This is a genomic window from Synechococcus sp. Nb3U1, assembly GCF_021533835.1.
GTDB lineage: Bacteria > Cyanobacteriota > Cyanobacteriia > Thermostichales > Thermostichaceae > Thermostichus.
This window is the reverse complement of record NZ_JAKFYQ010000001.1, coordinates 1,853,272-1,910,942: the sequence shown is the minus strand read 5'-3', so window position 1 is coordinate 1,910,942 and position 57,671 is coordinate 1,853,272. Positions and strand designations below refer to the sequence as shown.

General features: G+C 54.7%; 56 protein-coding genes and 1 other RNA gene (1 of these 57 running past the window's edge). 23 read left to right on the top strand and 34 right to left on the bottom strand.

The features are described from left to right. The first annotated feature begins 2 nt into the window (after positions 1-2). Genes L1047_RS08985 through L1047_RS08975 form a run of 3 tightly spaced genes read left to right on the top strand, consistent with a single transcriptional unit; the run spans position 3 to position 3,671 of the window. Positions 3-1,034, top strand: a complete 1,032-nt coding sequence (locus L1047_RS08985) for a BMP family lipoprotein (protein ID WP_235278521.1) — start codon at positions 3-5, stop codon at positions 1,032-1,034. 22 nt (positions 1,035-1,056) lie between these two features. After that, the gene (locus L1047_RS08980; RefSeq protein ID WP_235278520.1) at positions 1,057-2,592 is read left to right on the top strand and encodes an ABC transporter ATP-binding protein; all 1,536 of its coding nucleotides are present in this window, start codon (positions 1,057-1,059) and stop codon (positions 2,590-2,592) included. A 32-nt stretch (positions 2,593-2,624) separates the two neighbouring features. Then, positions 2,625-3,671: an ABC transporter permease gene (locus L1047_RS08975; protein WP_235278519.1), complete on the top strand. Its 1,047-nt coding sequence runs from the start codon at positions 2,625-2,627 to the stop codon at positions 3,669-3,671. A gap of 21 nt (positions 3,672-3,692) precedes the next feature. Here L1047_RS08975 and L1047_RS08970 read toward each other — a convergent pair whose 3' ends face one another. Then, positions 3,693-4,694 (bottom strand): AAA family ATPase, encoded by a 1,002-nt coding sequence (locus L1047_RS08970; protein WP_235278518.1) that lies wholly within the window; start codon positions 4,692-4,694, stop codon positions 3,693-3,695. Positions 4,695-4,826: 132 nt separating this feature from the next. Between L1047_RS08970 and L1047_RS08965 the strand changes: the two genes are divergently transcribed. Together L1047_RS08965 and L1047_RS08960 are read left to right on the top strand one after the other, a co-directional pair. Then, the gene (locus L1047_RS08965; protein ID WP_235278517.1) at positions 4,827-5,267 is read left to right on the top strand and encodes an RrF2 family transcriptional regulator; all 441 of its coding nucleotides are present in this window, start codon (positions 4,827-4,829) and stop codon (positions 5,265-5,267) included. Between the two features lie 101 nt (positions 5,268-5,368). Beyond that, positions 5,369-6,280, top strand: a complete 912-nt coding sequence (locus L1047_RS08960) for a S1 RNA-binding domain-containing protein (RefSeq protein ID WP_235278927.1) — start codon at positions 5,369-5,371, stop codon at positions 6,278-6,280. Between the two features lie 247 nt (positions 6,281-6,527). Here L1047_RS08960 and L1047_RS08955 read toward each other — a convergent pair whose 3' ends face one another. The 3 genes from L1047_RS08955 to L1047_RS08945 form a co-directional block, all read right to left on the bottom strand. Further along, complete coding sequence (locus tag L1047_RS08955) at positions 6,528-7,742, bottom strand: Coenzyme F420 hydrogenase/dehydrogenase, beta subunit C-terminal domain (RefSeq protein WP_235278516.1); 1,215 nt, start codon at positions 7,740-7,742, stop codon at positions 6,528-6,530. Positions 7,743-7,865: 123 nt separating this feature from the next. Further along, positions 7,866-8,474, bottom strand: a complete 609-nt coding sequence (locus L1047_RS08950) for a sulfite oxidase-like oxidoreductase (protein WP_235278515.1) — start codon at positions 8,472-8,474, stop codon at positions 7,866-7,868. Between the two features lie 88 nt (positions 8,475-8,562). Beyond that, positions 8,563-9,201 carry a response regulator transcription factor gene (locus tag L1047_RS08945; protein ID WP_235278514.1) on the bottom strand — a complete coding sequence of 213 codons (639 nt, stop codon included), beginning with the start codon at positions 9,199-9,201 and terminating at the stop codon, positions 8,563-8,565. 388 nt (positions 9,202-9,589) lie between these two features. On the opposite strand from L1047_RS08945, the gene L1047_RS08940 reads away from it, so the two are divergent. Then, positions 9,590-11,626 carry a ribonuclease catalytic domain-containing protein gene (locus tag L1047_RS08940; protein ID WP_235278513.1) on the top strand — a complete coding sequence of 679 codons (2,037 nt, stop codon included), beginning with the start codon at positions 9,590-9,592 and terminating at the stop codon, positions 11,624-11,626. Positions 11,627-11,727: 101 nt separating this feature from the next. On the opposite strand, the gene L1047_RS08935 is transcribed toward L1047_RS08940, so the two are convergent. Further along, the gene (locus L1047_RS08935; protein ID WP_235278512.1) at positions 11,728-12,594 is read right to left on the bottom strand and encodes a tRNA (5-methylaminomethyl-2-thiouridine)(34)-methyltransferase MnmD; all 867 of its coding nucleotides are present in this window, start codon (positions 12,592-12,594) and stop codon (positions 11,728-11,730) included. A gap of 146 nt (positions 12,595-12,740) precedes the next feature. Between L1047_RS08935 and accD the strand changes: the two genes are divergently transcribed. Further along, positions 12,741-13,685, top strand: coding sequence for an acetyl-CoA carboxylase, carboxyltransferase subunit beta (accD, locus tag L1047_RS08930; RefSeq protein ID WP_235278511.1), 945 nt, complete (start codon positions 12,741-12,743; stop codon positions 13,683-13,685). A gap of 92 nt (positions 13,686-13,777) precedes the next feature. Then, complete coding sequence (locus L1047_RS08925) at positions 13,778-14,152, top strand: STAS domain-containing protein (RefSeq protein ID WP_235278510.1); 375 nt, start codon at positions 13,778-13,780, stop codon at positions 14,150-14,152. Between the two features lie 100 nt (positions 14,153-14,252). Here the strand turns inward: L1047_RS08925 and gshA are convergent, their stop codons facing one another. Continuing rightward, the gene (gshA, locus tag L1047_RS08920; RefSeq protein ID WP_235278509.1) at positions 14,253-15,389 is read right to left on the bottom strand and encodes a glutamate--cysteine ligase; all 1,137 of its coding nucleotides are present in this window, start codon (positions 15,387-15,389) and stop codon (positions 14,253-14,255) included. 200 nt (positions 15,390-15,589) lie between these two features. Here gshA and L1047_RS08915 point away from each other — a divergent pair, with 200 nt between their 5' ends. Then, positions 15,590-16,573 (top strand): glycosyltransferase family 2 protein, encoded by a 984-nt coding sequence (locus tag L1047_RS08915; protein ID WP_235278926.1) that lies wholly within the window; start codon positions 15,590-15,592, stop codon positions 16,571-16,573. On the opposite strand, the gene L1047_RS08910 is transcribed toward L1047_RS08915, so the two are convergent. Beyond that, entirely contained in the window at positions 16,528-17,391 is an 864-nt protein-coding gene (locus L1047_RS08910) for an inositol monophosphatase family protein (protein WP_235278508.1), read from the bottom strand. The two genes, L1047_RS08915 and L1047_RS08910, sit on opposite strands and share 46 nt — an antisense overlap. A 232-nt stretch (positions 17,392-17,623) precedes the next feature. Between L1047_RS08910 and L1047_RS08905 the strand changes: the two genes are divergently transcribed. Further along, positions 17,624-19,669: a protein kinase domain-containing protein gene (locus L1047_RS08905; protein ID WP_235278507.1), complete on the top strand. Its 2,046-nt coding sequence runs from the start codon at positions 17,624-17,626 to the stop codon at positions 19,667-19,669. Between the two features lie 82 nt (positions 19,670-19,751). Here the strand turns inward: L1047_RS08905 and ssrS are convergent. Then, a non-coding RNA gene (gene ssrS / locus L1047_RS08900) (6S RNA) lies at positions 19,752-19,938 on the bottom strand. A 116-nt stretch (positions 19,939-20,054) separates the two neighbouring features. Here ssrS and L1047_RS08895 point away from each other — a divergent pair. Continuing rightward, a complete protein-coding gene (locus L1047_RS08895) occupies positions 20,055-20,579 on the top strand; it encodes a YIP1 family protein (RefSeq protein WP_235278506.1) in 525 nt (174 codons plus the stop codon). An 18-nt stretch (positions 20,580-20,597) separates the two neighbouring features. On the opposite strand, the gene L1047_RS08890 is transcribed toward L1047_RS08895, so the two are convergent. The 6 genes from L1047_RS08890 to L1047_RS08865 all read right to left on the bottom strand — a co-directional run bounded on the left by L1047_RS08890 (position 20,598) and on the right by L1047_RS08865 (position 26,402). Further along, complete coding sequence (locus L1047_RS08890) at positions 20,598-20,825, bottom strand: indolepyruvate ferredoxin oxidoreductase subunit alpha (protein WP_235278505.1); 228 nt, start codon at positions 20,823-20,825, stop codon at positions 20,598-20,600. A 270-nt stretch (positions 20,826-21,095) separates the two neighbouring features. Continuing rightward, on the bottom strand, positions 21,096-22,196 hold the full coding sequence (locus tag L1047_RS08885; RefSeq protein ID WP_235278504.1) for an ABC transporter ATP-binding protein: 1,101 nt from the start codon (positions 22,194-22,196) through the stop codon (positions 21,096-21,098). Positions 22,197-22,347: 151 nt separating this feature from the next. Continuing rightward, positions 22,348-22,641, bottom strand: a complete 294-nt coding sequence (locus tag L1047_RS08880; protein ID WP_235278503.1) for a hypothetical protein — start codon at positions 22,639-22,641, stop codon at positions 22,348-22,350. Positions 22,642-22,974: 333 nt separating this feature from the next. After that, positions 22,975-23,982: a pentapeptide repeat-containing protein gene (locus tag L1047_RS08875; RefSeq protein WP_235278502.1), complete on the bottom strand. Its 1,008-nt coding sequence runs from the start codon at positions 23,980-23,982 to the stop codon at positions 22,975-22,977. A gap of 106 nt (positions 23,983-24,088) precedes the next feature. After that, entirely contained in the window at positions 24,089-24,586 is a 498-nt protein-coding gene (locus L1047_RS08870) for a hypothetical protein (RefSeq protein ID WP_235278501.1), read from the bottom strand. 397 nt (positions 24,587-24,983) lie between these two features. Further along, positions 24,984-26,402 (bottom strand): MATE family efflux transporter, encoded by a 1,419-nt coding sequence (locus L1047_RS08865; RefSeq protein WP_235278500.1) that lies wholly within the window; start codon positions 26,400-26,402, stop codon positions 24,984-24,986. 434 nt (positions 26,403-26,836) lie between these two features. Here L1047_RS08865 and cobM point away from each other — a divergent pair, with 434 nt between their 5' ends. Next, a complete protein-coding gene (gene cobM / locus L1047_RS08860) occupies positions 26,837-27,622 on the top strand; it encodes a precorrin-4 C(11)-methyltransferase (RefSeq protein ID WP_235278499.1) in 786 nt (261 codons plus the stop codon). Positions 27,623-27,800: 178 nt separating this feature from the next. After that, positions 27,801-29,915, top strand: a complete 2,115-nt coding sequence (locus L1047_RS08855; RefSeq protein WP_235278498.1) for a tetratricopeptide repeat protein — start codon at positions 27,801-27,803, stop codon at positions 29,913-29,915. Positions 29,916-29,994: 79 nt separating this feature from the next. Here L1047_RS08855 and tig read toward each other — a convergent pair whose 3' ends face one another. The 3 genes from tig to ccsB form a co-directional block, all read right to left on the bottom strand. Further along, a complete protein-coding gene (gene tig / locus L1047_RS08850; protein ID WP_235278497.1) occupies positions 29,995-31,743 on the bottom strand; it encodes a trigger factor in 1,749 nt (582 codons plus the stop codon). A gap of 106 nt (positions 31,744-31,849) precedes the next feature. Continuing rightward, entirely contained in the window at positions 31,850-32,233 is a 384-nt protein-coding gene (locus L1047_RS08845) for a LapA family protein (protein WP_235278496.1), read from the bottom strand. Between the two features lie 85 nt (positions 32,234-32,318). After that, a complete protein-coding gene (gene ccsB / locus L1047_RS08840) occupies positions 32,319-33,347 on the bottom strand; it encodes a c-type cytochrome biogenesis protein CcsB (protein ID WP_235278925.1) in 1,029 nt (342 codons plus the stop codon). Positions 33,348-33,572: 225 nt separating this feature from the next. Here ccsB and L1047_RS08835 point away from each other — a divergent pair, with 225 nt between their 5' ends. Further along, positions 33,573-34,934: a hypothetical protein gene (locus tag L1047_RS08835; protein WP_235278948.1), complete on the top strand. Its 1,362-nt coding sequence runs from the start codon at positions 33,573-33,575 to the stop codon at positions 34,932-34,934. A gap of 646 nt (positions 34,935-35,580) precedes the next feature. After that, the gene (locus L1047_RS08830) at positions 35,581-36,537 is read left to right on the top strand and encodes a sigma-70 family RNA polymerase sigma factor (RefSeq protein WP_235278495.1); all 957 of its coding nucleotides are present in this window, start codon (positions 35,581-35,583) and stop codon (positions 36,535-36,537) included. 150 nt (positions 36,538-36,687) lie between these two features. Here the strand turns inward: L1047_RS08830 and larC are convergent, their stop codons facing one another. The 3 genes from larC to rpsO form a co-directional block, all read right to left on the bottom strand. After that, the gene (larC, locus tag L1047_RS08825; protein ID WP_235278924.1) at positions 36,688-37,890 is read right to left on the bottom strand and encodes a nickel pincer cofactor biosynthesis protein LarC; all 1,203 of its coding nucleotides are present in this window, start codon (positions 37,888-37,890) and stop codon (positions 36,688-36,690) included. Positions 37,891-38,014: 124 nt separating this feature from the next. Beyond that, complete coding sequence (locus L1047_RS08820; RefSeq protein WP_235278494.1) at positions 38,015-38,446, bottom strand: photosystem II biosynthesis protein; 432 nt, start codon at positions 38,444-38,446, stop codon at positions 38,015-38,017. A gap of 37 nt (positions 38,447-38,483) precedes the next feature. Then, the gene (gene rpsO, locus L1047_RS08815; RefSeq protein WP_235278493.1) at positions 38,484-38,759 is read right to left on the bottom strand and encodes a 30S ribosomal protein S15; all 276 of its coding nucleotides are present in this window, start codon (positions 38,757-38,759) and stop codon (positions 38,484-38,486) included. Between the two features lie 92 nt (positions 38,760-38,851). Here rpsO and L1047_RS08810 point away from each other — a divergent pair, with 92 nt between their 5' ends. Further along, positions 38,852-39,547, top strand: coding sequence for a HEAT repeat domain-containing protein (locus L1047_RS08810; protein ID WP_235278492.1), 696 nt, complete (start codon positions 38,852-38,854; stop codon positions 39,545-39,547). An 87-nt stretch (positions 39,548-39,634) separates the two neighbouring features. On the opposite strand, the gene apcD is transcribed toward L1047_RS08810, so the two are convergent. The 4 genes from apcD to L1047_RS08790 form a co-directional block, all read right to left on the bottom strand. Continuing rightward, the gene (gene apcD / locus L1047_RS08805) at positions 39,635-40,120 is read right to left on the bottom strand and encodes an allophycocyanin subunit alpha-B (protein ID WP_235278491.1); all 486 of its coding nucleotides are present in this window, start codon (positions 40,118-40,120) and stop codon (positions 39,635-39,637) included. Between the two features lie 191 nt (positions 40,121-40,311). Further along, entirely contained in the window at positions 40,312-41,670 is a 1,359-nt protein-coding gene (locus L1047_RS08800; protein ID WP_443081711.1) for a PilT/PilU family type 4a pilus ATPase, read from the bottom strand. Positions 41,671-41,858: 188 nt separating this feature from the next. Then, complete coding sequence (gene folE, locus L1047_RS08795) at positions 41,859-42,548, bottom strand: GTP cyclohydrolase I FolE (protein ID WP_235278490.1); 690 nt, start codon at positions 42,546-42,548, stop codon at positions 41,859-41,861. Between the two features lie 79 nt (positions 42,549-42,627). Continuing rightward, positions 42,628-43,359: an SDR family oxidoreductase gene (locus L1047_RS08790; protein WP_235278489.1), complete on the bottom strand. Its 732-nt coding sequence runs from the start codon at positions 43,357-43,359 to the stop codon at positions 42,628-42,630. Positions 43,360-43,580: 221 nt separating this feature from the next. Between L1047_RS08790 and L1047_RS08785 the strand changes: the two genes are divergently transcribed. Then, on the top strand, positions 43,581-44,879 hold the full coding sequence (locus L1047_RS08785) for an ABC transporter ATP-binding protein (protein ID WP_235278488.1): 1,299 nt from the start codon (positions 43,581-43,583) through the stop codon (positions 44,877-44,879). 99 nt (positions 44,880-44,978) lie between these two features. On the opposite strand, the gene rimI is transcribed toward L1047_RS08785, so the two are convergent. The 3 genes from rimI to L1047_RS08770 are packed head-to-tail and all read right to left on the bottom strand — an operon-like array spanning position 44,979 to position 47,082. After that, complete coding sequence (rimI, locus tag L1047_RS08780; protein ID WP_235278487.1) at positions 44,979-45,467, bottom strand: ribosomal protein S18-alanine N-acetyltransferase; 489 nt, start codon at positions 45,465-45,467, stop codon at positions 44,979-44,981. 2 nt (positions 45,468-45,469) lie between these two features. Further along, positions 45,470-45,877, bottom strand: coding sequence for a hypothetical protein (locus tag L1047_RS08775; protein ID WP_235278486.1), 408 nt, complete (start codon positions 45,875-45,877; stop codon positions 45,470-45,472). After that, positions 45,874-47,082 carry a 5-(carboxyamino)imidazole ribonucleotide synthase gene (locus L1047_RS08770; RefSeq protein ID WP_328286044.1) on the bottom strand — a complete coding sequence of 403 codons (1,209 nt, stop codon included), beginning with the start codon at positions 47,080-47,082 and terminating at the stop codon, positions 45,874-45,876. Before L1047_RS08770 ends, L1047_RS08775 begins: the two co-directional genes overlap by 4 nt. Positions 47,083-47,205: 123 nt before the next feature. Here L1047_RS08770 and L1047_RS08765 point away from each other — a divergent pair, with 123 nt between their 5' ends. Continuing rightward, on the top strand, positions 47,206-47,391 hold the full coding sequence (locus L1047_RS08765; protein ID WP_235278485.1) for a hypothetical protein: 186 nt from the start codon (positions 47,206-47,208) through the stop codon (positions 47,389-47,391). 50 nt (positions 47,392-47,441) lie between these two features. Then, entirely contained in the window at positions 47,442-47,807 is a 366-nt protein-coding gene (locus L1047_RS08760) for an acyl-CoA thioesterase (protein WP_235278484.1), read from the top strand. A 56-nt stretch (positions 47,808-47,863) separates the two neighbouring features. Here the strand turns inward: L1047_RS08760 and L1047_RS08755 are convergent, their stop codons facing one another. From L1047_RS08755 to L1047_RS08725, 7 genes are all read right to left on the bottom strand, one after another. After that, a complete protein-coding gene (locus tag L1047_RS08755; protein WP_235278483.1) occupies positions 47,864-49,162 on the bottom strand; it encodes an ABC transporter ATP-binding protein in 1,299 nt (432 codons plus the stop codon). A gap of 24 nt (positions 49,163-49,186) precedes the next feature. Then, positions 49,187-50,032: an ABC transporter permease gene (locus tag L1047_RS08750; RefSeq protein WP_235278482.1), complete on the bottom strand. Its 846-nt coding sequence runs from the start codon at positions 50,030-50,032 to the stop codon at positions 49,187-49,189. Next, the gene (locus tag L1047_RS08745; RefSeq protein ID WP_235278481.1) at positions 50,029-51,096 is read right to left on the bottom strand and encodes a glycosyltransferase family 2 protein; all 1,068 of its coding nucleotides are present in this window, start codon (positions 51,094-51,096) and stop codon (positions 50,029-50,031) included. Before L1047_RS08745 ends, L1047_RS08750 begins: the two co-directional genes overlap by 4 nt. Positions 51,097-51,154: 58 nt before the next feature. Further along, on the bottom strand, positions 51,155-52,423 hold the full coding sequence (locus L1047_RS08740) for a glycosyltransferase (protein WP_235278480.1): 1,269 nt from the start codon (positions 52,421-52,423) through the stop codon (positions 51,155-51,157). 145 nt (positions 52,424-52,568) lie between these two features. Continuing rightward, positions 52,569-53,312, bottom strand: a complete 744-nt coding sequence (locus tag L1047_RS08735) for a glycosyltransferase (protein ID WP_235278479.1) — start codon at positions 53,310-53,312, stop codon at positions 52,569-52,571. A 344-nt stretch (positions 53,313-53,656) separates the two neighbouring features. Further along, positions 53,657-54,559 carry a polysaccharide pyruvyl transferase family protein gene (locus L1047_RS08730; protein WP_235278478.1) on the bottom strand — a complete coding sequence of 301 codons (903 nt, stop codon included), beginning with the start codon at positions 54,557-54,559 and terminating at the stop codon, positions 53,657-53,659. A 96-nt stretch (positions 54,560-54,655) separates the two neighbouring features. Next, positions 54,656-55,495: a DUF6817 domain-containing protein gene (locus L1047_RS08725; RefSeq protein ID WP_235278477.1), complete on the bottom strand. Its 840-nt coding sequence runs from the start codon at positions 55,493-55,495 to the stop codon at positions 54,656-54,658. A gap of 241 nt (positions 55,496-55,736) precedes the next feature. Between L1047_RS08725 and L1047_RS08720 the strand changes: the two genes are divergently transcribed. The 4 genes in view from L1047_RS08720 to secE are tightly spaced (at most 47 nt apart) and all read left to right on the top strand, a layout consistent with a single transcriptional unit that may run on beyond the window. Continuing rightward, complete coding sequence (locus tag L1047_RS08720; RefSeq protein ID WP_235278476.1) at positions 55,737-56,189, top strand: hypothetical protein; 453 nt, start codon at positions 55,737-55,739, stop codon at positions 56,187-56,189. A 28-nt stretch (positions 56,190-56,217) separates the two neighbouring features. Then, the gene (trmD, locus tag L1047_RS08715) at positions 56,218-56,991 is read left to right on the top strand and encodes a tRNA (guanosine(37)-N1)-methyltransferase TrmD (RefSeq protein ID WP_235278475.1); all 774 of its coding nucleotides are present in this window, start codon (positions 56,218-56,220) and stop codon (positions 56,989-56,991) included. Positions 56,992-57,028: 37 nt separating this feature from the next. After that, the gene (locus L1047_RS08710; protein WP_235278921.1) at positions 57,029-57,331 is read left to right on the top strand and encodes a hypothetical protein; all 303 of its coding nucleotides are present in this window, start codon (positions 57,029-57,031) and stop codon (positions 57,329-57,331) included. Positions 57,332-57,378: 47 nt separating this feature from the next. Then, a protein-coding gene (secE, locus tag L1047_RS08705; protein WP_235278474.1) for a preprotein translocase subunit SecE crosses the window boundary here: on the top strand, positions 57,379-57,671 show its 5' portion. 31 nt of this gene lie beyond the right edge of the window; 293 of the gene's 324 nt are visible here — the first part of the coding sequence; it begins with the start codon at positions 57,379-57,381; the stop codon falls past the right edge of the window.

The following is a 57,671-nucleotide window of genomic DNA, read 5'->3' as shown; positions in this document are numbered from 1 at the left end:
TTATGCGTTGCCCACATCTGTTCTCCCGATGGATCCAACTTTCAGTCGCCCTGCTCAGCCTGCTGATCCTCTGGGTAGCTGTCCGTCCTGGGCTTGCGCAACCCTCCACTATCACCGTCACCATGGTCACCGATCAAGCGGGGCTGGGGGATCAGGGCTTCAACGATCTGGCCTGGGCTGGGCTGCAAAAAGCAACAGCAGAACTAGGGGTGGAGGCCAAGTTCATCGAGTCGCGGGAGTTCGCTCAGTATGTGCCCAACTTGAGTGCCGCCGCCCGCACTAGTGATCTGACTGTTGGGGTAGGCTTCTTGCTCACAGATGCCATCGCTGAAGTGGCCAAGCAAAACCCGGAGCGCAAGTTTGCCCTGATTGATGCGGTGGCCGAAGAGGGCATCGACAACATTGCCTCGGTGGTGTTCCGGGAGCAGGAGGCATCCTTTTTGGCAGGGGTGGCCGCCGGTCTGATCACCCAGACGGGCAAAGTGGGAGCTCTAGGGGGCATTGAAATTCCGCCGGTGGTGCGTTGGATCTCCGGTTTTCAGGCGGGGGTGAAAACCGCCAACCCCGAAGCAGAGGTGCTAGTGGGCTATGTGGGCAGCTTTGCCGATCCCGCCCAAGGAAAGGGCTTGGCCGAAGCCCAGATCGCCCAGGGGGCGGATATTTTGTTTGAGGTGGGGGGCTTGAGCGGCACTGGCGTGTTTGAAGCTGCCCGGGAGCGGGGGGCAGGTACCTGGGTGATCGCCTCTGACAAAGACAAAAGCCAACTGGCTCCGGAAAACCAGCTGGCGGCGGTGGCCAAGGGGGTGGATGTGGCCGTGTTCAGCCAGGCGGAAGCTGTTGCCAAAGGCACCTTTCAAGGGGGGATCCTCGACTTAGGCCTCAAGGAAGGGGGGATGGCTCTGCTCACTCCCGGCAACAAAATTCCGGCAGCGGTGATGCAACAGGTGCAAACCTATGAAGCTCAAATCGAGGCAGGAACTTTAGTCCCTCCCACCACCGCCGAAGCATTGGCCTCCTTCCAGCCGCCTCGATAAAGACCCATTTGGAAGATACCCCATGGGGCAAGGGATCCCGGCTGCCGTTGAGATGAGCGGCATTGTCAAGCGTTTTGGCCCGGTGGTGGCTAACGCAGGCATTGATTTGCGGGTGGAATCTGGCGAAATTCACGCCCTCTTGGGGGAAAATGGGGCCGGAAAATCGACCCTGATGGCTATTCTCTACGGCTGGGTCAGTCCTGATGCCGGCACCATTCGGATTGATGGGATCCCGGTGCGCTTTCGTAATCCCCGCGATGCCGTGGCTGCCGGATTGGGCATGGTGCATCAGCATTTCCTGTTGATCCCGCGGTTCAGTGTGGCAGAAAACATCATCCTTGGTGCAGAGCCCCAAAAGGGGATTCGACTTGATCGCCATCAGGCGGTAGCCCAGGTGGAAGCGTTGATGCAAGCACAGGGGCTGTGGGTGGATCCCTGGGCGAAGGTGGCGGATCTGCCGGTGGGGATGCAACAACGGGTGGAATTGCTCAAGGCGCTCTATCGGGGCAGCCGCATTTTGATTTTGGATGAACCCACCGCTTTGCTGGCGCCCACAGAGGTCGAGGAGTTTTACCAAATCCTGCGCCGCTTGCGGGCTAACGGCCAAACCATTCTTTTCATCACCCACAAACTGCAGGAGGTGCTCACGGTCAGTGATCGGCTAACCGTGATCCGCCAAGGGCGCACGGTGGGCAGTTGTACCGCTGCTGAGGCCACCCCCGGCCAATTGGCGGAGATGATGGTAGGTCGCAGCCTTTCTCTGGGGGGAGCGATCGCGCCTGCTGCTGTCGGGGGGGATCCCTTGCTGGAAGTGGATCAGCTCGCCTTACGGCCTCCCTCTACACCTCAGTCGGGGCACCCCCAGGAGGGGATCCAGTTGCAGGTATGCGCTGGGGAGATCGTCGGCATCTGTGGTGTCGAGGGCAACGGCCAGACAGAACTGTTGGACTTGCTCATGGGGCACCGGCATAGCCCTGTCGGAACGGTGAAACTGCGCGGGCGGGATATTAGCCATTTTTCTCCCCTAGAAAGACGCCGCCTGGGACTGCGGACGATCCCGCCGGATCGCCATCAACAGGGGTTAGTCCTGAATTTTTCCCTCCTGGAAAACCTGCTGCTCACCCATAGCGAAGATCCGCCCCTAGCCCGTCGGGTTCGCCTAAATTACGCCCGTGCCCAGACCATAGCCCAAGAGCTGCTGCACCGGTTTGATGTGCGCGCCCCCTCAACCCGCCTACCCGCCCGCACCCTTTCGGGAGGCAACCAACAAAAATGGATCATCGCCCGGGAACTGTGGGGGGATCCCTGCCTGTTGCTAGCGGCCCAACCGACACGGGGATTGGATATTGGAGCAACCGAATTTGTGCATGAGCGGCTGCGGGAGGCACGGGCGCGGGGCTGTGGGATCCTGCTGATTTCCTTCGATCTCGACGAGGTTTTGGCCTTAAGTGATCGAATCCTGGTGCTTTTTCGGGGACAGATTAGCGGGGAATTTGCCCGTGGAGCAGCTTCACGGCAAGCTTTGGGCCTGCTCATGAGCGGGGGGCAACCTGGATAAAGTTTTTTCGATCGGGAAGGGAGCATACAAGCATGCAGGGAATCAACAAGGCACTGTGGGGAACCTTCTCAGATCCGCGGGTATGGCTGTTGGCCACCTTTGGGGTAGCCTTTTTGATGGGCGGCCTGATGATGGCAGTCGCCGGACGGGATCCCTGGCTCGCCTATCAGGCCCTGGTGCAAGGGGCTTTTGGCAGTGGGGCAGCCCTGAGTGAAACTTTGGTCAACTCCACACCGCTGATCTTCGGGGGGTTGGCCTTTGCTTTGGCCGCCCGAGGGGGGCTGTTCAACATCGGTATCGAAGGGCAACTGGTGTTGGGCGGGCTGGTGGCTGGCTGGACGGGATCCCTGCCTTTAGCTTGGCCGTCTTTATTGCATGTGCCTTTGAGTCTGGGATTGGCGGCGCTAGCGGGAGGACTTTGGGGCCTCTTACCTGGGCTCCTCAAGGCCCGCAACGGCACCCATGAGGTGATCACCACCATCATGCTCAACTACCTCAGCTTCCGCCTGACTGCCTATCTGGTGGGGCCGAGTGGGCCACTACGTTCTGGGCCACTCCCGGCTACAGCTCCTCTGGTGGCCGCTGCCCGATTGGATCCCTTGTGGTCGGGTACCCGCCTGAGTGGGGGATTGTTTTTGGCACTGCTCTTGGCTGCTTGGATTGGATTTGGCCTGTTTCGCACTCGAGCTGGCTTTCGCTTGCGAACCGTGGGATCCAGTCAGGGGGCCGCCCAGTATGCCGGGATTTCGGTGGTCGAGGTTTGGATCGGGGCGATGGTACTCAGCGGGGCTATAGCCGGGATCGGCGGGGCGGTGGAGGTGTTGGGGTTACATTATCGCTTCTACGACCAGTTTTCTCCGGGCTACGGCTTTACGGCGATTGCGGTTGGCTTGGTAGGGAACAATCATCCCTTGGGGGTAGTATTGGCCGGATTGTTCTTTGGAGCCTTAAATAATGGGGCAACAGCGATGCAAACCCTGGCGGATACCCCCAAAGATCTGGTGCAAATTTTGCAGTCCTTAGTGATTTTTTCGGTGGCAGCAGTAGCAGGACTAGCCCACCGACATAGAGGAAAGTAACAGCAACAACCCAAGAACAGCTCAAACAGGGGGCTCTATTGTCGAAACAATATCTCGGATCACCGCCTCCGCCTCTTGCCGTTGGTTGCCAGCCCTTTCCCCAGATCCGAGCAGAGAAATCCGATGCGCCAACACCGACACAAACAGGGTTTGCAAATCCTCTGGCAAGCAAAAACTGCGCCCATTCACCAACGCCTGCGCCCGTGCTGCCCGTGCCAAGGCCAAGGCCCCGCGAGTCGAAACCCCTGCCCGCAACAGCTTGGAGGCACGAGTTGCCTGCACCACTTGCAAAAGGTAATCCGCCAGGGATCCCTCTAAATGCACTTGATCCACCGCTGCCTGAATACGCCGTAACTCTGCTAGAGAGAGAACCGGCTGCAAAGAATCCACTGGCTCAGCTTGTTGCCGTTGTAGAAGTAGGGCTCGCTCGATCTCGGCGCTAGGATAACCAATCGACAACCGCACCAAAAACCGATCCAACTGACTTTCTGGTAAAGGATAAGTACCGTGATATTCCAACGGGTTCTGGGTAGCTAACACGATAAACGGATCCGGCAGAGAATAGGTGCGATCATCCACCGAGACTTGCTTTTCCGCCATCGCCTCCAACAGAGCACTTTGGGTGCGGGGAGAAGTCCGGTTAATCTCATCCGCCAAAATCACATGGGCAAAGATCGGGCCGGGGCGAAATTCAAAATCTGCCTTGTCTTTGTTGAACAGGGTGAGGCCCAAAATATCTGTCGGCAACAGGTCGCTGGTGAATTGAATTCGTTGAAAATCCGCCCCCAAACTGCGGGCTATGGCCCGAGCCAAGGTAGTTTTGCCGACACCTGGCACATCTTCAAGCAAGACATGGCCTTCTGCAACCAAGGCTGTGACTATCGCCCGCACCACCTGAGGCTTGCCCTGAAATACCGATTCGATATTGGCGTTCAGCCGACCAATTTGTTGGTGTAACCCTTGTAAGGCTTCTGCCGGGATCCCTGTTGAACCAGAAGCAGACAAGGTAGGGACAGCAGCCATAAATCATTCCCAAAGGAGCCTATATCCACCATACAGGTTGGATCCCCTCCTCAGCCGGGTATGGAATCCTGACAAACCCCAGTGGTAAGCCGGAGTATCATAGATTGGATGCCTCCACGAAGGATTTGAACCTTGGAACTGTCTTGTAAAACTGAATACGCCCTACTGGCTCTCCTGGAGTTAGCCCAGCACCACAATGATGGACAAGTGTTGCAAATCAAGGAAATCGCTGCCCATCAATCTATTCCCGACCGCTACCTAGAGCAGTTACTGGCCACCTTACGCAGGCAGGGATTGGTTCGCAGCCAACGGGGAGCCAAAGGCGGCTACTCTCTGGCACGGGCACCCTGGATGATCTCTCTGCTGGATGTGATCCAGGCCATTGAAGGGGAAGATCTGACCCGATCCCGCGATTTGCCCACAGCGGATCCCACCCCAGAGCGGGAAGTGCTTCTCAAGGCTTGGCAAGATGCACAAGCGGCGGCAGTGGCGATTCTGCAAAAGACCACCCTCCAAGACCTCTGCGACCAGCAAGCGCAACAGCAACGAGCCAATCTGATGTACTACATCTGAACCCACCGCACCCACCCCAGGACTGTTCAAGACAGGCTGGGATCCCTGGCAAGTTTTGGGTTATCCTGAAGCGCATTGTTTTTTTGACTGACCCCATTTCCATGACCGTCCAATCTCCTCGCTCTCAGGCTGCTGATTCTTTTTCCTCGGAAGATTTTGCCCAGGCTTTAGAGGCGCAAAACCTCGACTTTCGACCAGGACAGGTGGTACGGGGCCGCATCTTCCAACATCAGAATGACGGTGTCCTGGTGGATATTGGCGGCAAGTCTCCGGCCTTTTTGCCCCTGCGGGAAGCAGGGATCCGCCCAGTGGAGGATTTGAGTGAGCTGTTCCCGCTGAAAACGGAAGCCGAGTTTTTAATCGTCCGGGAAGACCGGGATGGACAGATATTACTCTCGGTGCGGCGCTTGCAATTGAAGCTGATCTGGGAGGAACTGGCCCAGAAGCAAGCCAACGGCCAGACGGTGACGGTTTCGGTGATCGGCACCAACAAGGGTGGGGTACTGGTGGATGTACAGGGGCTGCGCGGCTTTATTCCTCGCTCTCACCTCAACCAGCGGGAAGACCTCAAGGAGCTGGTGGGACAATCCCTGACGGCGGGCTTTATCGAAGTGAATGCAGAAGCCAATAAACTGGTGCTGTCGCAACGGGTGGCAGCTCAGGCCGAGAACTTGGGCCGTTATGAGATTGGCCAGGTGGTCGAGGGCAAGGTGAGTGGTCTGAAGCCCTTTGGGGTATTCGTGGATTTGGAAGGGGTAACCGGGCTACTGCACATCAAACAAGTGAGCCAAAGTTTTGTAGCCTCTCTGCCGGATTTGTTCAAGCCGGGCCAACTGATCAAAGCGGTCGTGATCGACCTGGATGAGGCCAAAGGACGGATGGCTCTTTCTACGCGGGTCTTGGAAAAGCATCCTGGTGAGGTGTTAGAGCAACTCGCAGTGGTTATGGATGAGGCGGAAGAACGCGCCAGTAAATTGAAGGGGAAAATCACGGCTGACGGCAAAGTCGTCTAATTCAACCTCTCTATCGCTGTACAGTGGGTTGTTCCCGATGAGTAGGGATCCCTTTCCCCCACAGGAATCGAGGTCAATTTCACCGGCCAGTGCTGCGCTATAGTTGGGGCAACAGTTCATCCCAAAGCTCATCCCAAAGCATTAAGCCTGTGAGCGATAACAATCAAGAGCTCAAAGACTTACTGGTGCTCCTGACCCAGCAGGTGACAGGACTCAACAAGCAAATGACACGGATTGCCGTTCTCATCTAATTTTTGGGCAAACGGTACTGGCTGACGATGCGCTGAGCAAAGGGAGGGACGTGTTGTTCTAGTTTTTGAGGATGTTGGCGGCGCACGTAGAGATAGTTGCGGGTGAAGTGAGAATCGATGGAGAAGCGGGCATATTCCAACCCCTGTGGCCCAATCCGCTCTATCACTGCCCCCATGAGATAGGCCAACCACATCGGCAAGGTCATGGCTTGGTCATAGGCTTGGATCCCTTGTTGAACAGCGGCTTGCCGGGATCCCTTGGATATCACCGCTTGGATCTCTAGCTCCTCCCAGACCAAATCCAGCAACTCTCGCCCCCGCCCATTGCGTACCAACAGCCATTGCCAGCCGAACGGGGATCCCATATAACCCACCACCAGATCCGCCAAGGCATTTACATAGTCAAAACAACTGAGGCAAGAGGGGGCAAAAACATCCTTCAACTGCTTGGTGTTGAGGCCAAAAAAGGGCACCTTTTCCACTGAGCCATCTTCGTGCTTGAAATGGACGCGGAAATCCTGCATGAATTCATAATGCACCACCGTTTCTGGGGAGCGGCTGGTGGTTTCGAGGAATTTTTGTAACCCGGCCCGGCTGACATTATCCACACAAGGGGTGCCCAACACGTAGAGTTTTTCTAAGCCCAGCTTCTTCTCCACCGCCCGCAAGGCCTGAATTTGGCAGCCCACCCCGATCACCAACAACCGCTTCAGACCGCTCTGTTCCACCTGCTCGAGCACCGATAAATTCGGAGATAAGGTTGGTTTGTTCACCCGTGCCGCCAAAACCTCCTCTGGGGTACGCGCCAAAATGGGTTGCGGCTTAAAGCGATCCTCCACATCCGCCCGCACACACACCACCCCCTCCACCAAGCCGGCAGTGAGGGCCTTCATGCCGATGCTACTGACAATGCCCGTCCACTGGGCTCCCTCAATCGGATCCCGTTTGCGGACGGTGAACATCTCTTCGTAAATACCGAAGTAATCGGTATCCGAAACCTCCGGGGTTGGGGATCCCACCCGTACCGATTCCCGCGACCGCCCGTGGGTGTGTTCCTCTAGTTCCGTAAATTGTTGATTTAAGAAGGCACAGGCTTCTTTGACCTGCGCCACATAGTGGGTATCGCAAAGGCCGCACTGGCTGCACAGCTCTTTGGCGGGGTAATGGCCGGAACGGATTGGTTGGGCTGGACGAGATGAACGGGATCCCATGGCAGTTGGAAAAAAAGCGACAGGGGCTGATGGCTGAAAACAGAACTTACAGGCCAGAGCCTAACTTACCTATTCCAGTGTGCTGCCAAAAGGGGTTGCTGCGGGCAAAGAAGCGTGAGCCCCTCAGAAATTGCTGCTGTAGCGTTCTTCCGACCAGGGTTCGCCGCGCATGTGGTAGCCGTTGCGTTCCCAAAAACCCGGTCGATCCTGCGGGAGAAACTCCAGGTCGCTAATCCACTTGGCACTTTTCCAGGCGTAGAGATGGGGCACCAGAGTCCGTACCGGGCCACCATGATCCACCGGGATCCGCTCCCCTTCTAGGGTGTGCACCATGTAGTTTTCAGGACGGATAAACTCCTCCAGGGTCAGGTTGGTGGTGTAGCCGCCGTAACAGTGTTGCATCACTGCCTTGGCCTCAGGACGAATCGACACTGCCTCTAACAAATCCAGGATCCGCACCCCCGTCCAGGTTACGTCCAGCTTCGACCAGCGGGTAACACAGTGAAAATCTGCCGTGAAGGTATGCTGAGGCAACGCCAGCAAATCCTCCCAGGTGAGCACCACCTCTTTTTCCACGGATCCCCAGATGCGTAGCTGCCATTCTTCCGGCTGGATCACCGGGGTATCCCCGTAGGTGAGGACAGGAAAGCCCCGCGCCAAATGCTGCCCAGGGGGCACTCGACTAGACAAGGGATCCTCCCCAGCCAACTTTTGAAAAAACTTGCCCACCATATCCACCTTGCTCTGCGAGCGTCGCTACTACCCTATCCCCAAAGGCTGTCGACAGGGTGAGAGAATCCTGAGAGAAGACGGGAACTGCTTATACCCGGTTTTTGCCCAACCCACTTTCCATCGCCCAACGAGCCAATTCGGTACGGTTGTGGAGGCCGGTTTTGCCCAGCATGTTGCTAACATGGCTTTCGATGGTGCGCTGGCTTACCCCAAGAGAATCCGCGATCTCCCGATTGGACATACCTTTGGCCACGTACTGGATCACCTTGGTTTCTGTTGGAGTGAGGTCAATTTCCCGATCCAGTTTCATAATCGGCTGAATGCCCACATTCTGCATCTGCAACAGGCGATCCGTATGTTTTAGGGAAGACTCCACCTGAGCCACCAGCTCTTCCGGCTCGAAGGGCTTGACCATGTAAACATCTGCCCCTGTGGTTAGGCCGCGCACCCGATCCGCCGTTTGCCCTCGCGCCGACAAAAAGATCACAGGCACCCAATCCGTGGCGGTGTTGGCTCGGATCGTCTCAACAAAGGTGTAGCCATCCATCTCCGGCATCATCACGTCACAGACGATCAAGTCAGGGGTGAAGTTGCGCATCGCCTCTAATCCTTCTCGACCGTTACTTGCCGGGATCACCTCATAGCCGCGAAACTCTAGGTAATCCTTGACCAGAAGGATCAAGTTCGGGTCATCATCAATGAGCAGCAATCGCTTTTGGTTGTCCACAGTTCGCCTTTCGCTTTCTAAAGAGCTAAAGAGGAAGGAGTTGAGGGGGAAGCCAAGGGTACCCGCAGATTTCAGTACACAACTATGATACTCAGGGATCCGATAGTTTACTGATTCTCCTTGCTAGAATTTAACCCAAACCTGCACATATACGGAGATGCGCTTTTATACAAAATTGACAAGAGTGAGATTACCCAACTGAAAAGCTTGGAAATAGCTGCATCAGAAGTTTTCTCACGATTCAGCGTCAGGGATCCCGTCTCTTAATCTTGCCCAGTCAGCAACAATTTGTAACAATTCATGTTCTCGCGCCTCGGTATGCCTGCACATGGGCAGATGGACGGGTCTGATAGAGAATGGGAGAAAAGCCTGAGCCGAGGAAAACAGGGTGGAAAAGGGCACGCTGGTGGAGTTTCGTCACAATAGCGACCGTGTATTGGCGGTGGTTCAGGGCACAGAAGGTAAAAAGAACCTGTTGTTGGGGGTTGCTTCGGGCCAGGTTCACAGTGTTCATCCCCGTCAGATTACCTTTGCCCTGAATAGCGGCTCCAGTTTCACCGCTTCTGATATTCCCGGCTTTTGGCAGGCCGTACAAGCCAAGTTGGATCCCGAGAGTCTGGCGGTTGCTTGGGAATTGGTGCAAGAAGACCACCACGTCCTCAGTCTGTCGGAGATCGCCCAGTTGTTATTTTCCGATGACTCCCCCATTTCCACCTATGCCACCTATCGCCTGCTCAGCGACGATCGCACCTATTTCAAGCCGAAAGGGGAAGGCTACGAACCGCGTACTCCAGCTCAGGTAAAGGAGATTCTGCATCAAATTGCGGTTACCCAACAACGGCAGCAGGAACAGGCGGAGTTTGAAGCGCATGTGCAGCAGGCTTTGGCCCATCCCGGACAGGGTTATGCCTGGACTGCTGCTGAACGAGCCCGCCTGGAATTGCTAGAGCGCCTGGCTTTGCAGGGGGCAGCAGCAGCGATCCGTAGCCACGATGATCTTTCCAACAACCTCAATGCCTCCGATCGAGAACGGGCCTCGCAACTCCTGGAACAGATGGGCTTTCCCGCCACACCCCAGGGGGCCTTTGATGCGCTGATTGCTTTGGGATTGTGGAGCCGCCACGAAAACCTGGCCCTACGCCTGACCGGGATCCCGACCCAGTTCCCGAAGGAGGTGGAGCAGTACACGCAAACTTTGCTGGAGGATCCCCCGCCCGAAGACTTGCCCCGCCGCGATCTCACCCACCTCCACACCTACACCATCGACGATGCCAGTACCCGCGATATTGACGATGCCCTCAGTATCGAGTCTTGGTCTGATGAGCGGGTGAAACTGTGGATCCACATTGCCGATCCCAGTCGTTGGGTACAGTGGGGGGATCCCCTGGATGTGGAGGCCCGTAAGCGGGGTACGAGCGTGTATCTGCCGGAGCAGGTCATTCCGATGTTCCCGCCGCAACTGTCCACCGGCCCGATGAGCTTGGTCCAAGGGGAAGTACGGCCCGCCCTCAGTTTTGGCATTGTACTAGGATGCAACGGCCAGATCCTCGCCTCCGAAATTTGCCTCAGCCAAATCAAAGTCACCTACCGCCTCACCTATGAAGATGCCGACGAGATGCTGGAGCTGGGAGCAGAGGCCCAATTGACGGCGATTGCCCAGGCAGCTCAGTGGCGCTACGGGTGGCGCATGGGTCAGGGAGCGATCCAGATCGGTCTGCCGGAACAAGACATCAAGGTGATCGATGACATTCCCTATCTGCGGGTCATTGAAGATACCCCCTCGCGGCAAATGGTGGCGGAAATGATGGTGCTCACCGGAGAGGTGGCGGCTCGCTTTGCCCACCAAAACGGGATCCCAGTGCCCTACCGCCTGCAACCGGCTCCCGATCTTCCCCCTCTAGAAGTTTTGGATGTGTACCCCCAAGGGCCTGTGCGTTCATTTGCCATCATGCGGTGCCTATCACGGGCGGAAGTAGGCACACAGCCAGGCCGACACACCGGATTGGGCCTGGATGCCTACTGTCAGGTGACTTCCCCGATTCGCCGCTATGCGGATTTGGTAGCCCACTACCAGATCAAAGCCTTTTTGCGGGGGGATCCCCTACCGTTAACGGAGCCGGATGTACAGCAGTTGTTGCTGGCTCTGGAGCCGGGCACCGGAGAGGCCATTCAGGTGGAGCGTAAATCCAAACGCTACTGGAGCATCGAATATCTGCGCCTGCGACCGGGCCAAATTTGGCGGGCTTTGGTCTTGGGCTATCTGCGCGAGCATGAGAATTTGGTGCTGGTGATGCTGGATGAAATCGCCTTTCGGGTGCCTGTGAGGTTAGAACGTCAGATCCCGCTAGGGGCCTGGATTGAACTAGAAGTGCTGCAAGCGGATCCCCGTGCCGATGTTATTGAACTGCGGCAGGTGGAGGAATAGCTCTGGTTCAGGCCATCAGCATTGATACTGTGACCCTGTAGGGCCTTGAGCAACCCTTTCGGGTCGGAGTCTGTGGAAGATGACAAAGTCTTTCATATCTACTACTGATGCCAACGGCGCTTCCAGACAGAAGTCGATTCCAGGAGGGATCCCTGTTGTTCCTGCTGTCGGCGCAGCCGGATTTCGGATCGTCCCTCTTGCAACGTTGGATCCCGGTAGGGCACAGCAGCGCGGGTTTTCAGGTGTTCCCACTCCATGTCCGAAAGGGGCGGCAAATCCTGACTCTGCGGTGAGGCCACCGTTCCCGGCCAAGGGCGACCCAAAGGGGGAGTAGAGCCAATGTGCAGACCCGCCTCTTGCAGAGCCGCTCGCACCGATGCTGCACAGGAATAGGTGGCTAAGTAGCCTTGGGGACGCATCCGTTCCGCCACAGCCCGCAGAAACTCCACCGTCCACAACTCCGGGCAGACAGAAGGAGAAAAAGGATCCAAAAACACAGCATCCGCCCACCCCAGCGGCACCTGCAACAGGGTTTGTCGGGCATCTCCCCACAACAGTTCCCCCTGCCACTGCTCCGATTGCCAGGAGCCCTGCTCGATCCACTGTTGCCAGGTCTGCCGAAAGCTCCAGTGGGATCCCACACCGGCTTGCCACGCCTGCCGCGGCACTTCCGGGGAACGCTCCAGGCCCATCACCCGCACCGGAAAGTTGGGCCTAACTTGCCAGAGGGTTTCCAGGGCAATGCCGGAGTTATACCCTAGGCCAAAGCAAATATCGAGGATGTGGATTGGTTGTAGGGGATCCCGTTCTAGCGGCAACCGATCCAGACGACAGGGACGGACAAATTTCTCCAGGGCCTCTTGTGCCGCGCCGCTCAGATTGTGAAACGCCTGCCCAAACTCTGCCGAGAAAAAGGTCAGGGATCCATCCCCCGTGGTCAAAAACGGCAACTTTGTTCCATGGGTCACCACCTGTCTTCCTCCTTTCCACTTATTTTCAGTTTGGCGATTCTTTGGTAGCTTGAGAACATTGAGATGTGTTTCGCAGATCACCTGTACAACCTCTCAACTGGCTCTCACCATCCCTACCCATGGGAGGAGATGTTTCAGCAGCTATGTCTTTACTGGACTGGTTCGCGGAGCGCCGCAAAGCTTCTTCGCTTAACCTGACGGGCAGCAGCCCCTTTGATAAAGAGCGTCAGGTACGGGAGATTGCCGATGGCCTCTGGCAAAAATGTTCTGCCTGCGACGCCCTCACCTACACCAAAGACCTGCACCAAAATCTGCAAGTTTGCCCCAATTGTGGCCATCACCAGCGCATTACAGCTCCCGAGCGTTTGGAGCAACTCCTGGATCCTGGCTCCTGGCAACCCCTCGACGAGCACTTGGCCCCGGCGGATCCGCTGTGCTTTTTCGACCAAAAGCCTTACCCTGAGCGCATCAGCAGCTACCAAGAGCGTACCCAACTCAAGGATGCTGTCTTGACAGGGCTGGGTAACCTGGACGGGATCCCACTGGCGGTTGGGGTAATGGATTTCCGCTTTATGGGCGGCAGCATGGGATCTGTGGTGGGAGAAAAAATCGCCCGCCTCACCGAACGTGCCACCCGGGATCATCTGCCCCTAGTGATCTTTTCTGCTTCTGGGGGGGCCCGTATGCAGGAAGGGATCCTCAGCCTGATGCAGATGGCCAAAACCTCTGCCGCCCTGCAACGACACCGCGACGCTGGGCAGTTGTTTATCTCTGTGCTCACCCAGCCCACCTATGGGGGGGTGACCGCCAGCTTTGCCATGTTGGGGGATTTGATCCTGGCAGAGCCGGGGGTACAGGTGGGGTTTGCCGGGCCGAACGTGATCGAGCAAACCATCGGCAAAGGTAAGCTGCCGGAGGGCTTCCAGACCGCCGAGTATCTGCTGGCTCACGGACTGATTGACGCGATTGTGCCTCGGACGGAGTTGCGCAAACGGTTGGCCCAGTTGCTTTATATGCACCGTCCTCGTTTGCACGTTTCCCTCCCCCCTCTCAATACCGATGTTCTCGCCCTAGAGCCCATGCTCTAAACCCATCCTCCCTTGGGGCTCCCTAGAGAGAACCCGCTGGTGAGGAATAACAGACGGTGCTAAGGTGAGGCATAAAGTTTTCGCTGGAAACGATGGATTTCAAGCCGCGCATTCGTACTGCCGAAACTCCCCAAGGCCAAAAGCTGGCAGTGGTTCCTCTGGAAGGCCGTTTCGATGCCAAAGCTGCCTCTGATGCTCGGCAACTGTTGCAACAGGTCTTGGATTTTGGTTACCCGAACCTGTTGATCGATATGTCGTCGGTCACGTTTATGGATAGCTCCGGGTTGGGGGTGCTGATCTCGGCATTGCGCAAATGTCGTGCTGCGGGTGGCAACCTCAGCCTCTGTAGCGTGCCCGAAAGCGTTGCTCTGGTACTCAATCTCACTTCCATGGAAAAGGTGTTGACCTGTTTTAGCGATCTGCAAACGGGCATCGCCAATTTTTCTCCTGCTTCCTCCGCCCGCTAGCTCCCAATCCTTTGGGTAACATGAGTAACAACTGAGTGACAGCCCTGCTGGAGATCAGTGGCGATACGGCTCAAATCCGGAGCTGATAGGATGACGCGGATTATCCCACCGCTTGGCACAGGGTTTCTAGCATCGCTTGTTCCTGGGAAGCTAGCTCCTGAATGGCCTGTTGGTACACCTGGGCGGGAGAGGATCCCTGGTTGACCTGTTGCAGCCAGCGCTGGGCCTCATTGCCCTGTTTCAGCAGCGTTTGCAGCGGAGCCAAAAAGCAACCAAACCCCTGCGGTTGAACGATGCGCCAAGCCTCCGTGAGCAGTTGCTCGATCCACTCCTGGGCCACCCGTTCGCGGCCCGTTTGCCAATCGATCAGGGTAGCGGACAGGGACTGGCGGGCAGCAGCTTGCTCGTTGTGATGGCAAAGGATCTCCAGTTCTGTCGGGGTCAATGAGCCTCGCAAGGGATCCAATGCCTCCGGCTCCGCCAGCAAATGCAACAGCCGCGCCTCGATCAACGCCGTAATCGCCAGGATCATCACCGGATCCCCCACCAAATCACAGATGCGCAGCTCCACCCAGTTCAGGTGATAGGGGCGTTCCGGGCCATTGGGACGGACAGAAGCCCACAGGTGGCGCACATTCTGCATCGTGCCCAGGGCCAACTGCTCCTGCATCCAGGTGATGTAATGGGCGTGATCCCGAAAGAGGGGAACCTGGGCCGGGGTCTTGGGAAATACCTGCCAACGACTGGAATGGGATCCCGTCACCTGCCCATCCAGAAACGGGGAAGAAGCGCTCAGGGCCAGATAAAGGGGAGCTTCCACCCGCAACAGACGACAGGCCCGGAAAATGGACTCGATATCTGGCAAGCCGACATTGATGTGAATGCTGGCGGTGACCACCTGGGTGCCGTAGGTACGCTCAATGTAATCGTGGTAGGGGTTACCCGGATCAGAACGCTCAAAGTGGTCGGCACCTCCCAAGGCGAGAGTGCTTCCCGGCAACAGGGTGTAGGGGCCAAGGCTGCGCAAATACTGCCGCAACCGAGCCCGTGGCTGTAACAATGCACAAATCAAATCTTCGTAGCGGCGCAGGGGAGGGGTAATATACTCGACATTGCGTCGATCCGGCTCCCGCACAAACCCCGGCAAGGTCTGGCAAATTAGATCCGACAAGCCCACCACTTCCCCGGTGGCGGTGCCGGTGTACATTTCCACCTCAAAGCCCTTGGTCAGTAGCACAGGCCAGCCTCCAGCCGCAGCCTCAACAGTCTAACCTTTCTCCTCTTCCCTATTTCTGTTTGATTTTGTTGGATTTTGTGAGGGATCCCTGTTTGTGTAATTGAGGTCTGTTAATGTCTGCCTGCAGAGCCCCCCAGGGATCCCCTCTGTATGATCAACATGATCACTCAACTGTTCCACAACCACCTCAGGGATCCCCGGTGTACTTCAGCGTTATCATCCCCACCTACAACCGCCGCCCCATCTTGGAGCCATGTTTGCAGGCTCTAGCCCAGCAGCAGCCCGGCCCTTATCAGGGCTATGAAGTGGTGGTGGTGGATGATGGTTCTAGCGATGGCACGGTGGAATGGCTGCAATCTGCCCCCTTGGGTTTGCCCAAGCTAAAGCTGCTACGTCAGGAGCACCAAGGTCCCGCCGCCGCCCGCAATCTTGGATTTCGCCATGCCCAGGGATCCGTGATCATCTTCATCGACAGTGACCTAGTGGTGGTGGATCACTTCCTGGCCAGTCATGCCCAGATGTTGCAGCAGCAGGGGGTGACAGGGGATGCCAACCATACCAATGAGGGCAGGGTGTTTACCTATGGGCGGGTGATCAACACCAGCAATTTTCAGGATCCCCGATCCGAACCCTTCAAACCCACAGACTTTTCGGCAGCCTTTTTTGCCACCGGCAACGTCGCCATCGCCCGCCATTGGTTGCAGTTGGCCTCAGAAACCACAGCTGGCCCTTTCGACGAACGCTTTCAACTCTACGGCTGGGAAGACCTGGAATTAGGGGTGCGGTTGAAACGCCTGGGCCTGAAATTGGTGAAATGTCCCCAGGCAGCGGGCTATCACTGGCACCCCCCTTTTGAGCTGAAGCAGATCCCCGGGTTAATCGAGCGGGAACGGCAACGGGGCCGCATGGGGATCCTCTTCTACCAAAAACATCCCACTTGGGAGGTGCGCCTGATGATCCAGATGACCCCTTTGCACCAAATCCTTTGGGGGTTGTTGTCGTTGGGGGGATGGCTGAACGAAAAACGGGTGGAACCTTTGCTAAGCTGGCTAATCGCCCAGGGTCGCCCGCAACTGGCTTTGGAACTGTGCCGGGTGTTTTTCTTGAATTGGTACAACGTACAGGCGGTTTACGAAAGCTACAGGGAAATGAAAGACCGAAACAACGGGATCCACTCCGCCTGAGCCGCCACCAAGGTGGGATAAGCCAAGCGGCCATAGTCTTTGCCTGGGATCAGTGGCTGCCCCAGATCGGGATCGCCAAGACCCAGAGGTTCCCAGATGGCACCGGCTCCCCGCACAATTGCCCACACAGCCGCGATATCCCAAATCTTCGGGGATCGTTCTACTGCTCCCAAAAGGGTACCGCAGGCCACCGACAGCATATTGTAGGCGGCTCCCCCCATCATGCGGGCTTTGCAGGGAAATTGTGGGCTAATCCAATGGCTGCTGCGGGAGCAAAAATTAAACAACTGGTTGGGGCCGGGGTGAGCCTTACTGGGGCGAATCGGTTGGGGATGGGCGGGATCTTGGTCGTGTCGGGTGAGAAACGCGGCTGCCCCAGGATCGGTGGCGGACTGAGGGTAGTAGCCATGAAAGGTTTGGCGTATCGGAGGCAAATGCACACAGCCAAACACCGGCAAACCGTGATGCAACAGGGCCAGAGAACTCCCCCAAATCGGGATCCCACGGGCGAAATTGGTGGTGCCATCCAGCGGATCCACCACCCAACACCATTCCGTCCCTGGGAAGATGTGGTTCGATTCCTCGCTTAGGTACCCATGATCGGGAAAAGCAGCGGCGATCGCTGCTTGAAAAGTGTGATCCGCCCATTCATCCGAGGGAGTGACCAAGCTGCCATCGGCTTTTTCGGTGGACTGAACCCGTCCGAAATCCGCTAAAAGCTGGGATCCCACAGTGGCGGTGATCTGCAGGGCCAATTCGGTTACCTCAAGCCAGAAGAGAGATAAAGCTGGCGGGACGGTTGCAGAAGGAAAGTTCATGCCCCAATCCTAGCGGGATCCCGTCCTCTTGGGTGGGCAAAATCCTGGACCGAGATAGCAACAACAAGATAGATGATTACGATCCCCTCCCACAAACAAGCCTCGAGCTCTGGCAGCCTTTTCCGACACACAGGCCCTTGAGCTAGGCAAAAAACTTATGGAGCAAGGGATTGACCTGAATCTGCCATATCAGATAACGCTGGAAAAGGCTGTAAGCTGACTAGAATCGTAGTTGAGCTATCGACGGCTGGCGGTTTCTCGCATGAACCAGCGCCTGATTGGACAACTGATTGGCAACCGCTACCGACTGACCTACCACGTCAGCGAAGGGGGCTATGGCAATGTGTTCAAGGCTGTGGATACCCAACTGGATGATGAGTTGGTGGCGGTGAAGTTGTTGCGCCCGCCTCCACCCGACATGGAGCCGGAGTATTATCAGCAACTCCAGCAACGCTTTATGGATGAGGCCCGGGTGAGTGCTCTGTTGGGGGAACACCCCAATATTGTACAGGTGCGCTCCTACGGAATGTATCAAAACCAGCCTTACTTGGTGATGGAGTATCTGAACGCCAAACCTTACAATGGCCAGGGCTTGGACTATGTTTTAACGCGAGAAGGCCCCCTACACCCGGAACGAGTGGTGAGTCTGGCTCTGCAAATTTGTTCAGCCCTTCACCATGCCCACAACTTTCGAATGGATTTGGGCAGGCACTCGATTCAGGGGGTGATTCATAGGGATATCAAGCCCAGCAACATCTTTGTGCAGAAGGGGCCAGACGGGAAGGAGCGCATCAAGATCCTCGACTTTGGCATCTCCAAACTGATGGGAGAAACCTCCCGTGGCCTCACCCAAACCGGCTATTTTCTGGGCACAATGGTCTATGCTTCGCCGGAGCAAATGCGCGGAGAAAAACTGGATGCCCGCTCCGATATTTATTCGTTAGGGTTGTTGTTGTACGAATTGCTGACGGGTGTGTTGCCCTTCGAGCCAGATACCGACAGTTTACAGGGCTGGTACCATGTCCACAACTTTCAAAAGCCCCGTCCTTTTCGGGAGCACAAGCTGCTCCATCGCATCCCGGATGCCTTGGAAAAGGTGATTTTTAGCTGTCTGGAAAAAGATCCCGCCCTCCGGCCCCCCAATATGGAGGTGCTTAGCCAGCAGCTCCGCGCCGTTTATGGGGATAAGATCGCTCCGCCCACGTCTCCGGCCCGCTCGGCACCACCGCAAAGTATTCGCCCCCAACGGATCCCGACGGGCTTTGGTCAACAGGCTACCCAACAGCCGCTGGGTCGAGTCGACCCCAAACCGGTGGTGGATGAAGAGGATCTTCAACGGGCGGTGCACCTTATCGAAGAAGGGGAGTACAAAGTGGCGGTACATCTCCTCAACGAGATGATTCACTCAGCCCCCAATGAAGCTCGCTACTACCTTTACCGAGCTCTGGCCCACCAACGGCAGGGGTATTGGGGTCTTGCCCAGATGGACTATCAGGGGGTACTGCGCTTGGAGCCGGATAACCTCTCGGCAGAACAGGGCCTGCAGGAGGTCGAGCAGCAAGTTGGGCAGGAATATTTCAACAGCAAGTCCGGATCCCGGATTCTCAATACGCCACGCTTGAGCAAAGGGTTGGCCCTGGGTTGGCTCTTGGCCAATTTTGGGGCGGCTGGGATCAGCTATCTGGGGATAGGGGCGTTGGCTCCGCTGCTGGGATCCCTGGGAGCACTGGCCGGTGGTTTGGCCGGCGCTGGGCTCGGCTTGGTGATGGGTGTGCTGCAGTGGGTGGTGCTGCGACGACGGGTCTCTCCCTGGTGGATAGGCGCAACTGGGTTGGGGACGGCTTTGGGTTGGGTGGGGGCCGAGTTTTTGGCCCCGCTGCTGGGAATGGCTATCCTCGACTGGATTGTGGCGGATCCCTTGCCTCAAAGTGCTTTGCTGGGGATGAGCAGTGTATCTCGTGGTTTGCTAGTAGGGATTGCGGTTGGTGGATTGCAGTGGGCCTTGCTGTCTCAGCACTGGAAGGGCACCTGGGCCTGGATCTTAGCCACGATTGCGGAAGGGGGGGTGTCGGCACTACTGCTGGGTTGGTTACTTTCTCGTCTTGGGTTAGACAGTTGGGTGCTGTTCGGGATTGGGCTGCTGGCCAACACACGTCCTCTCAGTGGGATTGTGTTGCTCAATTTGCGACGGATCCCTGCTGCTCAACGCAAGAAAACTCGAAATACAGCTGCTAAGCCCGGTTCGGATCCCACTCAAAACAACCGCCGACCCAGGTAGAATCCTGGCTGCCTGACGCTGTACACAAACAAACTTGAGATACCCTTAAAAAGCAAAAAGACCCTCATTCGAGAGCCTTCTTGGAGATTCTATTGCGCCGTTTTACCGCGGTTTTCGACCTGGAGGATCCAGTCTAGGATATCGGGGATGAGTCTTGATAGTTTCCAAACTAAATTTGGCCTACTGCTCTCACATCCACAACCCATCCTAATTGTCGAAAGGTATAGATCAGAAAAACATAACGGCAGTCACCAACGCCGCAGAACCTTTTACTGATCATACCTCATTCCTCCGGCTGTCAAAGATGGGATCCCTGAGGAATGGATTCAACGAGCCCATCGACCATTCGGGCTAGGATGAGTGGGGTTGTAATCCTTTCCTGACGATGCTCGACTCTTTGCTAGACAACATCTATGGCGCTTGGTTCCTGCCGGAGCGTACTTTTCGGGCACTGCGGGAACAACCCGTTCTTTGGCAAGCCTTTGTGGTGGTGGGGTTGGTGAACGGTTTGGATGCCATTCGCCGTACCGGGGCGAATTTGCCGGGAATGATGCTGGCCGTGTTGATGGGGGCTTTGGGCTGGGTTAGCTTGACAGCTTTGTTGCAGCTGCTAGCCTTTTGTTTCGGGCGGTCTGCTCCCTCTTTTGCGGCGCTACTCTGTCTGACAGGGTTTGCCGGTTTGCCCTGGCTTTTGTTGGGGCCAGCTCAATCTTTGGGAGGTGTGGCGGGATCCCTGTTGGGATTAGTAGCTTTGCTGTGGTTTGTGGTTTGGCAGGTGCGGGCGGCGGCGGTAGCCCTTGAGTTGGAATGGTGGCGCTTGGTCGGCCTCATCCCCCTCGCGTTTCTGGGTGGGCTCCTGGCTCTGAGCTGGTTGACCAGCAGCATTGTGGCGCTGGCTTCTCTGGGCTAAGAGTTGGTTTTTATTCTTCTAACCGGGCACCCGCTGTAGGTGGGGTTGTTCTTCCGGCACAATAGCACCCTCTACAGGACAAACCTGTAAACAGATACCGCAGTCAATACAGGTGGCAAACTCGATCCAAAAGTAGTCGGTGCCTTTGGCATTTTTGGTGTCTCCGGGGTGAATGCACGCGACTGGGCAAGCCTCCACGCAATCGGCAATGCCTTCACAGATATCGGTGACGATTGTATGTGGCATGGATCCCTCCCTCTTGCCATTCCAAACCGGTTGCTTTGCTCATCGCTTGCCCATTCTGTATGGCTTGCAGATAGCTCCGTCATTTTAGCTCCTAGACAGGTAGACCGCAGGTCGTTCCTAGCCCCGCGCTGTACCTGTAGCTTGCTGCCCGAAGGGGAAGGTGTTGGCGTAGCCTACCGTAGGCATAGCGTCGGGATGAGAGCCGTGTGACTGAGGTCAAAACTTGGCTCCCGATGAGTGGGATCCCGGAGCAATTCAGGGCTGCTGATTTCAATTCACTGCCTCTTCAATGCGGTGCATCCGCTCTGGCAGCCAACTTAAGATCACCTCTGTTCCTTCCGGGAGCCGCCGCGAGTTGATCCCAGGGTTGGGTTGTAGAGACAAAAGTTTTGCCTCAGTGCCAGAGACACAAACCTGATACCGAATGGAAACCCCCAAATAAGCGGTATCGCAAATCTGCCCCGTCAGGTGGCAATGGCCATCCGGGATCCCGTCCCCAGGCAGGCCAATTTGAACATGTTCCGGTCGCAAAACAAACAAGGCCGCTTCTCCCACACACCGTTCTGCCAGGGATCCCTCGATTAGGTTGGTTTGGCCGATAAAGCTAGCCACAAAGCGGGTGGCCGGTCGTTCGTAGAGTTCCGCCGGGGATCCCAGTTGTTCGAGGCGCCCCCGGTTGAAGACGGCGATGCGATCGCTCATGGTCAGGGCTTCTTCTTGGTCATGGGTGACATACAAAAAGGTGAGGCCAAGGCGATGTTGCAGGGCCTTGAGTTCAAACTGCATTTGCTGGCGCAGCTTCAAATCCAACGCCCCTAGAGGTTCATCCAGCAAGAGCACCTGCGGTTGGCCGACCAGAGCGCGTGCCAAAGCCACTCGCTGCCGTTGCCCTCCTGAGAGTTGACTGGGTTTGCGGGATCCCATCTGGGGCAGTTGCACCAGCTCCAATGCCTCTTGCACGCGTTTTTGCCGTTCCTTAGCAGGGATGCCGCGAATCATCAGGCTATAGCCGACATTCTCTGCCACTGTCATGTGGGGGAAGAGGGCATAGTCCTGAAATACGGTGTTTACGGGCCGTTGGTGGGGGGGTAAACCCGAGACATCCTGGCCGTTCAGCTCAATCCAGCCCTGATCCGGACGCTCAAAGCCCGCGATCATCCGCAAACAGGTGGTTTTGCCCGATCCAGAAGGCCCCAAGAGGGTAAAAAACTCCCCCTGTCGCACCGCCAGATCCACCCCATCGACCGCCCGGATCCCGGAAAAAGTACGGCTGACCTGCACCAAGCGAATCGCCGCAGGGGATCCCTCTTGACTCTCGGCTTGGGTTTCACTAAGGCTGGCATCAGAGGTGAGGGCAGATTCGGCAATCATGTCGGCGAGGGTAGCCAATGAACCTATTATGGGGGATCCCTTCTTAATTCATTGACAGGTCTCAACAAAGCACGAAAAATCCCCCGCTGTTGCAGGGGAAAGAGAGACTCATGGCGAGGAGATAAGCTGCATCCAACAGGGGCAAAGAAGTTTAGTTGCGCACCGAGCCATGCTCACGGGCTTGCTGCACCAGCTCCTGAATGCGAGACCTCATAGAGGAGTTGGCTTCCACAATTGGGCTATCCACAAGCAAACTGGCTCGCAATTCCCGCCGCGAGGAGGGGGCACCGGGCTCAAAGTGGCTGCCACCATTGTCACGAGTTTGACTGGCTTGCCGTTGTAGCGCGCGCACGGTGGGAGTGGCAGCGCTAGTCAGTGTAGCAGAACTACCCATCAGCACAGCTACCGAGAGAAGCGTCAGTGTAATGCGGCGAAGGGGTTTCATACTGGGATCTCCTAAAGAAGAATGGGAACAGAGGTTGCTTTCACGATGCATTCATTAAAACTTTTAGATCTGAGCAAGAATTGAGAACACACTGTGAACAGGCGAAGATTTAGCTGAGGTAATACTGAAAAAACACCTCAACTTTTAGGCAGTGATTAAGCCTCATTTCACCCAGGAATTTTGCAAGTCTAATGCGCAGCCGAAAATAAGGCTTGACTGTTGGTGAGAATCTTTTCAGTAGCTATGGTTCATCGCTTCATTACTTAGTTTCATCACTCATACTATACTCATACTATCGTAAAGTGAAGCATTGTTTCAATCGAGTTTATATCTTTACGGTTCTTGTTTTAGCGAAACAGCTCCTCCCAATCTACCTACAATCTGTTCACCCTCTTGCCATATCAAAGCCTTTTTCTGGGATAGCACCAGTCCCAGCTGCTCCGGATTAAAATCTGCTGGGAAGAGAGTCGTTTGATCATAAATAGCTCCACTCCAAAAGGTTTCTTCTATATGGATATCTCGTAAGTCAGCTCCAATTAAATTGGCTCCCCGTAAGTCTGTCTGTCGCAGATCGGCTCCCTTTAAACGTGCTCTTTCCAGATTAGCCCCCTGAAAAATGCTCCTCTGCAAGTTGGCAGATTCCAAATAGGCCCCGCGCAAGTTGGAGCCAGGAAAGTAAGATCCATATAGATTAGCCAACGACAAATCAATCCCTTCTAGATCAGATCCTCCAACATATGCACCCGACAGGTTGGCTTTTTGGGCATAGGCAAAGGTGAGAATCGCATTTTGCAGCTCAGCACCCGTCAGATTGGTTTCAATTAATAAGGCTTGAGAAAGGTCAGATCGGTTCAGGAGGGCAAGACTGAGATTGGCCCAACTTAAATTAGCCCCTTGCAAATTGGATCCCTGCAAATCCAACTCAGAAAGATGAGCTTGCTCTAATTCTGCTTGAGATAGAGAGAGTTGAGGTAGTAGCTCCAGCCGTGACAAGAAAGCCATGAGTGTCCCTCTTTCTTGTCCCTGAACTTCCATTAAAACAGTTAAGATTAAAGCCTGAATGAGTAAAACTTGATCATCGCTAGATTTTTCTTCCAGTATAGTTTCTCGCAGTTGCACAAGAGAAAATCGTAGCCAAGCTTGACGCTCAACGTAAGACTGCTTTCCTTGATCATATTGAACCAAAGCCAATACGATCAAACCAAGGGTTAGACTGGGCAAACTCATCTTTAGCAACCGTGAAAAGAGTTGGATAATAGTCCGATTCCAGGCTTTACCTTTTTGAAGGATCATTTTCATGGCTTTGGCTTTGCTTGCAATTTGTGAATTAATCGAATCCATATTCCCTGACCACCTGTGTCCTGCAACCCAACAAAATAAACCTCAGATGCAAGAAACACCTGAGGCAAGAGAGCTTGACAAAAAGAAAAGGATGCGTGGCTAGGCTTTAGGTAGAACGGCCTCTCGCGGGAGATAAAATCCGAGCTGCACCGACAGGCACTGCTGAATCCCCGGTTTCAGGAGTCATTGCAGAAATAAAATAGAAGGTGGAATTACCATCTTGGACAAAACTAATACCTTCAATGTTGACCACAAGCTGTTCACCCGGTTTAGCAGGCTCTTTCAGCGAGATGCTGATTTTAGTCGGCTCGATGGTGACATCTGTGGGCACAACTTCACCCATAGCTGTCCGAACAACAACAGCTCTAGCCTCCTGTAAGTTAAAGCACTGAATGGTTAGTCCAGTAACTTCCACTTCCGCAATGCCAACCTCGATGATGTGATCCCGTGCTAACCCGCCTGAAACATAGGAACGAGCCACAAAAGGACCTCGCGGATCGATATTGCGATTTAGAAACTGAGCTTGAGCGTGTGTCGCAAGAATGAGAACAGATGTGCCAGCCAGGACAAAGGTTGACACAATATTAAGAACGGAGCGTTTCACATTAACCTCTGTGAAGGGATAGAACGCCACATCTTGATGTTGAACAGTCTAGATTTGTCCAGCGACAAGACGAAGCAAGGGAACCTTGAGGGCTTGAGGTTGCTTCTCTTTCCTCATGGTTTGAGTAAAAGCTCCTAGACTGAGAAAGTGTTGAGTGAAAACTGTGGAGAGATGAAGAGTTTGCTGAAGCAGCGCTGAAGAATACCCTCAACTTTTGGGTAGTCCCCCGAGTGTTGATGAGTGGATCCCTGATTCAATCAATATTCTGCCTCAATTGACATCTGCTATATCAGATAACGCTGGAAAAGGCTGTAATCTGAAATCTTTTTCAGACAAGGAATTAGCCCCCATGAGCTGTAGTACGTAGCACTGGAAAAAGCTGTAGTTGACTATGGTTTTAGAGGCTTGTTTTCTGCCATATCCCACTGCGCCAACGGCTCACCATCAGGGATCCCAACCCAGCCACATAAATCAGGGTTGCTAGCCATCCCCCCACAGCCCCCCACCCTAATCCTGGTAAAAAGGGGAGCCAACCTTGACCGGATGGGAAAATCATCATCTGAGACAGCGGTAAGAACACCAGCCAGCTCATTCCGAGCATAATCATCATCGGTACCCGCACATCCCCCGCCCCCCGCAGGGATCCTAGGGCTGCGAAGTTGATGCCATCAAACAAGAAAGAAACGCCAATAATCTTCAAAAGCAGTCCGCCCAAGCGGATAATGCTTGCGGCATTGGCATCAACCTCACTCACAAACAGGCCGATCAAGGGTTGGCCCAGCAGAGCCAGTGTGCCGCCGATCACCGCCATATAACCTAAGGCCCATCCCATCACCGCATTGCCTAGACGCTTGGCCCAGGCAAGTTGCCCTGAGCCGATCGCTTGACCCACCAACACGGTGGCAGATTGCTCTAAGCCAATGGCTGGCAAATAGGCAAAGCGAGACAACATCAGACAAATATGGGCAGTTGCCCCCTCCACAGCTCCTACCTGTCCGATCATCAACTGAAATAGGGTGAAAGAACTCATGTCCGCCAAAGAGTAGATCCAGATCGGCAGACCCAATTTCAGCAACGGACGAACGCGCCACGTCGCCGCCAAGGGGGCCCAACCCAGGTGCCAGCTGTGTCGGCTGGCATAGCCCCGATGAATCCAACCGGAGAGAAACACTAGCAGGTACAGGCTTAGCTCCACATACTCCGAGAGGATCGTGCCCCAAGCGGCCCCACCAATCCCCCAGCCAAAGCCAAAAATGAACAGGGCATTCAGCACCCCATTCAACAACACACTACAGCCGCTCACACAGAGGGTGACCCAGGTGCGACCAATACCGTTAAAAAATCCCGACAGGGAAAAGGTTCCCAACAGGGCGGATCCCCCCCAAACTCGGATCTGCCAATAGGCACTGGCTTGTTCAGAGACACCCTCCGGCAGAGGCAACCCCGCGTAGAGAAGGCTCCCTAACATTGAAAGCAGCCCACACAACGGGAATAAGGCCAACCCTACCCCCACCCCCGACCAAGCATGGCCAGAGGCCCCCTTTGGATCCCCAGCCGCATAGGTTTGGGCCACCAGGGTTTGTACCGCCCGTCCCAGATTGATGAAAGGCCCAAGGGCAACAAGAGTGGGCAGCCAGGCCGCATTCATCCCCGCCAAGGCTTGGCTTGAGATCTGGCCGATAAACCAGGTATCCGTTATCCCCATCAGGGCTTGAATACTGGCACTCAGAATTAGAGGGATCGCTAACCCAACCACGGCCCGATGATCCACCTGGGGGATCCCTTTTTCATCCAGCCGTTGTGCAACCACAACCATGTTGTCCTACTCACCTGCGCGACTTTAACCTTGCCCAGGCAGACTGCATGTTACATATGTAATACAAGCTTGGTCAAGGATGAAGACCACAGACTTAGGGTTCCCGCACTTCTTCCCAGGGGCTAGAGCCCTTTACACCAAGGGCACGCTAGCGCGTTCGCCTGTAACGGCTCATAGGGCAACGCTAGTCACCTCGAACCGGGGTGGTCTCGCTACGCGAGGTGCGTAGTACCCTCACTAGAGCGCCTCCAAAATCAGTTGGGGATACAAGCATTGTTGTCACAAACCCGCAAAAGAAGAGCTGTATCAGAGCTGATTGGGGATCCCGTTCCTTTGTTAATTTCCCTGTTTAGCCTGTTCACAAAGACTACTGTTAGGATGCAAGAATTCTGCCCTGCTGACGCGAACAGTGCTGTGCTGAGGGATGCGGCTAAGTGACCAAACTGGAGTCTACCTATTTCCCGGTGCAGATCATCGGGGCTGGCCCTGGGGATCCGGAGCTGATTACTCTGCGGGGACAACGGCTGCTGTCAGAGGCGGATGTCGTCTTCTACGCGGGATCCCTGGTGCCGGAGGGTCTGTTGTGCCATTGTCGCCCCGAGGTGGAAGCTATCGATACGCGCTCCCTGACTTTGGAAACTCTGTTGCCCGAGATCACGGGTCGCGTACAGGCAGGACAGCGGGTGGTGCGCTTGCAGGATGGGGATCCCGCCCTTTATGGCGCCTTGCACGAATTGCTGCTGGGTCTGGGGGAGGCCGGGATCCCGTTTGAGATCGTGCCTGGAGTTAGTGCTTTTCAGTTGGCAGCCGCCCGTTTGCAAGTAGAACTGACCATCCCCGACTTGGTGCAGACGATCATCCTCACCCGCGCCAGTGGTCGTACCCAGGTACCTACCCCAGAAGCCTTGGCCAGTTTGGCGGCCCATCGCGCCTCATTGTGTCTCTACCTCAGTGCTCGCCATGTGGAACAAGCCCAAGCAGACCTATTGATGCACTACCCTGCCGATACTCCCGTTGCCGTCTGTTACCGTCTCGGTTGGCCAGAAGAACGCATTTGGCTGGGATCTTTGACAGAGATGGCCCGCCTCACTCGGCAAGCCCGCCTGGAGCGCACCGTTCTTTATCTGATTAGTCCAGCTTTACAGGGATCCCTGTCAGCCCGATCGCGGCTGTACAGTCCCGACTACGCCCATCTATTCCGGCCCAAAGCTCGAGGATGACAGCCCGCTCCTGTTACAGGCTTTTTCAGTATATTGACGGACGTTGGACTGACTGAGCACAATGAGGCATCCGACTCTAGGACAATTGGCCCTTGGGCTGGGTCTCTGATGTTGTAGAAATTCTCCGGATGCCTGGATGCTAATGGCTTGTTGAAATTCTTATTAAAGTTTCTTGATTATGGCAACCCAACCTGGCACTCGTAGCGTTGAAGCTCTTACGAAGTCTTTGCAAAAAGCATTGGCGCCGTTACCGAGCCGTTCGGTGCTCAAACAGGATGTCCTCTACTTCATGGTGGAGTTCCCAGAAGAGGCGCTGTTTAACCGCTCCATGGTGTTACACCGGGTAGCCAGCCAGTTGGGAGGCCTGCCTATCCAGGGGGTGAGCCAGTTGGTGGTCTATGGCCGACTGAAGGGGGAAGCACAGCCGAAATGGAAGAAAGTCTTTTATCTGGCTTCGGGTGAGAGCAGTGCCGATGCCACCCAGATTGTGTTGCCGGGCACCAAGATCTCGGAGATCAAAATCCTAGAAGCCCAGAAGCCGGCGGTGGATCCCGACAGCAACCCCGATTTTCGCCGTGTCAAAACCCTAGAGGCACCGGTTCCCAAAACCCATAAAGAACGACGGAGCGAGGCCGCCCCTATCCCTAGCCCAACCCCTAACCCTCCAGTTGCCGTTGCGGTGACCCCCTCTCCAGCTCAGATCCCCACCCCCCAGCCTACCCCGCGTCCGGCAGCACCTACTCCAAAACCCCCTACTTCCGATGTTGACCTGTCTGCTCTCCGACAACTCCTCCAGAAACCCAACATGCGCCCGATTTTGGGAGGAGTGCTGGCACTTTTGCTGCTAGTAGGGGGCGGCTTAGTGGTTCGCTCCCTTGGAGCACCAGATGCACGGTCTCGCGCCGGATCCCTGGGGCTAGGGATCCCGTTGTTGCTCCTGGCCGCGGGTGGGGGCTGGCTGGGCTGGAAAAACCTGCGCTCCGACACCCATACCTCCAGGGCTTCATCAGAAACGGGAGGACAAGATTTTTTTGCGGAAGGGCTGTCGTTTCTGCAAGCCCAACAAATTCCTGAGGCGATTGCACAGTTTCAGGAAGCGGTTAAGCGGCAGCCAGACCATGCCCCGGCTCACCTTGAGCTAGCCAAATTGTTGGTAAACACCCAACAGTTGCAGGAAGGATTGAAACACTTTCAACGGGCAAAACGACTCAATCCCAAACTCAAGGACATTGATACCCATCTTGTGGAGACGATGAAAGCACTGGCCAAGCGGTGGTTGTCCCAACATCAGCCTGATGAAGTATTGGCTCATCTACCGGAAGCCCTGGCCCTCACCAAGGGATCCGCCCAAGCGGAAATTTTCAGCCTCATCGGTCAGGCCTGGGCTAACAAACGGGATTGGGCACAAGCTCTGGCCCAACAACAAACCGCTCTCGGGTTGGATCCCCACTCTAGCGAGGCCCACATCCGCATCGCCCAGGTTCGCATCGGGCTAGGACAATGGGATGAAGCCATCGATTCCTGCTGGGCAGCTTTGGAACTGAATGATCGATTGGGGGAAGCTCACTATGTTATGGGGCAAGCCCTCCTACGCAAAGGTCAGCTCAAGGCGGCAATAGCCGCGTTCCGCACCGCTCTCAACCTGGATCTCACCCCTGCGATGGCCGCCCAGGTGCAGGTAGATCTGGGATTGGCATTGGTCCTAGCTGGACATCTGGCCCAAGCCAGTCAAGAGTTTAGCCAAGTGATCTTGGCGGACAGTCAGCAGGGGCGCGCCTACTACGGACTAGGCCTGGTTTTGGCCGCACAAGAACAGTACACCGAAGCCGTAAAAAACTATCGCCGGGCGCTGGAGCTAGACCCCACCCTGCATGAAGCGACTGCGGCAATCGGTTTGGCCTATTTGGGGCACAAGCAACGGGATGTCTCTGGGCGCAAGTTTGTCCGGCCCCAGCAGGTGTTGGAGGCGATGCAACAGTTTGAGCAGGCTCTTAAGCAGGATCCCAATCTCTCAGAGGCCCACTTTGGCATGGGGGAGGTGCTGCGCATCAAGAGCGACCTGGATTCGGCAGAGGCTAGTTATCAACAGGCCATTCGCGGCAATGGTAGCTATGGCCTGGCCCACTATCGGCTTGGCTCGGTTTTTGCCCGCAAAGGCAAGCTTGAGCAAGCAATCGAACAATTTCGCCTAGCTCTGGAAATTTATCCCAACTTCCCCGAGGCCAAGGGAAGTCTGCAACGGCTCCTCTCCAAGCAATCCGAAGAAGTGCATACCGACCTACTGCCCCTCTAAAGTCGAGATTTCAGCCAGTACCTAACCGAGATCTAGGTGCTGGCTAGGGTAGCCCCAGCTTGTCCAGGATGGGAGAGAGTTATTTCCCTTTTTTGCCCTTTTTATTGGGTTTGGTTTCGCTGGGGATAGCCTCCGGCTCTGGAGCTGCACCCTCTTCTTCTGAGAGTTCTGAGAGAGGTTCTGGCTCCGCGTCCGAAGAGGATGCTGGATCAGATGCTGAGTTGACTTCCTCTGGTGCCTCTGGGCTATCCTCAACCGGCGCTGAGGAGTCCTCTGCTTGATCGGCATCAAGGGCAGTGGCTTCTGGAGAGACTGCCTCCTCTACCTCTGTCCCATCTACTGCCGTGGTTTCCTCTGTGGTTTCTGGTGCTATTTCTGGTTCATCGGCCCCAAACTCTGCTTCGGGCACTGGTGGGGTGTCTGATTGTGGGGTGTCTGACGAGGTGCCTGATGCAACACTGTCTTCAACAGATGTGGAGAAGAGAGGAGCTTCGGTAGGGTTACCCTCACTATCTACCCAGTTGACAGTGGTTTGGGATTTTAACCAGGCAATGGTTTTGTTGGTGAGCAATTCCTCATGAACCGCCCGCCGTACCCGTTCCGGATCCAGGCGGGTGCCCTGCTTGGCATAGGCGGACATCACCTCTTGCGCTTCTACCGCCAATTCAGTCGAGCCGACGGCAATTTGCTCCTGCCGGATAATACTGCCCAGGGCCAGGGTGCGCCGCAGCCGATCGATAGCTTCTGGACGGTAGCGATCCATCAAACTGTTCAAGGTTTCGGGGGGCAACTGCGACAAAAACTTGCGAATGTCTCCCACCTGCATCCCTTGCTGCTGCAGGGTATTGAGGCTTTGGGCCAACAGTTGTGTGGTTTCCTGTTGCACCAGGGTATCGGGCAATTCCACCTCGGTGGTTGCCAGAATGGCGTTGAGGATGGCGGTTTCTAAGTTGTTCTCTGATTGGGTGAGGGCATCCTGTTCTAGGCGCTTTTGCAGATGTTCCCGCAGTTCGGCCACGGTTTGGAAGCTGCTGATCTCCTGCACAAAGGCATCGTCTAGCTCGGGCAGCTCTTTGGTTTTGAGCTCGTTGAGGCTGACGGTAAAAATCGCCGTTTTCCCGGCTAACTCTTCTTTGAAGTAGTCCTCGGGGAAGGTGGCCTCAATTTCCTTGGTTTCGTCTAGCTCCATGCCAACTATGCCCGCCACAAAACCGGGAATAAAGTTGTCTTCTTTGAGCTCCAACTGGAAATCTTGGGTGGCGATCTCGTCTAGGGGATTGCCTTCTGTATCGCGGGCCTTAAAGTCAATCATCACCACATCTCCCAACTGGGCGGGCCGATCTTCTACCGGCAAGAGAGTGGCCCGTTGATCTCGCCAACGATCGATGGCTTCATCAATTTGCTCCGGTTTGGCCTCTGCACGGGTGACAGTGACCGTCAGACCTTTGTATTGGCCAACGCTGGCTTCGGGATACACCTCGACATATCCCGAGAAGCTGAACTCTGCTTCGGGGTTGAACTGGGCCAAGAGATCCCCGACCCCATCATCCAGCTCAAATTGGCTGAGAGGGTTGAGTTTAGTCTCTTTGAAGGCCTGCTTAATAGCATCGTTGATCAGGTCATCAACGGCACTAGCCATGACGCGCTCGCGGCCCACTTGGCGCATGACGATGTTGCGGGGGGCTTTGCCCTTACGAAACCCTTGAATTTGGATGTTCTGCACCAGTTGACGCAGGGTTTTTTCGTAGGAGCGCTTTACCTGGTCGGCTTCTACCACAATCTTGAGGCCAACCCGGCTGCCAGGGCGTTTTTCTTGTGTGACCTGCATAGGGACGTTATTCACTGAGTAAGATGTGCGGACGGAGGTTCAATAATACCTCAATAGTCCGTAGGCCATCCTAACCCACACCCATGCCTTTCTTGGGGATATCCCATCAAGCTGGGGATCCCTCGCTGGCTACTTCCGCGACTTCCTGGATCTCCTCCTGCGGCTCGGCCCGTTTGCTAGGGGGCAGTTGCTTCACTTTTCCCTCCAGCTCCACCACCATTTCCTTCAGTTCTGTGATGGCGACTTCTTTCTCCTGCAGTTGCCGATTTTTCTCGCGGGCCTCAATGGTAAATTGCACCCGCATCCAGAGGCTGTAGAGCCAAGCCAGGGCGGCCCCAATGCCAGAGGCAGCCAGCAGTTCCATGACCAGAGGGCTTTCGATGCTGACGCCAGGGGCAAAAGTGACCGTGACGGGGGTGGCATTTTGCATGGCGAAGAGGGCAATGGCCAGGAGGGCCGTAAACAAGATCAAATAGTTGAACAGTCGCATCGCTTTTCTCCTCGGAGGGATCCACTACGGCTTGCCAGCACCAGAATACCCATAAACTCAGGCCAGTTTGTCGGGAAAAATCTTCTCAGAAAAACCAGCCGTAGCTATGTAAGCCTTTGCCCAACAGGTTCACCCCCAGGTAACATACCCAAACCACCACAAACCCAAAGCTGGCCAACAGGGCGGGGCGTCTGCCTTGCCAACCCTTGGTGATGCGGGCGTGTAGATAGGCGGCAAACACCAACCAGGTGATCAAGGCCCAGGTTTCTTTCGGATCCCAGCTCCAGTAGGTGCCCCAGGCTTCGTTGGCCCAAACGGCCCCGGCGATGATGCCGATGGTGAGCAACGGGAACCCCAAGCCGATCAGCCGATAGCTGATGTTGTCCAAAATTTCTGCCAGGGTCAGGCGCTGCAACGGGATCCCCGCTGGTTCAAGGGGTGGGGTGGGTTCGCCCAAAGAGGATGTGGCGGAGCTAGAGGAGGGGATCCCGGCAGTGGCATAAGCCAACTCTGAGATAGGGGCTGGGGTGGGATCCTCCGCCCATTCTGGATGGGTTGAGCGCTGGGGAGCACGAAATTGTAGGCCGAGGGAATTGCCCTTCAGTTGCACCGCTTGCCCACGGGTAACGATTAAAAAGCTAACCGAGAGCAGGGATCCCACCAAAAGAGCAGCGTAGCTGAGCAACATCACTGTTACATGCATCATCAACCAGTTGGATTGCAGAGCCGGTACCAGCGGTTGAGCCACTTGCATATCCTCCGGCAACACCAAAGCAGCAAAAGCAACAATCCCCGTCACGACTGGAGTCGTCATCACCCCGACCCAGCGGCTACGGCTCCAGTAGAGCGCCACCAGATGCAGTGTGGTGATCCCCCAAGCCAGGAAAAACAAAGATTCGTAGAGGTTACTCAAGGGGAAGTAGCCCGCATCGATCCAACGAGCCACCAGCAGAGCTGCGATGGTCAGATTAATCCCGATCATCCCTGCCAAGCCCAGTTCTCCCAAGAGCTTCACCTGGGGAAAAGCTGCCCCGGCCCAGTAAAGCAACATCGCCCCCAACCCGATGGCAAATGCCCCATTGTTGAGCAGACTTTGCAACTGGGTGAGATCCATACCCCAAGGGGCTGCGAGCGCCAACACAACCATATACAACCTCAAAAAATTACCCATCCCACATCGGACAAGCCAGTTAATTCCATTCTAGAAGCGCAGAAGGGATCCTCCCCAAAGGACACATGCTGGTAATGTGGGGATGGCTTGCCTTGGGATGTGAGGCTCATGCAAGAACACACTGGAAACGCCAGGACAAAGAACTCTGTTTCGCTGATGGGAAGGGGTTTGAAGTGGTGGTTGTGTCTCTTAGCCGCCCTCGTTTTGGTGTCCTGTGGGGGCTCTCCCCCTGAGCCGGAAGAACGGCTACCCCAGCTAGAACGTGTCCCTGTACCGACCGAGATTGCCAAGCTAGAAGCCTACCTCGAATATTGTCATCCGCAGGTGCAGATCCTCAGCCCAAAGCCGGGAGAAGTGCTGTCCGAAAGTCAGGTCACGGTGCGCTTTGCTGTTCAGGGCTACCCGTTGTTTAAAGATCCCCAGTTAGGCCTCGGCCCCCATCTCCACGTGGTATTAGATAATCAGCCCTATCTGGCCTATTACGATCTCGGCACACCTCTCATGTTTAAGGATCTAGAGCCGGGATCCCACACTCTGCGAGTATTTGCTGGCAAGCCCTGGCACGAAAGCTTCAAGAATTCTGAAGCCTACGCCCAGGTTAGCTTTCATGTGCTGGCCCCAACCCCAGAATATGTGCCTCAACCGCAGCTGCCCCTGCTCACCTACAACCGACCCAAAGGAAACTACGGAGCCGAGCCAATCCTGGTGGATTTTTGGCTGGCTAATGCCCCAGTGCGGGAAAGTTTACTCAGTGATCTGCCACGGGATTGGCGGGTGCGCTACACCTTGAATGGGCAATCAGGCTTGCTGGATCGCTGGGAGTCTTTTTATTTGAAAGGCTTTAAGCCCGGTCGCAATGTGATGGTGGTGGAACTGGTGGACGGCAAAGGGGATCCCATCCGCAACGTGTTCAACAGCGCCGCCCGCGAGATTACCTACACTCCCGGTGGTCAAGACACCCTCTCCCAGCTGATTCGGGGAGAATTGCGCGCCGAAGATGCTCTGGGAATAGTGCAGCCCAAGCCCACAGCCACTCCTACCCCCATCCCAACGGCGGCTCCCAGTCCCACAGCCACTCCCACCGCTAGTCCCACTCCGGAGTCGACCCCGGAACCCAGTCCCACCCCGGAGTCGACCCCGGAACCCAGTCCCACCCCAACCCCCACACCCGAACCCACTGCCACACCCACCGCTAGTCCCACTCCGGAGTCGACCCCGGAACCCAGTCCTACCCCAACCCCAGCCCCGCGTCAGCAGCCCCGGTTCCAACTGGGTCGGCCCCGCCCTACTCCGGAACAGATCCCGACGGAGCTATCCACTCCCGTCCCGCCCCCACCACCTGTAGTGGCTACCCCCGAGCCTACTCCCACCCCACCTCCAACTCCCGCACCTGTTCCGACGCCCTCTCAAGCCCCAGCGACCCCGCTGCCGCGAGTGACTCCCGTACCCCTAGAAGCGCGGCGACCCGTTAAGCAGCAGGGATTGCGGCTCTTGCCCCCTGGCTTCCATAGCCCAGCAGATGACCTCTAGGAGCCGCTAGGCACGAAGATTAACACTACAGGTAGTGCCTCAATCAAATATTGGCGCTAGGTTTAGGAGCATCCAGAATGATGGGTTCTATAGGGATCCCATTTTTGTGCTTTGGGGTGCCGACAGGAACTACAGCTCGAGCTCAGCTGGACTAAAATCACTCTCGGGGATCCCTGTATCTCTTATGGTGCAAGGCTTTTGAATTTTTCAATGACTAATCTCCGACAGAAGATTTTATATAAATCAGGATTTTGAATACCCATCAAAAAACAAAAATACAAAATTTTCATCGGAAAAAATTCTTAACTTAAGATTAATTTTTTCAGTTCTTAAGAAGATAAAAACTAAATCTTTTGGTAATAGCTTTAATTCTTGAGTCTTCTCTCTTTAGTGTAACAAGGCTGTAAAAACTTACTACAGACGCTAGGGGTAGTAGGCAAGAATCTTTGATTCAATATATTTAGTGAGCCAGATCCTGGATACAAATCCAGTTTTTAGGGTCAAAACCTTTACGAAAAGCCTTATCTGTTGGTATGAATAAGATGCTGTTTGCCGAAAGGTCAACTTCGCTAGAGGGAAGAGGGCCTGGTGCAGCGGGGGGAGTAGATGTCCTGACAGGGCGTGAATTTATGGTGTGGGGTTTAATATGTCGGAAAATCTTGACCTGCAAGATGCGGTGGGACGTTTCTTAAAGACGATTGGGCGTTACTCGTTGCTCACGGCGGAAGAAGAACTCCGCTTGGCTCACCAGGTTCAACAGATGGTGTTGCTGCTGGAACAACGCCAGAGCTATGAGTCTGTAGAAGACTGGGCCAGACGGATGGGGATCCCTTTAGGAGAGCTGCAGCAAATCCTACGGCAGGGGGAAGCGGCCAAAAAGCGGATGGTGGAATGCAACCTGCGGTTGGTGGTGTCCATCGCCAAGCGCTATCGCAATCGCGGCTTGCCCTTTTTGGATCTGATTCAGGAGGGCACCATCGGCCTCACCCGAGCGGTAGAAAAGTTTGACCCTACCCGAGGCTACAAATTTTCCACCTATGCCACTTGGTGGATCCGCCAAAGCGTCAATCGCGGCATCCAAAACAAAGGCCGCATGATCCGTTTGCCCGCCCACATGTACGAGAAAGTCTCGCAGGTGAAACGGCGCTACCGGGAGTTGTCCTCCGAAAAGGGATCCCGTCCTCAAGCCGAGGAGGTGTTTGAGTCTCTGGAGATCGGCGATAACTACCGGGATTTGATCACCCGACACATGGCCGAGATGCGCTCCCTCAACATGGGGGTGGGGGATGAGGACGGCACGGAATTGCAACATTTCATCCAAGACGAAGATAACGACCCTGTCGAACATCTGAACCGGGTTGCCCATCGGGAGGAAGTGCGTACTCTAGTGGGTCAACTGAGTGACCGGGAACAACAGGTGATCGTGGCCCGTTACGGGCTGGATGGGTCTAGCGGCCTAACGCTACGGGAAATTGGCGAACACATCGGTCTTTCTCGGGAGCGGGTACGGCAGATCGAACGGCGGGCCCTACGAAAATTGCGGCGACTACAGCAGGAATACTCCACCCCCAAAACCAGCAAGCGGCTTAACCCCTTGACGTGAAATACTCCCAACGCTACGCCTACGGCAGGCTACGCCAAGACCTTCCCCTTCGGACAGCAAGCTACAGGTACAGCGCGGGGCTAGGAACGACTTGCGGTCTACCCGTCTAAGAAGAGCTAAAGCCCCTATTTTCTTAGATGTTTTCTTATCTTAGAAGGGATCCTCTTCTCGGCGCCTTTGCCAAACCGACTGAGCTGCCAACCACACCGTCTGTACCGGCACCCGATATTCCTGGGCGCGGGCAGCACAATCGCGGAACTCCGGCTGAGCATTGACGATGCGACCATGATGGCGAGCCACCTTCACATCCACGAGGCCATAGGGGGTTTCCACCCGCTCGATCACCCGTTCTAGCAGGGTGCGCTGCTCTTGGGAATGGCGAATACCAAGGGTGCTGGTTTCCCGAAAGATCAAGTTCTGACACTCAGGCACCCGATCCGGTGGGCAGATCACCGTCAGCAGCACCCCTGGTCGCCCCTGCTTCATGGTGATCGGCTGAGTAAAGACATCCCAAGCGCCGAGGGCCAACACCTGCTCACAGGTATAGGCGATCACCTGAGGGTTGAGATCGTCGATTTGAGTTTGTAACACCGATACCGTTTCTGTAAGTTCCCCACCGGCAGTCTCGCCGATCCAGAGGCGCAACACATTCGGGATCGGCAGCTCACGAGTACCTGCGCCGCGCCCCACCTTCTCCACCCGCATCGGCGGACAGGGGACAAATTCCTGGGCCAGCGCCACCGCCAAGGCCGCCCCTGTTGGGGTGACCAACTCCGCTTCCACCCCATTGCTAAACACCGGCACACGAGCCATTTCCCACAGCTCGATCACCGCTGGCACGGGCACCGACAGCTTGCCATGCTCCGTATTCACCCACCCACCCCCGATCGGATGAGGAGAAGACAGCACCTGCTCAACCCCAAGCCAATCCAGACCGATGCAGGTGCCGACAATATCCACCAGGGCATCCACTGCCCCCACTTCGTGGAAATGCACTTTTTCTAGAGGCATTTGGTGCACTTTTGCCTCCGCCTGGGCCAGCTTGTAGAACACCTCTAGGCTGCGGGCCTTAATTGCCGGGGCCAATTGGGATCCCTCGATCAGAGCCTGAATTTCTGGCCAGTGACGGGCAGGGTGTCCCCCACCGTGGGATCCGAGTACCTCCACCACCGCATGCAGAGCGGGCTGACCACACCGCTGCACCCGGTTCACCTGCAGGTGAAATTCCCCTTCTAGCTCCAACGCCTGTAGCTGCTGGTTCAGGTACTCCAGCGGCACCCCACAATCCAGCAATGCCCCCAAGCACATATCGCCTGCGATACCTGCTGTACAGTCGAAGTAGGCCAATTTCATCGTTGATGCCAAGAATGCCGACCCCATTTTGACACTCCCCATGCCTAAAGGCAGGGGATTCTTGGTTCAGCGAGTCAACTTGTCTGAACCAATTGCTTGATTCAGATAGAGGTCGTCATCCCAATCACGATTGGGGGTCTCCAGAGTCGGAAGATTTGGGGGGTACGGCGGATGCTCGCCGCTGTTTGAGGGTGTTGCCAAGATTACGCCGAAACTCCCCAATGCCCAGCAGGGATCCCGGCTCTGGATCCCAGGAAGCAGAAAGCACACCGTAGCTAATGCCCAAAAAGCCCAAGCCGAAGAAAGCCAGCGACTCGACCAGGGTGAAATAGCTGGGCAGAGCCAGCACATGGTTGACCAGCAGGTAGTAGTTGACAAAGAAGCTGCTCAACCCGATCAAGGAAGGGATCCCGCAAAACACCAGCACCCGACGCACCATACGGCGGCTGATCTCGGGTGGAATCGGGACTAAAGGCTCTTTCTCCAGCGGAGTGGGAGCAGGACTGGGGGCAGAGCGGCGACGGGAGACTTTGGTATAGCGGCTGGATTTGCCCACGAAAATAGCTCTCTGGTAGCGCTCTTACTTTCTCACCTTACTTTCTCACACGAATGTTGAGCCGTTCGGTCAAGTCACGGAAGCGATCGGGAGAGTGCTTGGCGATGTAGCTGAGCAACCGTTTGCGGCGACCGATCATCATCAACAAACCGCGGCGGGAGTTGAAATCTTTCGGGTTCTTTTGGAGGTGCTGAGAAATTTGGTTAATGCGGTTGGTCAGCAAAGCCACCTGAACATCAGCGGAACCGGTGTCGGTTTCATGAAGCTGGTAGCCGTCGATGATCTCTTGCTTCTCTTGCTGCAATAAGGCCATAAGATCGAGAGAGTTATGCACTGCTTACAGATGATAACACTGGCCTTTCGGCCTTTGCTATTGCCGCAGCATGTCGTTGGAAGGAAGTGGCTATGGAAGCAAATGCTGGGGATCCCCCAATGCTGTCGGATTTATTGGATCTGCTGAACTCTCAAGATTTGGGGGATCGGTTGCGTGCGGTCAATTTGGCCCGGCAATTGCCTGGGGAAGAAACCCTGACGCTGCTACACCAGGCGGTCACCGACGAAAATGCCCGTGTCCGCTATGCCGCCATTAGCCAAATGGGCACTGTTTCTGGAGTGGATCCTGCCCCGATTTTGCCGATCCTACGCCAAGCTCTTGAGAAGGATCCAGAGTTCGATGTGCGGGCAGCGGCGGCGGCAGCCTTGGGGGATCTGAAACAACCGCAAGCCCTGACGGATTTGTTGGCAGCCTACCAGCGAGAACAGGAATGGTTGGTGCAGTTCAGCATTGTGGCGGCACTCGGGGAACTGGGCAACCCTGGCGCCTTCGATACCTTGGTGCAAGCTCTTCAGGGAGACAGTGAGCTGATCTCTACCGCAGCAGCAGCAGCCCTGGGGGATTTGGGGGATCCACGGGCCATTCCATTTCTGGATCCCTTCATCGATTCGGATGATTGGCAATTGCGCTACCGCATCTGCATTGCCTTGGGCAGATTGGGCACAGAAGCCGCCCGACCTGGTCTGACTCGTCTGGCCCAAGATCCGCAGGAACAAGTGGCTGTTCATGCCCGCAATGCTCTCGGATCCCTGTTCGGATCCCTGTAGCGTCGAGTCTCTCAACAAAAAAACTGCCCTTTTGAGGAAGGCAGGCCAAAGCTCTCCAAGGGGGCTCAAGATCCCGCCCCCAAGGATTTATCCCATCGCGTTGATGATGTAGTCGAAGTAGGGGGCAGCTTCTGCAGCCGAGGCTGGTTCCAACAGACTGAGGGCAGCGTCTTTCAAGAACACAATCGCATCAATCATGCCGGGAATGGGCACATTCAGGGCGTTGTACATCTCCCGTACCCCCACTAGCCCGATCGACTCGATCGGCTCTTTGCTGCCGGCGATGATGCCGTAGGTCACCAGACGCAGATACCAATCATAATCCCGCAAACATTGGTTGTAGCGCTTGTCGCCGTAGGCGTTACCGCCGGGCTGTCTATACTCGGGCCGCTTGCTGAACAGTTGCTTTTGCGCCTGATCGATGATGCGCTTCTTGTTCTCCGTCAGCACCTGAGCGATTTGCAAGCGCTTTTCGCCAGTGGTCATATAGTCTTTGACAGCTTGAAGTTCGCTGACCGAGAGATAACGCAGTTGGTCATCCGCACTCTCGATGATCTGGTTGATCACGCTCACCGTAGGGGTTCTCCTGTGTTCTAGCTTTATCTAAATTCGAATGAATGAATAAAAACGCAGCCTAGCCAAGCCAGCACTGCCAACTGCTCTCAGTTTAAGATAAGGCGGGTATTCCCTCAAGCGATCTTTACCTGATCTGAACCTGTCTAGATTCTGATCTGGCGCTGCCTTCCCATGGAATAAAACCGGGATTAAATCCGGCCTCGCAGCCATTGCGCCATCTCGTTGCGCCGGGGAGCAGCACCCAGACAAACCTCTTCGGTAATGCGCCCCTCTTGGTAAAGTTTGAACAAAGACTGATTCATCGTACACATTCCTTCATAGGATCCCTCGGAGATCAACTCCTCAATTTCATCCACCGCACCCCGCTTGATGTAGTCACGAATGGCATCGGTGTTGCGCAGAATTTCATGGGCAGCAGCCCGCTTGCCATCGGTGGTTCGCACCAAGGTTTGGGCGATGATCGCTACCAAGGTTTCCGATAGTTGCAGACGCATCGGCTCCTGTTCTTCTGGGCTGTAAATCCCCAGCAAACGCTCGATCGTGCGGACGGCACTGTTGGTGTGTAGGGTTCCAAAGACCAAGTGCCCGGTTTGACCGGCTTTCAGGGCGGTATCCACGGTTTCTCGATCCCGCATCTCCCCGATTAGGATCACATCCGGATCTTCCCGTAGAGAGGCCTTAAGGGCATTCGCAAATTCCAGCGTATGGATCCCGACCTCTCGCTGCCGGATCATGGATTTCTTACTTTGGTGGACAAATTCCACCGGGTCTTCGATGGAGATGATGTGTTTGGGAAAGCTGGAGTTGATGTAGTCCACCATAGCGGCTAGGGTTGTGGACTTACCGGATCCCGTTGGGCCGGTCACCAGCACCAAACCTTTGTGTTCTTCGGAGATGTGCTTCAAAACCTCCGGTGCCCGCAACTGCTCTAGGGTCAAAATTTTCAGTGGGATCAGACGCATCACCAGAGCGGGGCCAAGCAGGGAAACGAAGCAGTTGACCCGGCAGCGCACCATGCTCTCGTATTGAATAGCCGTATCCAGCTCTAGGCATTCTTCAAACTGGCGAATTTGGCTCTCAGGTAGGCTTTCCCGCAGCCAGCCATAGAACATTTCGGTGGTGGTGACTGGGTAGTTGGTCAGGAGCATTTGCCCCCGATCCCGAAAGCGAGGTACTTCCCCCACCCCCAAGTGAATGTCGGAATAGCCGTTGTCGTAGGCCTCTTGCACCAACTGGCGCAGTGTCAGTCCTGAGGAGGGAGCTCCAGCACCGCGAGGAGTCGCAGGCATCATCGGGATCCGCCCGGAAGCGGTTGGACGAGCCGGGGGAGCAAAAGGCATACCTGCGGGGGTAGCACTGGGTGCAGAGGCAGGCATCGGCATTTGTGGGGGTGCTGCAGCTACACCCGGAGGAATGGGACGACCCATGATTGCTCCTGTGCGAATCGCATCTTGGGGAGAAGCTGCCCCCGAACCCATCGCCGGATCCAGTTGGGTGGGTGGCTCCACTCTCGGCGTGTAGGCAGCCGGACGCGGAGGGCGTTGCATCACAGGGGGGGTGGGGGGTTTCCAGTCGGAGTCTAAGTCAGTAGGAAATTGGCTCTCGGGGCCGACTTCACTCATAATGGGCCTCGCTTCCGGCAGAGTTTGCGTCGATCTTACGCTAGTATTCCCAGTCCGGCGACAAGCTTAACCCTTGCTGATGCGACATTTGTAGACAGTCCCCTCAAGCCCCGCTAAAAACTGGATGGATGGCGAATCAAGCTGAGAAATTCTTCGCGAGTGCGGGGATCCTCCTGAAACACCCCCACCATGGAGCTGGTCACGGTCCAGGAGCCGGGTTTTTGTACACCGCGCATCACCATGCACATGTGGCTGGCTTCCATCACCACCCCCACACCGTAGGGATCCAGAACCTCCATTAAGGCCTCTGCCACCTGTCGGGTTAGGCGTTCCTGCACCTGTAGACGGCGGGAATACATCTCCACAATGCGAACAATTTTGCTCAGCCCAACCACCTTTTGTTTGGGGATATAAGCCACATGAGCTTTGCCAATAAAGGGCAGCATATGGTGCTCACACATGCTGAACATGGAGATATCCCGCACCAGCACCATCTCATCGTGGCCAACATCGAAAATGGCCCCATTGATCAACTCTTCCAGAGACTGCTGATACCCACTGGTCAAAAACTTCAAGGCCAGAGCCACCCGTTTCGGGGTTTTTTCCAGACCTTCCCGATTGGGATCCTCGCCAATACCACGCAGCAGGGTTTCTACTGCCGCCACCATGGTCGGATCCAGAACATCCGCGCTATCGAGCTCTTCGTCTACAGGATTAGACAGATCGCGTATCACCCGAGATTTGAGATTGTTTTTGTCATTTAGGCGAGACTGTGAACCGGATCCGGATTGTGCAAGGGCCATAAGAGCGTATTCCTTGTTGGACGAAGCGTTGTCTGCAATGGAGCAAAAAGAGGGAAACAGGCCAACAGGCGGGGCAAACCTAAAAGGCTCCACCCGTCGGCATCAGGGTGAGATCTTCCACCACCGCACCCATAGGCAAGCGCACGATATAAGCGATTAGATCAGCCACCCATGCCGCCGAAAGCATTTTGGAACGGTCGAAACTCACAGTGACAGTGTCCGTATCCCAGATGGGAGTGTTGACTGCACCAGGACAGAGGCTGGTGACCCGAATGCCGTGTTGCCGTTCCTCTTCCGCCAAAGCTTGAGAAAAGCCCATCAGGCCAAACTTGCTGGCACAGTAGACTCCCCAATCGGGAAAGGCGCGTTTGCCGGCGATAGAGACAACGTTGACAATGGTGCCGAAGCGTCGTTGGCGCATGCCGGGAAGTACCGCTTGAGCACAGAGAAAAGCTGCCGTCAGGTTCAGGTCGATCACCCGTTGCCAGTCCGATAACGATAAAGTTGCCAAAGGGCCAACATAGGCCATACCCGCATTATTGACCAAGACATCGCAAGAGCCAAAATCCGCAAGCAGAGACTGCAAACGCTGCGGCAATGCGGATAACTCGGATAGGTCGATGGGATAAACCTTCGCTCTACCTCCCAAGGCCTTGATCTCCGTCTGCACCGCCACCAGATCAGGGTGAGAGCGGGCTACTAAGGCAACAGGGATCCCCTGTTGAGCCAGGGTCAAGGCGACAGCCTTACCAATCCCTCGGCTGGCACCTGTGATCAGCGCCCCCTGCGGAATCTGTGCATCAAAACTCATCCATAACAAAGTCTTGGGATGCGCTCCACCAGTGCTAGCGCCACCAAAACCTGAGAGACTTCGTTAACAAGTGTAACACTTTTTTGTTGTCCAGCTGAATCGGGAGCAATTCTGGAGGGTCTTCACCGGAGCCGCCAAGCCTGAAAGGGGCAGAGGGGTATGTTAGAGTGCACAAATAGTGATAATCTTTTGCAACAATTGTCCTGCCTTCTCCTTTTCCTATGGCCGAGTCCCTGCTTGCCCCAACGCTGTTTACTGGCTCCCACGCCTGCCCTTATATTCTCCAGCTCGATGGCATTTGCAAACGGTTTCCTGGACAGCAGCATCCTGTTCTGGAAGAGATCCAGTTTCGTCTGCCCCAAGGAGACCTGCTCGGCATTGTTGGCCCTTCCGGCTGTGGGAAAACAACCTTGTTGCGTACCATCGCGGGCTTTGAACAGCCGGATCGCGGGCAGATTGTTCTCGGGAACCGGGTTGTGGCGGGGGCTGGGCAGTGGATCCCGCCAGAACAGCGGGGGGTGGGGCTAGTATTTCAGGATTTTGCTCTTTTTCCTCACTTGGATGTGTTGGCGAATGTGATGTTTGGCCTCCGGCCCACTAACGTGAATGGCCTCCGGCCCACTAACGTGAATGGCCTCCGGCCCACTAACGTGAATGGCCTCCGGCCCACTAACGTGAATGGCCTCCGGCCCACTAACGTGAATGGCCTCCGGCCCACTAACGTGAATGGGCCTAAATTCTCTAACAAACGGGATCCATCCAAGAGTTCCCAAGAAGCCAACGACCGTGCCTATGAAGTGTTGAGGTTAGTGGGCTTAGAAGCCTATGCTCATCGGTATCCTCATGAGCTTTCGGGAGGGCAGCAACAACGGGTAGCTTTGGCCCGTGCTCTGGCCCCGAATCCCAGCCTGATTCTGTTGGATGAGCCCCTGAGCAACTTGGATGTGCAGGTGCGCCACTACCTCCGGGAAGAAATTCGAAAAATCCTCAAGGAAACTCAGACCTCTGCCATTTTCGTTACCCATGATCAAGAGGAGGCTCTGTGCCTTTCCGATTGGGTGGCAGTGATGAGTCGGGGTCGCATCGAACAATGGGGATCCCCGGAGGAAATCTATCAGGATCCGGCCACCCGCTTCGTCGCAGAGTTTATCACCCAGGCCAATTTTTTAACCTGTGAGCGCCAGGAGCAAGGTTGGCAGGCTGAGAATTGGCTGCGGATCCCAACGCAAGTTTTGAAAGCTCCCCCGGATCCCGAGCTACATCAAGGAGAGTTGATGGTGCGGCAGGAGGACTTACAGCTGTTCCCCGATCCATCCGGGGAGATCACCATTCGAGATCGGCAGTTTTTGGGACGGGAGTATCGCTATTGCCTGATTTCCGATGCGGGCAAAGAACTCCATGCCCTGACACGAGAGGTGCTGCCCATCGGATCCCGTGTCCAGATTGCTGTCGAGAAAGGTCGTCTTTTTCCTGTGCATGAGGCCAGGTTCCCTCTCGATAGTTCCCCTAAAGATGGGTGAGTGTGATCCGGAAGGGCTCTTGAGCTAGGCAAAAAACCTTACGGAGCAAGGGATTGACCTGAATCTGCTGTATCAGATAACGCTAGAAAAGGCTGTAATCTAGATGGGCTTCTTCCAATACACCCAAGCATCTTCGCCGTTGTAGTAGCCTTTGCGTTCTCCCAACTTTTGAAATCCTACTGACTCATAGAGATGAATGGCTGCTTGATTGAAGCTTTTCACTTCCAGCGTTGCCCAAGCACAACCCAAATCTCTAGCTTGATTCAGAAGTTCTAGCAAAATTTTTCTGCCCAAGCCCTGTCTTTGATGAGCAGGATGAACTGCCAGAGAGATGATATGAGCTTCATCCTCAATGCGCCAAAGAATGCCGAACCCTACTAAGTTTCTATCGGAGTTTCTGTCGGAAGAATTGGGTGATAACTCCTCTTCTAGGAAAGCTCCTAGCACCGTGCTATTGGGCCGTTCTAATTCGGTTCGATAACCCTGTTCTCCCCAATGACCGCCGAAACAAAGCTGATCTAACTGCAACAATTGTGGCAAAGCTGCACTATCTAGCACTTCCAAACTGTAGGTAGCACTGCTATTCAAGTTCAATCTCGCAATTCACAAAATTCGGCTAGTAATAGTTGCCCAAATGGGTCATCATCAGGGGCGGCATAGGGTAAGGCTTTGCGACTGATGCTGAGAATACCCCCCTTAATCTCATAGTCAGTTCCTGCCACAAATCCTGCTTCCTGAAGATACTCGTGAGCAGCCTTGAGGATCCCTTCTTGAAGTTGCCCTTTGGCTCGGGGATCCATCAAATACCGGACGAACCACTGAGCACTGGCGGGATCCACTTCCGAAAGATGTTCCAGAGCAGGGGTTAACACCGCGGAGCGTTCTGGAGGGGATAAGCCATTCACCTGCTGAGCCACCGCAGGCACATCCCGTCGTTGCATGGCCTCGATCAAAGCTTGGATTGCTGTGGGTAAAGAGGGATCCTGGTCTTGCATCATGGCTGCTCATACCAAAGGGATTCAATCTGGGTGGCTAGGGCTTCTGCCTGAGATCTATCGGCTGCTGTGGGCAAGCAAACGGTAACATGGCCCAATTTTCGACCGGGACGGGCCGGGATTTTGTCGTACCAATGGACGGTGGCATTCGGGATCCGCGCCAGTGCTGCCCGCTTCTCGGCATAGTCCGATTCAGAATGTTCGTAGCCCAAAAGGTTCACCATCACGGCCCCGGCATAACTCAGGGAGGGATCCCCTAGCGGTAAACCCGTGATCGCCCGTAGGTGCTGCTCAAATTGGGAGGTCAAACAGGCATCCAACGTGTAGTGGCCGGAGTTGTGAACCCGTGGCGAAAGTTCATTGATCCAAATCCCAGCCTTAGGTTGTCCTTCGGGTACCCAAAACAGCTCCAAACCAAAAACCCCGACGGCCTCCAGTTTTTCCATGAGATCTGTGGCAATCTCTTGCACCTGGGTCGCAATCTGGTGGGGAATGCGAGCAGGCACAATCACCCGCCGACAGATTTGCTCCACCTGCAGGGTTTCCACCACTGGGTAGATCCGGATCTCTCCTGACACTCCCCGCGCCACGATCACCGCCAACTCCCGCTCAAACGGGATCCATTCCTCCAACAGTAAAGGGATCCCTAGCTGTTGTTGAAGGGCCTGCTGCAAAGCCTGAGGGGCACGGAGAATCTGGGTGCCTTGGCCATCGTAGCCATGTCGCCGTTGTTTGAGCACAACCGGGAAACGGTTGAGGCCCCTGAGCCTGCTCAGGGGATCGACAAGTGGATCTAAATCTGCACCCTCTGCCATCTGGGCAGAGTCTGGCAGGAGTTGAAACGCAGGCACAGGCAACCCCAAATGGGCCAGAAACTCTCGTTGCTCCCCTTTATCCAGCAGCGGCTTGAGACTGTTGAGGCTAGGGCGAAACCGGGATCCCTCTGGGTCTAGGGGCAAAAGTTCGGCAAGAGGAATGAACTCATTTTCAAAGGTGACCACAGGGCATCGCTCCAGCAATCGGGCTGTTGCTGCCACATCCGTAACCGATCCCCAAATCACCTCTTGCGCCACTCCCACCGCCGGATCGATTGGAGCAGCCGTTTGTACTACCCAGGGGATCCCCAACTGGCGAGCGGCCAAACCCATCATCTGCGCCAACTGACCGCCACCAATCACCCCAACCGGTTGTGATGTCTGTTGTTCCACAAGCCTACCGCTATACTGAGCAACGAGCCGCTATCCGCTATATCTGGCTATACCTATATTCTGGAACTATATTCTGGAACCCTATTATGGGATCCCTGCTCTGCAAGCACCAGGAGAAAAACGGTGGAACTGACCGAATTAAAAGCGCTGATTAACCGGGCACTGGCGGATAAAGTCTTAACCCGTGCCGAACAACAACAAATTCTCAAGGCTGTCACTGCCGATCAGGAGGTCTCTCCGGAAGAACACGAGTTGCTGGAGATGATTGTGGAGCGCCTCAACAGTGGCGAGATCCGAGCTGTAGATTAATCTCCCCCTTTGCTAGGTTTTGGTGGACAGACAAGAATAAGCAACCCTTCATGACACATCCCTTTCAGATTGCTTTGTCCATTCAAGTTAAAACCTACGATACCGACTACGCAGGAGTAGTGAGCAACCTCGTCTACCTGCGTTGGTTAGAGGATTTGTGTCTGGCACTGCTGGATGCCTATTTCCCTTTGCAAGGGCAGTTGGCCCAAGGGTACACCCCAGTGCTGCGACGAACAGAAATTGACTATCGGCGGCCTGTGCGACTGTTTGATTCCGTGATCGGGCGCATGTGGCTTCCCAAGGTCTCCCCCATGAAATGGTACATCTCCGCTGAGCAAGTGGGGGCCTTCTTGGATCTGAAAACCTGGAAACCAATCCCGGTACCGTCAGATTTTGCCCGTGGGTTTTCTTCTTAAAAGACCTTAAAATAAACTTCTATCTGAAAACTCCTGAGAAGAAGCGGATTTAGTCCCTAGATGTCTGGACTAGAACCTGAGATCACCTGCCAAGAGCGCGGCTGGTAAAACAAGCATTGGCTAACCAGCCGACCAGGATGAACAGCAAAGCGAAAGTACTCCACAATATCCAGCGAAGAAACCCCCTCCTTCACATATACCTTGAGGTTGTAGATCCCCGGCAGCAACCCCATATTCGGCAGATGCATCAAAACACGGGAGCGCCCCGCAGGCAAGGTCAGGTATTCGTCCTCAGCCGCACAGGTTAGAGTCAATACCCGTTCGGTGTCCCCCGCCACTGCTGAGATCAACACCCCCACGTTGGCTCGCTGGATTGGTCGATGACAGACCACTTCTACACATAAGGTGATCGGATCCCCGGTAGTGGGATGGCGTTGCCAGTTCCCCTCCCCATCTTGAAAGCCCAGAGCAGTAATATCGACACCCAAACTTTCATCAGGAGCCTTGGCAGGCAAGCGCAAAAACTCTGCCGTGGATTGGCCATCTCCCAAGCTGAGATCTGCTTCGTACTGCCGCAAAATCTGCTCGGTGGGGCCAGCCGCTATCAACTGACCCTTTTTCAGATAGACGGATTGCTCGCAAACATTCAAAATGGCATTCGGGTTGTGGGATACCAACACAAATGCCGTGCCCCGCTCCCGCAGACGAGCTAGCCGTTGGTAACACTTCATGCGAAAGCGCACATCCCCCACCGCCAGCACCTCGTCGATGAGGAGAATCTCTGGCTCAATGTGTACCGCACAAGCAAACCCCAACCGAGCCGTCATCCCTGAACTGTAGGTTTGTACAGGCGCATCGATGGCCTCCCAAAGTTCCGCAAAATCTACTACAGCATCGAAGCGAGCCTCGATCTGTCGGGTGGAAAGGCCCAAGATGGACATGTTGGCGTAGATATTCTCTCGCCCCGTCAAAATTGGGTTAAACCCCGCTCCCAAGGCAATTAACGGAGCCAACCGCCCTCGCACCCGTACCTGGCCTAAGTCCGGTTTGATCAGGCCACTGATGATGCGCAACAGAGTACTTTTGCCGGCACCATTGGATCCCACCAGCCCCAAAGCCTGTCCAGGCAGCAACTGAAAACTGACCCCTTGCAAAGCCCAAAATTCCTTGGGTCGCAGCCGCTCCCCCTGCCGGGATCCCCCCACCAAATCCGTGGCAATATCTTGTACCCCGTACCATAGGGAGCGCCGCAGTTGCCGACAAAACTTTTTGCTCACCCCTTCGGCTTGGATTACGGCTTCTGGACTAAAGGTCTCAACCCAAGAGTGACTGGGGCGTATCAGGGATCCAACCATGCTGTTCTTCTCTCCTCACAGTCTTCAAGAACTGACCCGCTCGATCACATAGGGCATAGCCAACCGGAAGGTGACCCAAGTGAATAGTAGGCTCACCCATACCAACCCACTGGCCCACCAGAAACTGGGAATTTGCGTTAGAGCCCCGGTTGTCGCCAGCTCACGGGTGGTGACCAACAAAGGAGTAACTGGGTTGAGGTTGACCAACATCTCCAGTCGCCCACTGGTGGGAACGGGATACACAACAGGCGTGAGAAAAAGCCAGAATCCCGTCACCAGCGTGATGCCTTTGGAGACATCTTGATAAAGCGCTCCCAGCGGTGAGAGCAGGGTGCCCACGACAATGCCCAACAGAATCAGATGAATCAGGGCCACAGGAGCCAAGAGCGCCGACGGCCCCACCGGGATTCGATACGCCCCAAAAAGCCCCACGATCAAAATCAGCTTGATGGCAAAGTTGAACCCCACCTCCCCCAACTTAGCCAGGATGATCGCCTCGCGCGGGAAGTTCACCCGGGTCAGCATTGGCTTGGCTTGAGTCACCGCCTGAATGGGACCATTGACCGATTCCACAAAGGTTTGCCAGAGGGAGGTACTGAACATGACGTAGGCACCATAGGGCAGCTCTGTGGGGCCGGGGGTGAACACCTCTGCTTCGCTAGCCAAGGAGAAACTCAAGGCCATCACGATCGGTGGAATAAATGCCCAGATAAAGCCCAGCAAAGAGGCCCGGTACTGGGCACTGATATCCCGTAGCATCAACCGCCACGCCAACTCTCGACTGGCCAACAGATCGGATCCCATCGCCCGCAACAGCTTCAGGGGAGCCCGCAAAGGGCTAGCGGGAGTATGAATGACTTCTTGGGTCATGCTGATCTCTTCCCGCTTGAGGGCACAGAATCTTGGGTCTGGAGCTGGGGCCTTTGAGCTGGGTTCCGCCGCTGATAGTCACGGGTCAGCCAACCTTCGATGAAGCGATCCAAGGGATACAACACCCATTGGTTCAGACGATCGCTGGTGCGACCCCTAGTGAGGATGCGGTTCAGCGGTTGCCAGAGGGTCATGCGCCGCCGCCAGCCCAGCTTTTTCAGCTTGGTTTTAAAGTAGCTATCTTCCGCCAAGTCCCATTTCTGCCGCAGGTGCTCCAGGCTGGCTTGTGTCCAATGGTTGCTCCAGCGCAGCATGTAAAAAGCAACATCACTCCAGTCCGCAGGCGGGCCAGGCACGTAGGTCACAAGGCTATTGGGCTCAAAATAGATCAATTCACCCGCAGCAGTTACCGTCATGCAAAAGTCCAGATGTTCTTTGGTATTGAGCATTCCCTCATCCAGAAACCCAACTTTTTCTCGTAGATCGGTGCGCAAGAACATACAGTGAAACTCCGCCAGCTCGGTGGGCTGAGCTTGCAGTTGAGCGCGAACCTGCTCCACCTTTTGGCCTTGTTTGTACATTTTTTCCCGTAAATGTCGGGATCCCTTGCCATCTTGCCAAATATAATTTTCGCCACCAGCACAGTGAACGATCGTATGTATGGGTTCGCGCTCACACATCAGGGGCCCCACAATAGCAGCCCCAGTCTCTTCGGCACACTGAAGCATCGACTCTAGCCAGCCGGGTGAAACGATGACATCGTTATCCACGAAGGCCATATAGGGGGTGCGTGCCGCTTCCCAGCCCATATTTCGAGCTTGATTGGGGGATAGATAGTGCTCCGTGCGAATCAACTGAAAGCCTCGTGCTTGAGATTGTTCCTTCAAGTAGCGCCCGATATGGGGAGGAGAATTACCATCCACATAGATCAGGTGAAATGGGATCCGTGTATAGGCATAGAGACTTTCTAAAGAAGCCTGAGTACAGCTAAAGCGCTCCCTTGGCACGACCACCAAGGTAACTTGCGGTTGCTCCGGGTTGGAACTCAAATCGGCTTGCAACATAACTACTCCTAATCAGAAAACTGAGAAGAATTAAGCTAGGAACCCAAAATAAAATTGCTCAAGCAGAGGGCTGTGGGGTGGGGTCGGTCAGCACATCTAGAGCATCCTCCCACAAGAGCTTTTGATAATGCCGTACCAGTTCATCATTCAGAGTCTCCAAATCAAACACCTGCTCAACAAAGCTGCGCCCAGCTCGACCCATCTCCGGCCAACGTTGGGGGTGTTGAATCAGGTCATGCAACCGCTCTGCCAAAGCACCCAGATCCCGCTCAGGCACGAGGAAACCTGAGATGCCCTCTTGCACCAACTCTGGAATACCCCCATGCCAGGTGCTAATCACCGGTAAACCCATCGCCATCGCTTCTTTCAGCACATTCACCGGCGCATCTTGGTTGCCATCGGCTGCCGTAACACTAGGAGCCAAAAAGAGATGAGAGCCAGACAAAATCTCGACAATCTCCATCTGATTCTTTTGCCCCAGCAGATGAATCTGCTCCTGCATACCCAATTGTTGGATCAAGGCTTCTAGCAAGGGGCGCTGCTCTCCCTCTCCGATGATGTTGAACTCCAAGTTCGGGTAAGTTTTGGCCACCTGAGCTACCGCCCAAATCGCATCCGGGATCCCTTTTTTTTCCACCAAGCGCCCCGTCAAGGCAATACGCACCCGTCCATCTTCCGGAAAATGCCGCGCCTGAAAGGGAAACTGCTTCGGGTTCAGCCCGGAATAAAGCACCTTTAACTGCCCTGCAGGGCAACCCATCGCCAGGAGCCGCTGCTGAAAAAAAACACAGTTGGTCAAACACAGATCGACCGTAGAAAAGAGATTGTTGTAGACCGACTCCCCGCGCTCTTGCACATATTGGCTGATGTCATGTCCTCGAAAGGAAACAATCAATTTGCCACGATTGACCGCCCGAAACGTCATGCCCAGCTCCCCTAAGGTGCCAAACTGACAATGAACTATGTCGTAAGGGGCCTTACCAACAGTGGCCTGGGCAACCCTCAAACGATCCTCCAGGGATCCCTCCGAGCCCCAAAAGACTCGTATCAAACGCGGTAGTCGCAACGGATCAACCAGGCTCTGACGCAACAAAGTCTTGGCAGTACATTTTAGGTAGCCTAACAGTGTTGCAGGCTTACCTGGCAAAAGATAAGTGGATTTGAGCAAATCATAGGCAACAACCTCCGGATGTAACTTGCTTTGCTCACCCAGTCTACGGGTATAAATATCAACTTCATGTCCACGTCTGAGCAGGCCAACGATCTGGTTGATCACAAAGGTTTCTGAGAGGAGCGGAAAATGACCCACAATCATTGCAATTCTCACAGCTTCTCCTCACAGGGGAACCCCCCTTTAGACTCACAGACTGCTAGCGATGGATTGCTCAGTACTCAGTCACTTCTATCGTCTCAATCTCAAGAGACACATCTTTCTTAAGATTTACTTTAAAATCTACCTTTAGGAAGGGGCTTTATTTTTTACCCAAGTGGGATCCCCCTGCATGACAGAGTCTTAACTTCATACTCGCCAGAAGCTCGGCAAGACGTTCTAGGTTGGCGCTGGGTTCTAATGTAAATAAATCCGGCTTCTCTCCAGCCAAAGAACGAGCGCTGGCAGCCGCCTTAGCCAAGGTAACCGCAGAAATCTCCCCGTTATAGACAATTACCCAATCAGACCCAACTGTTTCGGCCAAATCGGAGGTAAAGGGTACCCTCGGAGCAACAACCACACACCCACAGGAGAGGGCATGGATGAGTGCTCCGGAATGGAGAAAGCTACAGTAAGGAGCTATGAACACATCCAAGGCCGTCAAGACACGTTCGAAGTCCTCTGATGTAAGGCTGCCCGATCGGAAGTCTAATGCAGCTACAGTGTTCGAGAGCTCAGCGAGTGCACAGTCTACCCCGTCCTTCGCCAAACCGGCAATCAAAAGCTTAGAGCCAGGTGGCGCGATTTGCTCAAACCTCTCCGCCAAAGGCACGAGCTTCTTGTAGGGTCTGAGCTGACCAGCATGTCCGTAAACAAGTGCAGAGGATGCCAAACCCAGCTCTTGCCTAGCCTGCTCACAGTTGCCGTTGTAGCCAATGAAATAGGGCGGATGCCAAATAAAAGATTGAGGCTTTCTGGACAGCTCTGGGTAGCGCTCAACCGCCACTCCAGCCGTGGAGGGAGAGAGTGTGATCCACCCATCGATCAGTTGTGAAAGAGCACTCACGTAAACATCCCAAGCCTGGCGGCGCTCAAGTTGGAGATCATGGGGCTGAAGGTTGTGCACAAACCAAAGTATCCTTGTGCCCCGCAACTTGAGAAACACAAAATTTGTGATTACTTGTAAGATGAGAAGCCATAACTGAGCCACTGACTTTGACGACCAAAAAATTGCGTCAGGCCAGTGGATGACAAAGAGGTCTACTTTCTGGAGTGGGGGCTTCCAAGAGGTAGGATTGCCGTGGCGCACAGATAGGCCCAGATGGGCTAGCATCCCACAGACAGTGTCAACAAAAGTATTTTCGTGGGGTGCGGCGGGCCAAGAAAAGGCTACAGGCTTCCGACTGTTGCTCAAGCTGAAGTTTCCTCAAAACACTCGTAGGGAAAAGCGGCAAGCATCTCCGATACGGAATACTTGGGTGGATCAGGACATTGGCCATCTATCGCAGCCTGGATAGTTTCGTAAGATGGATAGTGAGATCTTCCAGTTCCCAGAAAGTAATCTTCATACTTGAAGCTGGGTTCCGCCTTTGACTTCAGCACTCTGACGGGCACCCCGAAGGCTTCAGCTACGACAATACCATGAAGCGAGGAGCTGATGACTAGCTCGCTTTGGGCAATGCGGCCAAGAACACTGGATAGCGAATCTGTGGGATTTTTAAGCATACTGGGATGAATATCCGAAATTACATCGTTCAAGTTGCTGATCACTGTGATCTTGTGTATTTTAGTATTTCTGAGAGCCAGATATTCCGGAAAAAGATGTCCGACTAGCAGTCCAGGATCCCCAAAGATCCGAGGAGCAGATATACCACGCTCCGCCAAAAATTTATGGGTCAGTGGCCCACGCAGCATCCTGACATCGATGCTGTTGAAACAATACTCCTCACTCGGGATTTTCCCATTGCGACCGCTACCCCAGATAATGTCTCCATTTTTTGCAAAATGAAGGATAGAACCTACAGTTAGGAGCGATTGATTAACTAAATCTGGATCTCCGATGGTTCGGATTTTTCTTGTCACCCCTTTTCGAGCCAATACTCTTTTCACAATGAGTGGGCCAAGAAGATCTCCAAAATTGTTAGGGCGACTGTAGAATGGGAGATTTTTACCAAACCTTCCCTTCCACCAGCGGCGTCTAGGATTCCAGAAATACAATGAAAGGTTCTCAGACATCACTCGTGCTGTAGCTGTATAACTTTTCTGATCTTCTTTAGGATCAGAGATTCCATTAGCATAAACAGTGGAGGACAAAGCCAGTAATCCTAACATTAACTAATTTATTCGGTAAAACAAGAAAGACAAGACTGTTCATGGCACAAGCTACATAAGAAAACACAAAAAACACCTTCATCCAAGAGAAGAACTTGAATTACAGTCCTGTTGTTGAGAACTCCCTCTTGACAAGGGGCCACTAAAAACTTTCTTCAGGCCTTGAAACAATCTGAAAAGCCTTCTTGATTGATTCTTAATAAATCGAATCTCTCGATCAAGCAGACTAATCTGCAAAGATTTTGGGAGAAGGAGTGTAGAAGATGATTTTTCGACGAGGTTGCAAAGTTCAAGCGGAATAGCCACATGCTCGTTGAAGTCAATAGATTCAATTAGAGACTGAGCCAATGTCGGAAATCCTAACTCAATAGCTAAGTTTTTAATTGCATTGGTATCATGCTTTAAGTATCGCTGACCTTTCTCTATTCCATTGTAGACCATGCCGCAATCAAGATATTCCTCAAGCTCGTTTGCCAATCGAATTAAAAGCACATCTTTGTCCGTCTGATTAAATTGTTCCATTCGACTCAAAAGTTTTTTAGGAGTATCAGGATCCCATTTAAGTTTTGTGTACTGCCCAATGTAAGCCTCAACCCTATTCCCCAATCGAGACTGAAGATAAGAACGCTTAGCGGGTGTAATGCCTTTTCGACCTCCAACACCAAAGTCTCCATTGGCGTAAGCGGCGTGAAGCAAGCCAGCTATGACAACATCAATGGACTGATTGAGGGAAGTAAGAATACTGGCAGTACCAACGAGGTGAGCAACAAAGGTTTTGCCAGAAGGCCGAAACATGCCTGTAAAGAGCTCAATAGTAACTCGATAGGCTTTTGCCAACTGTTGCAAATCTTCCAGGCTATAGTCCTGTTGAATCACTTGATTGAAGAGCTGCAAATTAGTTTGTGCATAGCTTTGCATACCGCCTCGCAGATCTCTTTCGCAGATCGCTAAAGATTTGGAACTCCATTCATATACAATGCACGATTTGACCTAAAAGAGTCATCTTTCTTTAGATTTACTTAATTTTTATTCTAGTTTCGCTGAATCCGGTCAACGTGATGGCGGTATGGGCTATGGGTGCGGTTGACTTTCTCCGCAGGGGGAAACGAGGAGGGGTATCGCCTAGAATCGGTTCAGAATTAAGCGTACCTCTGCTGCCATGAGTTCTAACTCCTCTGATTGGTTTACCCGGGCCCGCCACATCTTCTACGGCACAGCCACGGCTCTGGTAGAGATCCTCCAGGATCCTGAGAAGCGCACGGAAAATCTGAACCGCCTGTCGATGGATTTGGGACAACTAGCAGAAGAGCTGGAGCAAAAAGGAGAGCTGACTGAGCAAGAGGCGATTCGTTACCTAGAAGGCCTCAAGGACGCTGCCGCCAATACCCCCTCCACAGCCCCAGACAGTGAGACGCCCGTCAGCACCCCCAGTCCTTCTGAAGCTGCCTCTAGCCCCCCTCCTTCTAGTCCAGGCGGCTCAACACCGATCTCAAAAGAAGAGATTGCCGAGTTGATGGAGCTGACCCATCAGATCGAGTCGTTGCGGTTGGATCTGGAGCGGCTGCGCACGGATCCCGCTTCTCCAACTTCTGGTACGGATACAGAATCCTGAAGAATTTAAGAATTTTCGGCCTGGACTTGTGCGTCTCGATATCCTCACCTTGTTCCCAGACTTCTTTGGGGCTCCTCTGCGAATGGGTCTGCTGGGCAAAGCTTTGCAGCAGGGTATCGCCCAGGTCAACTGTATCAATCCACGGGATTTTGCTACCGATAAGCACCGCCGCGTTGATGATGAACCCTACGGGGGTGGGGTGGGTATGGTGCTCAAGCCAGAGCCCTTTTTTGCTGCGGTCGAATCCCTACCTCGCTGGGATCCCTGTGAGATTATTTTGCTGACTCCACAAGGGCAGACCCTCACCCAGGAGGTGCTGCAGGAGTTAGCTCAGAAGGCGCAGTTGATCCTCATTTGTGGCCAGTACGAAGGCTTTGATGAACGGATTCGCCAACACTTGGCCACCCGTGAGATCTCCTTGGGAGATTTCGTCCTGACGGGAGGAGAGATTCCTGCTCTGGCCTTGATCAATGGTGTGGTGCGGCTCTTGCCAGGCACAGTGGGTAAGGTAGACTCACTGAAGAGCGAAAGCTTCGAGTCAGGGTTGTTGGAGTATCCCCAATACACCCGTCCGCCGGAGTTCCGAGGCTATAAAGTGCCGGAGGTGCTTCTTTCAGGAGATCACCAGGCTATTGCCCGTTGGCGTCAGCAGCAGCAGTTGATTCGCACTTGGCAGCGGCGACCTGATCTTTTGGCCAAACGCTCCCTCACCGCTCAAGAACAACACCTGCTGGAGACGGGGTTGGCTGAGGAAAAAACAGATGTGGAGGAACCAACCGATGCGCAAAAACCCTCTCTCTAACCCATCTTGTGTTGGCTTGTATAGGATCCCTTTGGCGGTGGTTCTCCTAGGGATCACCACTGGCCAGAATTTGGTCAGCCCTGCAACGGCCTTGGCCCAAAACGAGAATGTTAACGATGCCATTCGCCGTGATGGCAATACCAACTTGTTCGATGGCAGCAGCATTGACATGAACGATCTGTTTCGCGCTGCCGACTTTCTCTCCAACCAGAATGCCACCTCCCGCTGGGATAGCACGGCTGGCGTCGATGCTGCTGTGGAGCAATTCAATCAATCCCGTCGCCGCCCCCTGCAACTCTCTCCCGGCTTGTTGCAGCCTGAGCCTACAGCTACGCCTTAAATTGGATCCCATCCCAAATAAATTTTGTTAGGATCGCAAAGCCGATCTTGAGTGCGCTCAGATCCGGTGTATCGTTCGGGATCCATCAGGAGAGTACCGCCGTGGTCAAGAGCACCCCTTCTAGCAAAGTCGATCCGCAGCAGCGTCTGGATCCCTCTCATCGGGGTAATTCCAAGGATGGTGATGTTGAGTCGAAAGGAATCGCGGGCTTCGTCAGAGATACCCGTGAGGAATTGGGCAAAATTGTTTGGCCTAGTCGTCAGCAACTGATCAGTGAATCGGTAGGCGTTTTGCTGATTGTGTTGGCCTTTGCCTCCTTTATCTACTTGATCGATCAAGT

Excerpts from the sequence above, each read along its gene's own strand:
- L1047_RS08985 (WP_235278521.1), top strand. The coding sequence starts at position 3 with ATGCGTTGCCCACATCTGTTCTCCCGATGGATCCAACTTTCAGTCGCC.
- L1047_RS08980 (WP_235278520.1), top strand. The coding sequence starts at position 1,057 with ATGGGGCAAGGGATCCCGGCTGCCGTTGAGATGAGCGGCATTGTCAAG.
- L1047_RS08975 (WP_235278519.1), top strand. The coding sequence starts at position 2,625 with ATGCAGGGAATCAACAAGGCACTGTGGGGAACCTTCTCAGATCCGCGG.
- L1047_RS08970 (WP_235278518.1), bottom strand. The coding sequence starts at position 4,694 with ATGGCTGCTGTCCCTACCTTGTCTGCTTCTGGTTCAACAGGGATCCCG.
- L1047_RS08960 (WP_235278927.1), top strand. The coding sequence starts at position 5,369 with ATGACCGTCCAATCTCCTCGCTCTCAGGCTGCTGATTCTTTTTCCTCG.
- L1047_RS08955 (WP_235278516.1), bottom strand. The coding sequence starts at position 7,742 with ATGGGATCCCGTTCATCTCGTCCAGCCCAACCAATCCGTTCCGGCCAT.
- L1047_RS08950 (WP_235278515.1), bottom strand. The coding sequence starts at position 8,474 with ATGGTGGGCAAGTTTTTTCAAAAGTTGGCTGGGGAGGATCCCTTGTCT.
- accD (WP_235278511.1), top strand. The coding sequence starts at position 12,741 with ATGTCTTTACTGGACTGGTTCGCGGAGCGCCGCAAAGCTTCTTCGCTT.
- L1047_RS08925 (WP_235278510.1), top strand. The coding sequence starts at position 13,778 with ATGGATTTCAAGCCGCGCATTCGTACTGCCGAAACTCCCCAAGGCCAA.
- L1047_RS08910 (WP_235278508.1), bottom strand. The coding sequence starts at position 17,391 with ATGAACTTTCCTTCTGCAACCGTCCCGCCAGCTTTATCTCTCTTCTGG.
- L1047_RS08895 (WP_235278506.1), top strand. The coding sequence starts at position 20,055 with ATGCTCGACTCTTTGCTAGACAACATCTATGGCGCTTGGTTCCTGCCG.
- L1047_RS08890 (WP_235278505.1), bottom strand. The coding sequence starts at position 20,825 with ATGCCACATACAATCGTCACCGATATCTGTGAAGGCATTGCCGATTGC.
- L1047_RS08885 (WP_235278504.1), bottom strand. The coding sequence starts at position 22,196 with ATGATTGCCGAATCTGCCCTCACCTCTGATGCCAGCCTTAGTGAAACC.
- L1047_RS08880 (WP_235278503.1), bottom strand. The coding sequence starts at position 22,641 with ATGAAACCCCTTCGCCGCATTACACTGACGCTTCTCTCGGTAGCTGTG.
- L1047_RS08875 (WP_235278502.1), bottom strand. The coding sequence starts at position 23,982 with ATGGATTCGATTAATTCACAAATTGCAAGCAAAGCCAAAGCCATGAAA.
- L1047_RS08865 (WP_235278500.1), bottom strand. The coding sequence starts at position 26,402 with ATGGTTGTGGTTGCACAACGGCTGGATGAAAAAGGGATCCCCCAGGTG.
- L1047_RS08855 (WP_235278498.1), top strand. The coding sequence starts at position 27,801 with ATGGCAACCCAACCTGGCACTCGTAGCGTTGAAGCTCTTACGAAGTCT.
- tig (WP_235278497.1), bottom strand. The coding sequence starts at position 31,743 with ATGCAGGTCACACAAGAAAAACGCCCTGGCAGCCGGGTTGGCCTCAAG.
- L1047_RS08845 (WP_235278496.1), bottom strand. The coding sequence starts at position 32,233 with ATGCGACTGTTCAACTATTTGATCTTGTTTACGGCCCTCCTGGCCATT.
- ccsB (WP_235278925.1), bottom strand. The coding sequence starts at position 33,347 with ATGGATCTCACCCAGTTGCAAAGTCTGCTCAACAATGGGGCATTTGCC.
- L1047_RS08830 (WP_235278495.1), top strand. The coding sequence starts at position 35,581 with ATGTCGGAAAATCTTGACCTGCAAGATGCGGTGGGACGTTTCTTAAAG.
- larC (WP_235278924.1), bottom strand. The coding sequence starts at position 37,890 with ATGAAATTGGCCTACTTCGACTGTACAGCAGGTATCGCAGGCGATATG.
- rpsO (WP_235278493.1), bottom strand. The coding sequence starts at position 38,759 with ATGGCCTTATTGCAGCAAGAGAAGCAAGAGATCATCGACGGCTACCAG.
- L1047_RS08810 (WP_235278492.1), top strand. The coding sequence starts at position 38,852 with ATGGAAGCAAATGCTGGGGATCCCCCAATGCTGTCGGATTTATTGGAT.
- L1047_RS08800 (WP_443081711.1), bottom strand. The coding sequence starts at position 41,670 with ATGCAACGCCCTCCGCGTCCGGCTGCCTACACGCCGAGAGTGGAGCCA.
- folE (WP_235278490.1), bottom strand. The coding sequence starts at position 42,548 with ATGGCCCTTGCACAATCCGGATCCGGTTCACAGTCTCGCCTAAATGAC.
- L1047_RS08790 (WP_235278489.1), bottom strand. The coding sequence starts at position 43,359 with ATGAGTTTTGATGCACAGATTCCGCAGGGGGCGCTGATCACAGGTGCC.
- L1047_RS08785 (WP_235278488.1), top strand. The coding sequence starts at position 43,581 with ATGGCCGAGTCCCTGCTTGCCCCAACGCTGTTTACTGGCTCCCACGCC.
- L1047_RS08775 (WP_235278486.1), bottom strand. The coding sequence starts at position 45,877 with ATGATGCAAGACCAGGATCCCTCTTTACCCACAGCAATCCAAGCTTTG.
- L1047_RS08760 (WP_235278484.1), top strand. The coding sequence starts at position 47,442 with ATGACACATCCCTTTCAGATTGCTTTGTCCATTCAAGTTAAAACCTAC.
- L1047_RS08755 (WP_235278483.1), bottom strand. The coding sequence starts at position 49,162 with ATGGTTGGATCCCTGATACGCCCCAGTCACTCTTGGGTTGAGACCTTT.
- L1047_RS08750 (WP_235278482.1), bottom strand. The coding sequence starts at position 50,032 with ATGACCCAAGAAGTCATTCATACTCCCGCTAGCCCTTTGCGGGCTCCC.
- L1047_RS08745 (WP_235278481.1), bottom strand. The coding sequence starts at position 51,096 with ATGTTGCAAGCCGATTTGAGTTCCAACCCGGAGCAACCGCAAGTTACC.
- L1047_RS08725 (WP_235278477.1), bottom strand. The coding sequence starts at position 55,495 with ATGCAAAGCTATGCACAAACTAATTTGCAGCTCTTCAATCAAGTGATT.
- L1047_RS08720 (WP_235278476.1), top strand. The coding sequence starts at position 55,737 with ATGAGTTCTAACTCCTCTGATTGGTTTACCCGGGCCCGCCACATCTTC.